The sequence below is a fragment of the Enterobacter cloacae complex sp. SYL001 genome (assembly GCF_049237025.1).
In the GTDB taxonomy this organism is placed as follows: domain Bacteria; phylum Pseudomonadota; class Gammaproteobacteria; order Enterobacterales; family Enterobacteriaceae; genus Enterobacter; species Enterobacter intestinihominis.
The window spans coordinates 57,392-107,268 of the sequence record NZ_JBMKJI010000015.1 but is presented as its reverse complement, the minus strand read 5'-3'; the positions used below and the strand labels follow the sequence as shown (position 1 = coordinate 107,268).

The following is a 49,877-nucleotide window of genomic DNA, read 5'->3' as shown; positions in this document are numbered from 1 at the left end:
GAAACTGCCACTGAGGAGGGAGCGGGAATATGAAAGGGAAATCAGGCAGAAAAAATCAAAATATCCCTTTAAAAACAATGCTGGTCACCTTAAGTGACCAGCATTAGCCGTGAGGCTCCTTTTAGCTGTTAATGGTGATGGCCGTGACCATGGCCTCTGCCTTTTCCGTGACCCCTGCCGCCACGGCGGTCGTCACGATCGTTCCAGCCTTCGCGGTAGCCGCGCTCGTAGGCCTTACGCTTATCCCAGCCACGGTGATAGCCGTTATCGTGTTTCCACCAGCGGTTTTTACGCCACTCATAATGTCGGTGCCAGTAGTCACGGTCGCGCCAGTAGCCACCGTCCCAGTATCTGCCGTAGTCATCACGATCGCCAATTTGTAATTTAATCGATGGCAACAGGGTGATTTCGCCCGCATTGGCGACCAGCGGGGCCGAAGCCAGTAGTACCGCTGCAAGAATCAGTGACCTGAACATACTCTTCTCCTTCACGATCGGGGCCGCTGTGCGACCTGTTAACGCAATTTTACGAGTTGGTAAACATTCGTTTCATCGCCTCAACTCCTAAATCATGAACGAGAGCACTTTTTGCTAAAAGTGTTTTTAATCTGAACTGGACAGGATCGCTTCTATCGTCTTCAGCTCTTCTGCGGAGAAATGACGATTTTCAAGCATGCCTGCAGCATCTTCAATTTGTCCGGTTTTGCTTGCGCCGATGAGCACTGATGTCACCGCATCGTGGCGCAGGATCCAGGCCAGTGCCATTTGCGAAAGCTTTTGCCCCCGTTTTTCCGCCAGCGCATTCAGCTTGCGTACCTTTTCCAGCTTTTTGTCGGTGATCTGGTCCGGATTAAGGAACTTACTGCCGCTTGCTGCGCGAGAATCCGCCGGGATGCCGTTCAGATAGCGATCGGTCAACTGTCCGCCCGCCAGGGGAGAGAAGGGGATACATCCCACCCCTTTTTGCTGCAACACGTCCAGCAACCCCTCTTCAGGCGCACGTTCAAACATGGAGTACTTCGGCTGGTGGATTAGACAGGGCGTACCCAGATCCTCCAGTATTTCAATCGCCTGCCGCGCCAGTTCTGCCGGGTAGTTGGACAGGCCGATGTACAGCGCTTTGCCCTGGCGCACCACATGGTCAAGCGCTTTCATCGTTTCACGTAGCGGCGTTTGTGGATCGGGGCGGTGGTGATAGAAGATATCAACGTACTCCAGCCCCATACGCCTGAGGCTCTGGTCAAGGCTGGAAATCAGATATTTACGCGAGCCCCAGTCGCCGTAAGGCCCGTCCCACATGGTGTAGCCCGCTTTGGTGGAGATGATTAGCTCATCGCGCCAGGGCAGGAAATCCTCCTGCAGGATGCGCCCGAAGTTGCGTTCGGCTGAACCAGGAGGTGGGCCGTAATTATTAGCAAGGTCAAAATGTGTAATACCCAAATCGAAGGCGCGCTGTAAAAGTTGACGGCTGTTTTCGAGCAGCGTCGCGTCGCCAAAATTATGCCAAAGCCCCAGCGAGATGGCGGGAAGCTTGAGGCCGCTTTGTCCACAGCGGCGATATTGCATTGTCTGGTAACGATTTTTGTCAGGTTGATAACCCATGAGCGAGACCTCTGGCGCTGGAAAGAAAAATCAGTGTATGCGTTTACACTAACCTGAAGAAAATGAGCATAGCTCAGCTTTTTTCGTAAAGCATTCTTTCCAGCCCCTGATTGTCGCCAATTCTGGACACCCTTCACGCTTATTTAATACTCAGAGTGAGGTCAACGTCAGAAGGACACCTATAATATGCGTACCCCCTATTGCGTCGCCGATTACCTGCTGGACCGACTAACAGATTGCGGTGCCGATCATCTGTTTGGCGTGCCGGGCGACTATAACCTGCAGTTTCTCGACCATGTGATAGACAGCCCGGACATCTGCTGGGTGGGCTGTGCCAACGAGCTGAACGCGTCTTACGCCGCAGACGGCTATGCCCGCTGTAAGGGATTTGCCGCACTCCTGACGACTTTCGGCGTTGGGGAGTTAAGCGCCATGAACGGTGTGGCGGGCAGCTTTGCCGAACATGTCCCCGTGCTCCATATTGTGGGGGCTCCGGGTATGGCGGCGCAGCAGCGAGGAGAGTTACTGCACCACACCTTAGGCGACGGCGAGTTCCGCCATTTCTACCACATGAGCGAACCCATCACCGTTGCACAGGCGGTGCTTACCGAACAAAACGCCTGCTATGAAATTGACAGAGTCCTGACCACCATGCTGCGGGAGCGCCGTCCGGGCTACCTGATGCTGCCCGCCGATGTGGCGAAAAAAGCCGCTACGCCCCCTGTAAGCGCTCTCACTCTTAACTCCGCACCGGCCGATTCAGCCTGCATGCAAGCGTTCCGTGAGGCTGCCGAAAAGCGTTTTTCAACGAGCAAACGCACCGCGCTGTTAGCGGACTTCCTGGTGCTGCGCCACGGTTTGCGCGCGGCCCTTCAGACGTGGGTGAAAGAGGTGCCGATGGCACACGCCACCATGCTGATGGGCAAGGGCATTTTTGACGAACGACAGAGCGGTTTTTATGGCACCTACAGCGGATCGGCGAGCGCCGCGGCGGTCAAAGAGGCAATCGAGGGGGCTGATACGGTGCTGTGCATTGGCACGCGCTTTACCGATACGCTCACAGCCGGGTTTACCCACCAGCTGACGCCAGTTCAGACGATAGAGGTTCAGCCCCACGCGTCCCGCGTCGGCGACGTCTGGTTTACGGGTATCCCGATGAGGGAGGCCATTGAAACGCTGACAGCGCTGTGTAAAACCTATGTTCGTGATACGCGAGCGCCATCTGATCACAGCAGCTCTTCTTTCCCCACTATCGAAGGGGCGCTGACTCAGGAGAGCTTCTGGCGTACCCTGCAAACGTTTATTCGCCCCGGAGACATTATTCTGGCTGACCAGGGGACGTCTGCTTTCGGCGCTATCGATTTGCGTTTACCGGCAGACGTGAACTTTATCGTCCAGCCGCTTTGGGGATCGATCGGCTACACGCTCGCGGCGGCGTTTGGCGCGCAAACAGCGTGTCCGAACCGACGCGTGATTGTCCTGACGGGTGACGGTGCCGCGCAGTTGACCATTCAGGAGCTGGGATCGATGCTGCGCGACAAGCAGCGCCCGATTATTCTGGTGCTTAACAACGAGGGATACACGGTTGAGAGAGCCATCCACGGGCCGGAGCAGCGCTATAACGATATTGCCCTCTGGAACTGGACGCAGATCCCGCAGGCGCTGAGCCTGGCGCCAGAAGCAGAATGCTGGCGCGTCAGCGAAGCGGAAACACTGGCGGAGGTGCTGGATAAAGTAGCACACCACGAGCGACTATCGCTGATCGAGGTGATGCTGCCGAAAGCCGATATTCCGCCGCTGCTGAGCGCGCTGACCAAAGCGCTGGAGGCGCGCAATAACGCCTGATTACCTGTCGTTTCGCCATGCCATCAACATCGGTTTGCCCGCCAGCAGGAGCCAGGCGGGCAACATCACGATACAAAGGAGCGGCAGAAGCGTGGTATCCGGCACCACAACGGCCGCCATAAACAGACTCAGCCATGCATCGCGCGTTACCACCAGTACCAGCCCCAGAATGGAGCAGGAGACGGTAATCGCCGCAGGGACAGCGTCGACGTGCTCATGCAGCATCAGCCCCAGCGCGACGCCAACAAATACCGCCGGGAAGATCCGTCCTCCCCGGAAACCACAGGCTGCAGCGATCACCAGCGCCGCCAGTTTTACCAGCGCGAACAGCAGATAATCGGAGACGCTAAAGACCTGGCTGAAGGCCAGTTGCTGCATCTCGTCCAGACCCTTAAACAGCGTAACCGTCCCGCCGATAGCGCCTAAAACGCCCAGAATAAAACCGCCCATACCCAGAATCAGCACCGGATGCTTCAGCCTGTGCATCAGACGATGCAGGCGCGGAAGACACCACACTGCGATCATTCCCAGCGCAATGGCTATCGCGACGACGACGGCACCGCTGACAATATCGGTGAGTTGCATCTGGCCATAGTGGGGGATGGGGAGTGAAAAATGAGGATGGAAAAACAGGCTGGTCGTGAGGGCCCCTGCTGCGGCGGCCATCAATGGCGCAAAGAGTTTATCCCACAGCGGCACATCATTGTCGCTGCTGAGCGTTTGCGAAAAGATGAGCGCAGCCGCTATTGGGGTACCAAACAGTGCCCCGATGGTACCGGCGGAAGCCAGAATCGTCCAGTCCAGCGCGCCAACGCGCGGGAAAAGACGCGCTCCCAGAAAGACCGCCAGCGCGATATTAACCGCCATAATGGGATGTTCAGGCCCGAGGCTTACGCCGCCCGCAAGACCGATAATCAGCGCGATAACAAGCCCCGGCAGAGCAGAGGGAGATACTGGCGCACCAATCAAGGGTTCCAGTGCCGGGTCCGGCCCGGCATGGCCCGGGCTATAGCGGATCACCAGACCTACGGCAATTCCGGTCAGGGTCAGCATCATCATGATCCACCCTGGCGAGTCAGTGCTGATGCCAAGTTTAATCGGCAGCGCGGTCCATAAAATCGTTTGCAGCACTGCCGCTACTTTCATGACGACGATGAGCACCAGGCTCGACGCTACGCCAATAATTAGCGCCGGGACAGCCAATAACAGCATGGTTCTGGCTCGCGGATGGAGCATGATGATTTCCTTGTACAAAACGGCTTAACGTTACTTTGCACAATCAGCATTGTGGCAATAGTGCAAAAGGTGCTGAAACGGTAAAGTTATTATGTGACGAAGATCGATAATCCATGGGCAGTCACCTTCTGGTCGTTGTTGTTATCACGCCTTGAATTTACAGTGTCCCAAAGATTTATTCTGACTTTAGCGGAGCAGTAGAAGAATGACAAAGTATGCTTTGGTAGGTGATGTAGGCGGCACCAACGCGCGCCTTGCCCTGTGCGATGTAAACAGCGGTGAAATTTCTCAGGCGAAAACCTATTCAGGGCTGGATTACCCAAGCCTGGAAGCGGTAGTTCGCGTCTATCTTGAAGAGCATAAAGTGAGCGTTGAAGACGGTTGTATCGCCATCGCCTGTCCGATCACCGGCGACTGGGTGGCGATGACCAACCACACGTGGGCCTTTTCAATTGCCGAAATGCGGAAAAACCTCGGCTTCTCGCACCTTGAAATTATCAACGATTTCACTGCGGTTTCCATGGCTATCCCAATGCTTAAACCTGAGCATCTGATTCAGTTCGGCGGTACGGCCCCGGTTGAAGGCAAACCCATTGCTGTTTACGGCGCCGGAACCGGTCTGGGGGTGGCGCACCTGGTTCACGTCGACAAACGCTGGGTCAGCCTGCCGGGTGAGGGCGGCCACGTGGATTTTGCGCCGAACAGCGAAGAAGAGGGCATTATTCTTGAGGAGCTACGCGCCGAGATTGGTCACGTGTCGGCCGAGCGCGTGCTTTCTGGTCCGGGTCTGGTGAACCTGTATCGGGCGATTGTAAAATCAGACGGTCGTCTGCCGGAAAATCTGCAGCCTAAAGATGTGACCGAACGCGCGCTGGCCGACAGTTGTATTGACTGCCGTCGTGCTTTGTCGTTGTTCTGCGTCATTATGGGGCGTTTCGGCGGCAACCTGGCCCTGAATCTCGGCACCTTTGGCGGGGTCTATATTGCGGGCGGGATAGTGCCGCGCTTCCTCGATTTCTTTACCGCCTCCGGTTTCCGTGGTGGCTTTGAAGACAAAGGCCGCTTCAAAAGTTACGTGCAGGACATTCCGGTTTACCTGATTGTCCACGACAATCCGGGCTTGCTTGGCTCCGGGGCGCATCTGCGTCAGGTACTTGGCCAGATCCTCTGACATCCATCTCCCTCTCCTGCGGGAGAGGGAACGCGCTACAGGTGCATGAGCTGGCGGAACGCTTTAACTCTGCTGCGGCTTACCGGCACCTGAAAATCCAGATCCTTCAGACGCAAAATATAGGTGTTATTAAACCAGGGTTCGATCTCGCGGATCTTGTTCAGATTGACGCAGAACGAGCGGTGGCAGCGGAAGAAGTGCGCTGCCGGGAGTTTGTTGCAAAATTCGGTGATGTTCATCGCCATTACGTAGGCCTCACGCCGCGTATAGACAAACGTCATTTTTTCGTGCGCTTCAGCATAGTAAATATCGTCGACAGGCGTGACGATGATCCGTTCGTCCTTCACCAGATTAATGGTGTCGTTTTCCCGCGCTACCGGACTGGCACTGGTGGGCAGCGACTGCTGCTGCCATGCGGCTTCCAGCTTATGCAGCATGCTGATAATACGCGACTCCTGATACGGCTTGAGAATATAGTCAAACGCCTCCAGCTCGAAGGCTTCCACGGCATGCTCTTTCCACGCGGTGACAAACACAATAAACGGCTTATGGGCGAACTGATTGATATTTTGCGCCAGCAGAACGCCGTCCAGAGACGGAATATTAATATCGAGAAAAATCGCGTCGACCCGGTTATGCTGCAAAAATTTCAGCACGTCCAGACCATCCTCAAAACAGCCAACAATCTCCATCTGGCTGTGGGTTTTGATAAGCCAGCTCAACTCCTGCTGAGCCAGAATTTCATCTTCTACGATGATGACTTTCATCTGTTACTCCGGCCTACGGCAACAAGGATATGGGGGCATTAATGGGCGTTCGTTCGTTCGGGACATAAAAAGCAATCTCGGTGCCCGGCTCAAGGCGGTGAATGTGCAGCCCGTCACCGTACAGCAGCTTGACCCGGTGGTGCACGTTCAGCAGCCCGATTTTATTTCCCGGCATTTCGTTTGATTCGACGCGCTCGATCACTTTCGGATCGATGCCGTGTCCGGTATCGCGCACGGCGATTCGCACGCGGTTACCGCTTTCCGTCACGCTAATCGTGACCACGCCTTTTCCTTTACACGGCTGAATGCCGTGAACAATGGCGTTTTCCACCAGCGGCTGGATCAGCAGGCTTGGGATCACGCAGTTGACCTCTTCATCAATATCGTAAATGACCGTCAGCTTATCGCCAAAGCGTGCCTGCTCAATCGCGATGTAATCCTTGATTTGATACAGCTCTTTTTTGATGTCGATCTGCTCGTCGTCTTTTAACTCAATGTTGTAGCGCAGATAGCGCGACAGATTAAAAATCAGCTGCCGCGCGGTATCCGGATTAAGACGAATGGAAGAGGAGATAGCGTTCAGTGCGTTAAACAGGAAATGGGGATTGATCTTGCTTTGCAGGGCACGCAGCTCTGCCTTATTTGCCATCTCGCGCAACTGCTCCGCACGCGAAACTTCGTGTTGGGTGGAGATAATCTGCGACAGGCCAATCGCCATCTCCTGGAGCGAGGAGGTGATTTGGTGCGCATGGCAGTAGTAAATTTTCAGCGTCCCCGTGACCACGCCTTTTTCCCACAGCGGGATCACCAGCATTGAGTGGATCTCTGGCGTCCGGTGGGCTTCATCATTGTTTTTAATGATGATTTTTCCGTAGTTAATCGCCTGTCTGGTGGTCGGGCTGATGGTATCGTCGCTGTCGCGATAATTGTGCTCACCGACGCCAACATAGGCCAGCACGTGGTCAATATTGGTGATGGCGACCGCATCGGCGTGAATATCCCGGCGGATGATATCGCAAACCTGACGTAAAGATTCGGTGTTAACGTGTCGGAAAATCGGCAGCGTTTTGTTGGCAATATCCAGTGCCAGCTTCGCCTGACGCGCGGCGCTCGCCTCTTTTTCGCCTTCCACGCTTTGCACCAGCAGCACGATAAAGCCTATACAGACGCTTCCGAGGATCATCGGAATACCGATCTTCGAGACGATATCCAGCCCCAGCGCAGTGGTCGGTGCCCAGACGACGACCAGGATCATGGTCAGCGTTTCGCAGACCATCCCCGCGATAATCCCCGCACGCCAGTGCTGTTTTTTCGGGATTTTGCGGTTAATCCAGCCGGAGAGTACCCCGGCAATAATGCTGGTGATAAAGCAGGGGACTGCCGTCACGCCGCCAATATCAATCAGGTATCGATGGGTGCCGGCGATAATGCCTGTGATAATCCCGACCCAGGGACCAAAGAGGATCCCGCCTGACATTACGGCGATGATGCGCACGTTCACCAGCGAGCCTTCTACCGGCACGCCGGACCAGGTGCTGAACAGGGCAAACATCGAAAAGATAAACGTAACGGCCAGCAGCTCTTTTGGCGAGTGGGCAGATTTATGCAACAGTTCGCGAAACAAGCGGATGCGGATAAGGAAAAAGAGACAGATCAGCATTAATGCCGCGCGGTCGAACACCGCCAGGAGCATATTGAAGATTTCGTGCACGGTCAGGCCTGGGAAAACGGGAAAAATCTATGATAGAAAACATAGGGCCAGATGACCAGCTATCCATCAGATTTATCAAATGGGGAAAAACCATAATTCTCAAAGGGGATTGCTGGCTTTTGACTGAAAGTCGCTGCTTTTTCGTTTGGGGAGAAGCGTCGGGTAACGATACTGAAAATATTGTGTTAAATCGCAGCGCTTAAAACTGCCTGATCACGATAAGAGTTCCGCTTTTCACTGCAATCGCATTCCCGTTTTAGCGCAATATATTGTTTTGCCGTTATCCCCTCGACAGCGTCTTTTTCTTCAGGTTATTTTCTAAGCATGCCACACGGGTGGCAGCGTCGCTCGGACGGTCCGGGCGCTAACGTGACTCTGAGGAATCTATGGCTGAATTCAGTCCTGAACGCCGTTTTACGCGTATCGATCGTCTCCCCCCTTATGTTTTCAATATCACTGCTGAACTGAAAATGGCTGCACGTCGGCGCGGTGAAGACATTATCGATTTCAGTATGGGTAACCCTGACGGCCCAACGCCGCCGCATATCGTTGAGAAACTCTGCACAGTTGCCCAGCGTCCCGATACCCATGGGTATTCAACCTCTCGCGGCATTCCACGCTTGCGTCGGGCGATCTCCCGCTGGTATCAGGACCGTTATCAGGTGGATATCGATCCTGAAAGCGAAGCAATTGTGACCATTGGCTCCAAAGAGGGGCTGGCCCACCTGATGCTGGCGACGCTCGATCACGGCGATACCGTCCTGGTGCCGAATCCGAGCTACCCAATTCATATTTATGGGGCGGTGATTGCTGGCGCGCAGGTGCGTTCTGTCCCCCTGGTGGAAGGCGTCGACTTCTTCAACGAGCTGGAACGGGCGATTCGTGAAAGCTATCCGAAGCCGAAAATGATGATCCTCGGTTTCCCGTCCAACCCAACGGCACAATGCGTCGAACTCGAATTCTTTGAGAAAGTGGTCGCGCTGGCTAAGCGTTACGACGTGCTGGTGGTACACGATCTCGCCTATGCTGATATCGTTTATGATGGCTGGAAAGCGCCGTCAATTATGCAGGTACCGGGTGCCCGTGATGTGGCGGTTGAGTTTTTCACCCTGTCGAAAAGCTACAACATGGCGGGCTGGCGAATTGGATTTATGGTGGGAAACAAAACGCTGGTGAGCGCCCTGGCGCGTATTAAAAGTTACCATGACTATGGTACGTTTACGCCATTGCAGGTCGCGGCCATCGCGGCGCTGGAAGGGGATCAGCAGTGCGTGCTTGATATTGCCGCCCAGTACAAGCGCCGCCGTGATGTGCTGGTAAAAGGGCTTCACGAAGCGGGCTGGATGGTTGAAATGCCTAAAGCTTCCATGTACGTCTGGGCGAAAATCCCCGAGCCGTATGCGGCGATGGGATCTCTGGAATTTGCCAAAAAACTGCTTCAGGACGCGAAGGTTTGCGTTTCTCCAGGCATTGGCTTTGGTGACTACGGTGACACGCATGTGCGTTTCGCGCTGATCGAAAACAGCGACCGTATCCGTCAGGCTGTGCGGGGGATTAAAAGCATGTTCCGCGCGGATGGCCTGCTTGCAGTTAAGAGCGTCGTGGAACAACCCGAGTCGTAACGGACACCAAAAAAACAGGCGCTAACGGCGCCTGTTTTTTTGACTGCATTTTCTTAACTAGATCATCAGAGCAAACGTTCCGGCCCAAACTAAAACAATAACCGAAATGCCCATAAAGAAATATTTCACGTTTCATCGCTCCGCGTATCTTCCGGTACGCATTAAAAAAACAGAGTCCAACTGAGTATAGAGAGTTGAAATCATGCGAAAGGGGAAATCGGAATTATCCCGTTACGTCGCTAACTTCAGCTCTGAATTCTGTGCTTTCCTGTCGCCAGACGGCGCTAATGTACGCCTAAATTTCAGGAGTGACAAGAGGCATTTTTTTAAATAATTTCCGATACTTACGAGTGTCGTGGAACGGCGACAGTTTGATTTCAGTACGCAATAAATGCCTGTTGAGCGACGGTCGAAAAAAGCCGTTACGCACTGCGATTACAGGTGCTTGAAAAGGTTAGTTTCTTAGCGAAACTAACCTTCGAAAGGGGTTAGATATAAAGTGAGGCTTCGCCCAGAGGGCGGGTTTTAAAGCGGCGGTGCATCCACAGATACTGCTCAGGTGCTCGCATAATCTCAAACTCAATCACCTTATTGATAAAGGTCGCGGCTTCACTCTCATCCTCAGGATAGTTCGCCATCTCCGGTGAGATATGCAGACGATAGCCTGACTTATCCGCTTTTCTGACCATGGTCACCGTTAACATCGAGGCGCCAGAGAGACGTGAAATCACAAAGGTACCGTTCGTCGTAGCGACATCTTTAACCGCAAAGAAAGGGGCAAAGCTGCTGCCTTTAGGGCCGTAGTCCTGGTCCGGGGCAAACCAGACGGCTTCACCTTTTTTCAGGGCGCCAACCATACCGCGCAGATTGTTACGGCTGATCATCGCCTTATTTGAACGCATGCGGCCCCGCGTTTGTACCCATTCCATCAGTGCGCTGTTATGCGGGCGATAGGTTGCCATCATCGGCTGACAAAGACCCATAACGCGGCCGCCCAGCTCAAGCGACATAAAATGCACACCCACAACCATCACGCCGCGTTTTTGCATCTGGGCATGTTTGAGGTTATCCAGACCTTCAACGTCAAACCATTTACGGACACGCTCGTCTGGCCAGAACCAGGCCATACCGGTTTCAAGCAGCGCCATACCGATAGATTTAAAGTTTTCAGCGATCAGCGTTTCACGCTGCTGCGCGTTGTAATGCGGAAAGCAAAGTTCAAGATTTTTTCGGGCAATGGACTCGCGACGCTTAAGAAAGTGACGCGATGCGCTGCCGAGCTTCGAACCCAGGAAGCGAATCACGGGATAAGGAAGCTGGACTAGCAGCCAAAGTACGCCAAGGCCGAACCATGTAAACCAGTAGCGCGGGTGCAGAAACGCCCGCTGAAATTTGGATTGAGACAAAATAGTGGAACCTTTGTAAAGCCTGTGAAGGTAGCGCAGACTTCGCGATACCACGTGCCATTGAGACCGTAGGACGAGGTCATGGTTGCAGGCTTTACCGTTCTTTACGACGTTGCCTGGCCATTGCTGACTTGGGTGGGCGGCTTAATGTAGCACCGTTATACATTATGAGCTATTACTCGTTTTTGCTTAAAAAAGCGGCAATTGCAAAGCGGATTGATAAATCAGGCATTATAGGGGGAAATTAAAAGTGTCCCCTGCAGGAATCGAACCTGCAACTAGCCCTTAGGAGGGGCTCGTTATATCCATTTAACTAAGGGGACGAAGCGGCAAGAGTATAGCGTTAATTACACTTCTCGTTAAGCGCATTGCCGCCTGACTGGTCAAAGAGTCACCGTTCACGCCGATTTTTCGGCAGTTTTATCCTTTTTTTCCTGAGCCTTAAGTTCGGCCTTACGCTTGTTGGACATGTCGTTACGGATTTGCGCATGGCTCAGCAGTGCAAAGATAAAGGTTCCGCCACAAATGTTGCCTGCGAGAGTAGGCAGGGCGAACGGCCAGAAAAAGTCGCTCCAGTGGAGTGTGCCGTTAAATACCAGATAAAGGATTTCAACGGTCCCGACAACAATGTGCGTGGTATCGGCGAGTGCGATAAGCCAGGTCATTAGAATAATCACCACGATTTTCGCGCTGCCCGCTGACGGGAACATCCACACCATAGTGGCGATGATCCAGCCGGAGATAATGGCATTAGAGAACATTTCAACCGGCGTATTTTTCATTACGTCCATGCCAATCTTCACAAATGCGTCGCGGGTCGGTTCATCAAAAATTGGCATATACTCGAAGGCCCAGGCTGCAATGCCCGTACCGATCAGGTTCCCCAGCAGCACGACGCTCCAGAGGCGCATCAGTAAACCAAAATTACCAAGGGTCGGATTTTGCATGACGGGCAGTACGGCAGTGACGGTGTTCTCCGTGAAAAGCTGCTGTCGCGCCATAATGACGATAATAAAGCCGAACGTGTAGCCTAAATTCTCCAGCAAAAAACCGCCCGGCACGCCTTCCAGCTGAACGTGAAATATACCTTTGGCGAGCAGAGAGGCGCCCATCGACAGACCGGCTGCGATGGCCGACCACAGCAGGGCCATTGCATCACGCTCCATCTCCTTTTCGCCATCCTGGCGAATATGCTCATGAATGGCCATGGCGCGCGACGGCAGGCGATCCTCATCGACTTCTATCTCTTCTCCCCGGTCTTTCTCCTCACTTTCAATCTCATGTTCCTCATTGTTCTCGCCAATTTTTTCTTCGTTAATATCTTTCATAACTGCTCCTTCGGGGTAATCGCTCATTTAAGCGTAGCGGCTTTTGGTGCCTTGCCCGTGGGGAAGCTCTTAAATTGCTGAAAATGGCAATAAAGGTGAGACATCTCTTTCAAAGCCAATATAAAATTGCCAGCGAAACGAATTCTTAAAGACAGGCTATGCTGAAATTAGCGTGATGACGCGAGCGGGTCGTCATTGTCCTCGTAGACATCGGTAAGCGTGCTGTTACAATCACTTGCACGTTTCAGGCGGAGCCTCACAGGCTCCGTCACAGATGGCATTCAACGATAGCCATATTGAACAGGGAGAAATATATGAAGCTTCGGCTGTCGGCGCTTGCGCTGGGCGTAACGATGCTTGTGGGCTGCGCCAGCTCTGGCGAGCAAACGGGACGCTCCGATCCTCTCGAAGGATTTAACCGTTCAATGTACAACTTTAACTATAATGTGCTGGATCCATATCTGGTTCGTCCGGTTGCCGTGGCATGGCGTGACTACGTTCCGCAGCCAGCGCGTAACGGGCTGAGCAACTTTACCAGTAACCTGGAAGAGCCAGCGGTGATGGTGAACTACTTCCTCCAGGGCGACCCGTATCAGGGGATGGTGCATTTCACCCGTTTCTTCCTGAACTCTCTGCTGGGTATGGGCGGCTTAATAGATGTCGCAGGCATGGCGAACCCGAAATTACAGCGTGAACAGCCGCATCGTTTCGGCAGCACACTGGGGCATTATGGCGTAGGTTATGGGCCGTATGTGCACCTGCCATTCTACGGCAGCTTTACCGTGCGTGATGATGGCGGCGACATGGTGGATACGCTGTATCCGGTGCTGTCATGGCTCACCTGGCCGCTGTCGATTGGTAAATGGACCGTGGAAGGGATTGAAACACGTGCGCAACTGCTGGACTCTGACGGTCTGCTGCGTCAGTCTTCCGATCCGTACATCATGGTCCGCGAGGCCTATTTCCAGAACCATGACTTTATTGCCAACGGCGGTAAGCTGAAGCCGGAAGATAATCCGAACGCGAAAGCCATCGAGAACGAATTAAAAGATATCGATTCGGAATAAATAAAAAAGGTGAGCGATGCTCACCTTTTTTAATCGTGTTGGGATTAGAACGCGTAGTTGAAGTTGGTACCAAACAGCCAGGCTTTACCTTCAGAGGTAAACTCGTAAGGGCCTTCCTGGAAGGTCACTTTCTGTCCATGCATGTACGACACGCCCGCGTCGATAGAGGCATTCTCGTTGAACGCGTAGGTTGCCCCCGCACTTACCCAGAAACGGTCCTGATCCGGAATGGAGATAGAACGCTTATCTGCCGGTACCGGACTGTCATCAAATGCCACGCCGGTACGGAACGTCCAGTTGTCATCCATATAATAGGTCGTACCAAGTGCGATACGGTAAGCATCGTGGAAGCTTTCGTCTTTATAGAACAGCGTCTGGCCGTTGCTGCCGGTGGCTTTCAGCTCCTGGAACTGGCTCCAGCTGGTATACGCGAGGCTATAGTGAATAGCCCACTGCGGCGCAACGCGGTTATAACCTGACACTTCCCACATTTCTGGCAGATGCAGTGACAGTGAACCCGGTACGGTTTGATTCGAGGTACCCCATGGAATGGTGGTGCCTGCGCCCGGTACCATACCGTTGACTGGGCTCAGGATGCCGCTTTTGTAATCGCCATCGAAGTCAATCTTCACTTCTGAGCGGTAGGTCAGACCCCAGCGGTTGTTTTTATCCAGTTCATAAAGGATACCGGCGTTCCAGCCATAACCCCACTCGTCACCTTTCAGGCTGGCAATTTTATTACTGTTTTTCGGCAGCGCAGCAGTTTGCTCCCCGGAATAACGCTCGATTTTTGCATCAGCGTAGACAGCATCAAAGCCCAGACCAAAGCTCCAGTTATCGTTCAGACGATATGCGCCGCTCAGGTTAAGGTTCAGGGTCGTCAGGTCGGTTTTACCGCCGTATTCCCCGGCCGGGTAGTTGTTATTGAACTCCGTTGCCAGGCCATAGTTTGAGGTGACAGAGGCACCCCAACCAAACTGTTCATTGATTGGCGCAACAAAGTGCAGGTTAGGCACCCACGCCGTTGGTGCAATGTTATCCGCCTTCAGATCTGCGCCGGTATACTGAGATTTGCCAGAAATGTTGACATCAGGATCGATGTAAACCGCACCGGCAGAGAAGGTAGGGCGATCAAACATCATGATAAGCGCCGGGTTACGGCTTGCGTTGCCTGCGTCATCGGCAATCGCACCTTCCCCGGAATACGCACGGCCAAGGCCAGAGGAAGAAAATTCGTTTAACTGGAAGCCCGCTGACCAGGCGGACGTTGAGACGATTGCCACTGCAACTGCTAAAGCAGTTTGTTTGAACAGGGTTTTCTGGCTCATGACCATAACCTCATTGAGTTATTTTTATTCAATAATTGTTACATACCGTAACAGGAGCGCGAAGTGTAGGGTCTGAGGTATGACATACAAATCAGACCAGTGGCGAGAGTATAGGTCTGACCAGCTGGGATGTTGCAAGTTTGTTTATTAATATTTTCAAACATGTTTCATGAAACGAGATCTGGTTGGCAAAATTGTGACCAGTACGATTCATCCGAAAAGGTGAATTTTGTTTTAGATCATTTTTTAGTGTGATATTGCTCACTTATCCGGTTTTGCGCCATTAACGGCTGGAGGGGGCTCGTCCGGGGGCGTAAAATAGTCGCATCGTGTTTATCTCGCGCGCTGCGCGAATACAGAGGAAATTGAGCTATGAGTAAATGCAGTGCTGATGAAACCCCGGTTTGCTGCTGTATGGATGTTGGCACCATTATGGACAACACCGATTGCACCGCCTCTTACAGCCGCGTATTCCCTAACCGCGCTGAAGCGGAAGAGACGCTGGCCGCGCTGAGCAAGCGTGCGCGTGAAGTCGAATCCGATCCATGTGAAATCAAATCTACCTTCACGGAAGTGGAAGGCGGCGTACAGCTGGATATCGACTTTGTGTTCGCCTGCGAGGCAGAAACGCTGATCTTCCAGCTGGGCCTGCGTTAATTCCTGCGGTCTGGTGCCCTCACCCCAACCCTCTCCCACGGGAGAGGGCGCAAACACTAAAAACGGTAACCCACGGGTTACCGTTTTGCTTTTACCCTGGGCATTTTCTTTTTCTTCTCTGTGCCTTAGCTCGCAATTTTTCGCTTCCCCGATTGGCTCAATGTAAAAAAATAGTTAAGACTATTATCAGGTCAGACCACTTAACGTGCGCGCAAAATTTTTTTACAGGGGAGTGTTATGAGTCAGGCATTACCGCTTATCACCCGACACGGTGACCGCATTGCCATTGTCAGCGGGTTACGTACGCCGTTTGCACGTCAGGCAACCGCGTTTCACGGTATACCGGCTGTCGATCTGGGAAAAATGGTGGTGGGGGAGATGCTGGCTCGCAGCGAGATCCCGCCAGAGGTTATTGAGCAACTGGTTTTCGGCCAGGTGGTACAGATGCCGGAAGCACCCAATATCGCGCGTGAAATCGTGCTGGGTACCGGCATGAATGTTCATACCGACGCCTACAGCGTCAGCCGCGCCTGCGCTACCAGTTTCCAGGCGGTGGCGAACGTGGCGGAAAGCCTGATGGCGGGGACCATTCGCGCGGGAATTGCCGGCGGCGCTGATTCCTCCTCCGTGCTGCCCATCGGCGTCAGCAAACAGCTGGCCCGCATTCTGGTGGATGCCAACAAAGCTCGCACTACCGGTGCAAAGCTTAAACTCTTCTCGCGTTTACGCCTGCGCGACCTCATGCCTGTGCCACCTGCCGTTGCTGAATACTCCACCGGCCTGCGCATGGGCGATACAGCCGAGCAAATGGCAAAAACCTACGGTATTACCCGCGAACAGCAGGATGTGCTGGCGCATCGCTCGCATCAGCTGGCAGCGAAAGCCTGGTCGGAGGGCAAACTGACCAACGAAGTGATGACCGCCTATGTACCGCCTTACCGGGAACCGCTCGCGGAAGATAACAACATTCGCGGCACCTCAACCCTGGCAGATTACGCAAAACTGCGCCCGGCCTTTGACCGTAAACATGGCACCGTTACGGCGGCCAACAGTACGCCGCTGACGGACGGTGCCGCCGCCGTGATCCTGATGACGGAATCCCGGGCGAAAGAGCTGGGCATCACACCGCTGGGCTATTTGCGCAGCTATGCCTTTACCGCCATCGATGTCTGGCAGGACATGCTGCTCGGACCGGCCTGGTCCACGCCGCTGGCGCTGGAGCGCGCGGGGCTAACGCTCTCCGATCTCACGCTAATTGATATGCACGAAGCCTTTGCCGCACAAACGCTGGCAAACGTGCAGCTTATGGCGAGCGAACGTTTTGCCCGCGACGTGCTGGGCCGCGCACATGCCACAGGCGAAGTGGATCAAAGTAAATTCAATGTGCTGGGTGGCTCCATTGCTTATGGTCATCCGTTTGCAGCGACCGGGGCGAGAATGATCACCCAGACGTTGCACGAACTGCGTCGCCGTGGCGGCGGCTTTGGTCTCGTCACCGCCTGTGCGGCGGGCGGCCTGGGCGCAGCAATGGTTCTGGAGGCTGAATAATGGAAACGACATCTGCATTTAACCTTGCTGTTCGCCTTGATAACGTGGCCGTTATCACCATTGATGTGCCCGACGAAAAAATGAATACCCTGAAGGCGGAGTTCGGCGTTCAGGTGCGTGCGATGCTCAGACAGATCCGCGAAAACAAAGCGATACGTGGCCTGGTATTTATCTCGGCAAAGCCGGATAACTTTATTGCCGGGGCCGATATCAACATGATTGCCCGGGCGACAAGCGCTCAGGAAGCAGAAGATCTGGCGCGTCAGGGGCAGCAGGTGATGGCGGAGATCCATGCGCTGTCGATACCCGTTGTCGCTGCGATCCACGGGGCTTGCCTGGGCGGCGGGCTTGAGCTGGCGCTGGCCTGCCACAATCGCATTTGTACCGACGATGCGAAAACCGTACTCGGACTGCCTGAAGTACAGCTTGGATTGCTGCCCGGTTCAGGTGGCACGCAGCGCTTGCCGCGGCTGGTGGGCGTCAGTACTGCGCTGGAGATGATTTTAACCGGTAAACAGCTGCGCGCCCGTCAGGCGTTAAAGGCGGGTCTGGTTGATGAGGTCGTTCCGCACGCAATCTTGCTTGAGGCTGCCGTTGAGCGGGCGCTGAAAGGTCGTCAGGCGAAACGCCCCCTGCCGGTGCGTGAGCGTATCCTCGCCGGGCCGCTGGGGCGCACGCTGCTGTTTAATATGGTGGGTAAAAAAACCGAGCAAAAAACCAGAGGGAACTATCCGGCAGCGACGCGCATTCTGAAGGTGATTGAAACCGGTTTATCGCAGGGCAGCAGCAGCGGTTATGCCGCGGAAGCGAAAGCGTTTGGCGAGCTGGCGATGACGCCGCAGTCGCAGGCGTTGCGCGGCATTTTCTTTGCCAGCACGGAGGTTAAAAAAGATCCGGGCAGTGAAGCTGAACCGGCTCCGCTGCGCGCCGTTGGGGTTCTGGGTGGTGGGCTGATGGGCGGCGGCATCGCGTTTGTCACCGCCAGCAAAGGCAAATTGCCCGTACGTATCAAAGATATCAATCCTAAGGGCATCAACCACGCGTTGCAGTACAGCTGGCAGAACCTTGATCGCAAAGTGAAACGCCGCCATATCAAGGCCAGCGATCGCGATAAAACCCTCGCGATGATCACTGGCGCCACCGACTACAGTGGGTTTGCACACCGCGATCTGGTGATTGAAGCCGTGTTCGAAGATCTGGCCCTTAAGCAGCAGATGGTAGCGGACGTTGAACAGCATTGCGCGCCGCACACCATTTTCGCGTCAAACACCTCGTCTTTGCCGATCGGCGACATCGCGGCGAAAGCCATGCGCCCGGAGCAGGTGATAGGGCTGCACTATTTCAGTCCTGTCGAAAAAATGCCGCTGGTGGAGGTTATCCCTCATGCCACAACCAGCCCGCAAACTATTGCCACCGTGGTGAAGCTGGCGAAAAAACAGGGCAAAACTCCTGTTGTGGTCGCGGACAAAGCCGGCTTCTACGTCAACCGCATTCTGGCGCCGTATATTAACGAAGCGATGCGGTTGCTGACGGAAGGGGAGAAAATTGAGCACGTCGATGACGCCCTGGTGAAGTTTGGTTTCCCCGTCGGCCCAATCCAACTTTTGGATGAGGTAGGAATTGATACGGGGACTAAAATTATCCCTGTGCTGGAAGCGGCTTATGGCGATCGTTTTGCGCCGCCTGCAAACTTTGTTTCCGCAATTTTGAAGGACGATCGCAAAGGCAGAAAAAATGAACGCGGTTTCTATCTTTACGCCGCGAAAGGGCGTAAAAGCAAGAAACAGGTCGACCCTTCGGTTTATGCGCTTATTCCTGTCACGGGTCAGGGAAAACTGTCGGCGGTTCAGTGTGCTGAGCGCTGCGTGATGATGATGCTCAATGAAGCGGCGCGCTGCTTTGGTGAGCAGGTGATCAAAAGCGCGCGCGACGGCGACATCGGTGCCGTGTTTGGTATCGGTTTTCCGCCATTCCTTGGCGGCCCGTTCCGGTATATGGATACCCTCGGGGCGGGTGAAGTGGTTGCGATCCTGCAACGTCTGGCCTCGCAATACGGTCCACGGTTTACACCTTGTGACGAATTATTGCAGATGGCGGAACGGGGTCAGACATTCTGGCCCGCAAGGGAAACTGATTGCGTAAACTGAAGTCAAAGAAGGGTAAATCCTGAGGTGATGGAACCTGTTCTGGCGAAATTGTAAACAGAGATTGACTATACTTACGCCATTGAGGTAAAAAACAGCGTTTCATTCACCGAATGGATCAGGCACAATGCCCGGCCATCGGGTTTTCTACCTCAGAGCATTAATCGCGGGTAGTTAACGCCGGTGATTCTGGTTAACAAAAGCGGTGCAATATGCAAGTTTTTATCATGCGTCACGGCGACGCGGCACTCGATGCCGCCAGTGACTCAGTACGTCCTTTAACCGTCTGTGGCTGCGACGAATCCCGTCAGATGGCGACATGGCTTAAAGGTCAAAAAGTGGACATTGAACGCGTTCTGGTGAGTCCGTTCCTGCGGGCAGAACAGACGCTGGATGTGGTAGGGGAGTGTATGAACCTGCCATCCAGTGTGGATGTTCTCCCTGAACTCACGCCGTGTGGCGATGTTGGCCTTGTCAGTGCTTACCTTCAGGCGCTGTGCAACGAAGGTGTCGCTTCCGCACTGGTCATTTCCCACCTGCCGCTGGTCGGCTATCTGGTATCTGAGCTGTGCCCGGGCGAAACGCCGCCGATGTTCACAACGTCCGCCATTGCCAACGTCACCCTCGACGAAACCGGCAAAGGGGTCTTTAACTGGCAAATGAGTCCGTGCAACCTGAAGATGGCTAAAGCTATCTGACGTGACGTGCGATATGGCGGGGTGCCGCGTGCCTCCCGCCATCCTGTCAGGGCAACTCTGGCGGCTGCCACTCCTCAACTTCAATCAACACCAGCAATGCGGCATCTCCGCCGTACTCTTTTGGTGCCTGATGAAAAGCCATTACGTGCGGATGCTGAGCCAGCCACAGCGGCGTCTGTTGTTTGAGAATATGTTTGCCGTGACCGTGCATCACGCAGGCGCAAAAAACATGCTCGCGTCGGCACGCCGCGATCAACGCCCCCAGCTCCTGCTTCGCCTGCATCTGGGTCAACCCATGCAGATCGAGGAACAGCTCCGGCGAGTAATCTCCCCGGCGTAATTTTTTCAGTTCAAAATGGCTAACGTCTTCGCGCACGTATTTCACCGCGCCCTGCGTATTTAGCAGCGGCTGAAACTCATCTGAAAAATAGTGGCTGTTATCGGCCTGCTCCTGAAGCAACCGTTTGACCGGAACCTCGCTGATTTTTTTACGCTGTGGGCGATGGACAATGGTGTCGTGCGTGATTTTACGCGTCCCGGTCATCAGCTGACGGAAGAGAGCCTGATCCTCCTCGCTGAGCGATGTTTTCTTTTTCATTCGTCATTCTCATCTCGTATTTCCGATAGTGTACCCGACTAAACGCATTTTTTAACCTCAAGCGACACGCGTCATTGCTGATTTATCGCCGTCTTCATGGCAAACTAGCCGCCGAAAATTATGCGAGCATGCCCTGGAGGAAAGAGTGGATAAAATTTTTGTCGATGAAGCAGTAAACGAGCTGCATACCATACAGGACATGTTGCGCTGGTCGGTTAGCCGCTTCAGCGCCGCCAATATCTGGTACGGACACGGCACCGATAACCCGTGGGATGAGGCCGTCCAGCTGGTGCTGCCGTCACTCTACCTGCCGCTGGATATTCCGGAAGACATGCGCACCGCGCGCCTGACCTCCAGTGAAAAACACCGCATCGTTGAGCGCGTGATCCGTCGCGTGAACGAGCGTATTCCGGTGGCTTACCTGACCAACAAAGCCTGGTTCTGCGGCCATGAGTTCTATGTTGATGAGCGTGTGCTGGTGCCACGTTCGCCGATTGGCGAGCTGATCAACAACCACTTTGACGGCCTGATTAACCATCAGCCGCAGCACATACTTGATATGTGCACCGGCAGCGGCTGCATCGCGATTGCCTGCGCGTACGCCTTCCCGGAAGCGGAAGTAGACGCCGTCGATATCTCCACCGACGCGCTGGCCGTCACCGAACACAACATTGAAGAGCACGGCTTGATCCATCACGTCACGCCTATCCGCTCTGACCTGTTCCGCGACCTGCCGACGCTGCAATACGACCTGATCGTCACCAATCCACCGTACGTGGATGCCGAAGACATGTCCGATCTGCCGAACGAGTACCGTCACGAGCCGGAGCTGGGCCTGGCGTCAGGCTCTGACGGGCTGAAGCTGACCCGCCGCATCCTGGCCTGCGCGCCGGATTATCTGACCGACGATGGCGTTCTGATTTGTGAAGTGGGTAACAGCATGGTACATCTGATAGAGCAGTACCCGGATGTGCCGTTCACCTGGCTTGAGTTCGACAACGGCGGTGACGGCGTCTTTATGCTGACCAAAACGCAACTGCTTGATGCACGCGAATACTTCAGCATTTACAAAGATTAATCCAGCGGGCTTCGGCCCGTTTCACAACGCTCAAACACAAACAACAACATCGGAGCCGTGATGGCAGGAAACAGTATTGGACAGGTATTCCGTGTGACCACCTTTGGCGAGTCGCACGGTCTGGCACTGGGTTGTATCGTTGATGGCGTCCCGCCAGGCATCGAACTGACCGAAGCCGATTTACAGCATGACCTTGACCGTCGTCGTCCGGGTACCTCTCGCTACACCACGCAGCGTCGCGAGCCGGACCAGGTCAAAATTCTCTCCGGCGTTTTTGAAGGCCGTACCACCGGGACCAGCATTGGTCTGCTGATTGAAAACACCGATCAGCGCTCCCAGGACTACGGCGCGATTAAAGACGTCTTCCGTCCGGGCCACGCCGACTATACCTACGAACAAAAATATGGCTTTCGCGACTATCGCGGCGGCGGACGTTCTTCCGCGCGTGAAACCGCGATGCGCGTGGCGGCAGGTGCGATTGCCAAAAAATATCTCCAGCAGAAATTCGGCATCGTTATCCGGGGCTGTCTGACCCAGATGGGCGACATTCCGCTGGCAATCAAAGACTGGGATCAGGTAGAACTTAACCCGTTCTTCTGCGCCGATGCCGACAAGCTGGACGCGCTGGACGAGCTGATGCGTGGCCTGAAAAAAGAGGGCGACTCCATTGGTGCGAAAGTCACCGTGGTGGCCGACGGTGTGCCGGCTGGCTGGGGCGAGCCGGTATTTGACCGCCTCGACGCTGACATCGCCCACGCGCTGATGAGCATCAACGCGGTGAAAGGCGTTGAAATCGGCGACGGTTTTGACGTGGTTAAGCTTCGCGGCAGCCAAAACCGCGACGAAATCACGAAGGCGGGTTTCCAGAGCAACCATGCGGGCGGCATTCTGGGCGGCATCAGCAGCGGGCAGCAAATTATTGCCAATATCGCGCTGAAGCCAACGTCCAGCATTACCGTGCCGGGCCACACGATTAACCGCTCAGGCGATGAAGTAGAGATGATCACCAAAGGACGGCACGATCCATGCGTGGGGATCCGCGCGGTACCGATCGCAGAAGCGATGCTGGCGATCGTGCTGATGGATCACTTCCTGCGCCAGCGCGCGCAGAATGCGGATGTGACGACCACCATTCCACGCTGGTAACTATGAAAAAAACCGCAATCGCTCTGCTGGCGCTGCTGGCCAGTGGAGCAAGCCTGGCCGCCACGCCGTGGCAGAAAATCACCCACCCGGTAGCGGGAAGCGCGCAGTCCATTGGCGCTTTCTCCAACGGGTGTATCGTCGGCGCGCAGGAACTTCCGCTGCAGTCGGACACCTATCAGGTGATGCGCACCGACCAGCGCCGTTACTTCGGCCATCCTGACCTGGTGCTGTTTATTCAGCGTCTTGGCAACCAGGTGCATAACCTGGGGCTGGGGACGATGCTGATTGGCGATATGGGGATGCCTGCAGGTGGTCGCTTCAACGGCGGTCACGCCAGCCACCAGACCGGACTGGATGTGGACATCTTCCTGCAACTGCCGAAAACGCGCTGGAGCTCAGCGCAGCTGCTGAAACCGCAGGCGCTGGATCTGGTCTCGGCCGACGGTAAACGGGTCGTCGCCTCGCGCTGGTCGCCGGAAATTTCCAGCATGATTAAGCTGGCGGCAGAGGATAACGACGTCACACGGATCTTTGTTAACCCGGCCATCAAGCAGCAGCTTTGCCTGGATGCGGGAACGGATCGCGACTGGCTGCGTAAAGTGCGCCCGTGGTTCCAGCACCGGGCGCATATGCATGTTCGCCTGCGCTGTCCGGCGAACAGCCTGGAATGTGAAGATCAGCCGCTGCCACCGCCTGGCGATGGTTGTGGTTACGAACTGCAAAGCTGGTTTGAACCGGCCAAGCCTGGAACCTCTAAGCCTGAGAAGAAGACACCGCCTCCGTTGCCGCCTTCCTGCCAGGCGCTACTGGATGAGCATGTACTTTAATGGATAATTTCGTCGATCTGTTTATGGTGTCACCGCTGCTGCTGGCGGTGCTCTTTTTTGTTGCGATGTTAGCCGGATTTATCGATGCCCTGGCGGGCGGTGGCGGGTTGCTCACCGTTCCGGCGCTGCTGGCGGCAGGCATGAGCCCTGCCCAGGCGCTTGCCACCAACAAACTCCAGGCATGCGGCGGTTCGCTCTCCTCATCACTCTACTTTGTTCGGCGCAAAGTGGTGAATCTCGCCGATCAGAAGCTCAATATCCTGATGACGTTTATTGGCTCGACGGCGGGCGCGCTGCTGGTCCAGCACGTACAGTCCGACATTCTGCGCCAGATCCTGCCGATTCTGGTTATCTGTATTGGCCTCTATTTCTTACTGATGCCAAAGCTCGGCGAGGAAGACCGGGCGCGGCGACTGCACGGCCTGCCGTTTGCGCTGATTGCCGGTGGCTGCGTCGGTTTTTACGACGGCTTCTTTGGTCCGGGAGCAGGCTCGTTTTACGCGCTGGCATTCGTGACGCTGGCCGGGTTCAACCTCGCCAAATCCACCGCCCACGCCAAAGTCCTCAACGCAACCTCCAACGTTGGCGGTCTGCTGCTGTTTATCATTGGCGGCAAGGTTATCTGGGCTACCGGATTTGTGATGATGGCGGGGCAGTTTTTGGGCGCGCGCGCAGGCTCGCGTCTGGTATTAAGCAAAGGGCAAAAGCTGATCCGCCCGATGATTGTTGTCGTCTCGGCGGTGATGAGCGCCAAACTTCTTTATGACAGCCATGGACAGGAGATCCTCACCTGGTTGGGGATGAACTAATGAACAGTACGCATAAATACGAACAGCTGATTGAGATCTTCGACAGCTGTTTTGCTGATGATTTTAATACCCGTCTGATTAAAGGCGACGACGAACCGATCTATCTTCCTGCTGATGACCAGGTTTCATACAACCGCATCGTCTTTGCCCACGGCTTTTACGCCAGCGGTTTGCACGAGATTTCGCACTGGTGCATCGCGGGGAATGCGCGTCGCGAGCTGGTGGACTTTGGTTACTGGTACTGCCCGGACGGGCGCGACGCCGCCACCCAAGGGCAGTTCGAAGATGTGGAGGTGAAACCGCAGGCGCTGGAGTGGCTGTTCTGCGTGGCGGCGGGTTTCCCGTTCAACGTCAGCTGTGACAACCTTGAAGGCGACTTCGAGCCAGACCGTATCGTCTTCCAGCGCCGCGTGCATGCGCAGGTGATGGAATATCTTGAGAAAGGCATCCCGGAACGTCCGGCACGCCTGATCGAGGCTTTACAAAATTATTACCATACGCCGGAGATCACGGCGGAATGCTTCCCGTGGCCGGAAGATTTATAACAGAGGAAAGAAGATGATCGCAGAATTTGAATCACGCATTCTGGCGTTAATTGATGACATGGTGGAACACGCCAGCGATGATGAGCTGTTCGCCAGCGGTTATCTGCGTGGTCACCTGACGCTGGCGGTAGCCGCGCTGGAAGCAGGGGACGATCACTCTGCCGACGCCGTTCACGCGGAAGTTACTCGCAGCCTTGAAAAAGCCATTCTGGCCGGGGAACTGTCTCCACGCGACCAGTCTTTAGTGCTGGGCATGTGGAACAATTTGTTCCAGCAGGCTAAACGCTAAGTTGCCGCCTTCTCTTCCCTCTCCCTTTTGGGGAGAGGGCCAGGGTGAGGACACCAGACCGCACCCTACTTAACCCTTTTCCCCTTCAGCAATTTCCGCACCCACAGTCGGTTCGGGTTAAGCCCCGCGAGCGTAACCCTGTCCAGCGGAACCGGCTCATCGCTCATTTGCGCGGCTAGCACTTCAGCCAGCAATGGCGCGGAGCATAATCCCCGCGAGCCTAAGCCACCCAACATAAACAGTTCCGGATAAACGGGCGCACTTACCGCCGTTTCTTTGTTGTCTGCAAGATCCTGATAGACTTCAAGCGTGGCGTCATAGTCCGGCACGTTTCCCGCCATCGGCAGGTGATCGCGGGTCGCGCAGCGTACGCCGCAGCGCGCCTGACCCTCACTGACATCAACCTCTTTCGCCCACGACGCATTCGGGAAACAGTCGAGCAGGCGCTGGCGGTTTTGCTGCTGATCCGCTTCGCTGTACTGCATATCTGTTTCACCGCGATGATAGCTGGCACCGATGCAGTGATGGCCGTTGGACGGATTTTGTGGCGTCGCGTAGCCGTCGTAACACAGCACCTGACGCAGTTTGCTCAGTTCGGGCGCGGTCGGGATATGGCTCACCTGGCCGCCGACTGGATAAACCGGCAATGACGCTGTCTGGGTAAACTGAGTGATGTGATGTCCGTTGGCCAGTACAACGCTGGCATGCTGCGACGCTTTGCCGTCAGCAAAACGCAGTTCCCAGTGCGCAGTGCGGCTTAGCGATTGAACCTTATGGGCATAATGCACTGTCAACCCACGCGACTGCCCGAGGGCTATCGCCGCAGAAGTCAGTTCAGCCGGACACAGCCAGCCGCCGAGTGGATACTGAATTCCGCCGCAGCCGGTGTCGACGCCAGCGGTCTCAGCAACCTGCTGAGCCGTCACTGCATGGGCGATGGTTTCCGGCAGCCCCAGCGACAACATTTGGGTGATTTTCTGTTGGCTCTTCTCATCCCAGCCCAACTGCGTCACACCGCACCAGTCGTGGTCGAACGCAACCGGCAGGCTATCGTAAAGGCGACGAGCAAACGTAAACGCAGCCGGGAAGAACTGGAACAGTGCGGGATCGTGTGAACTTAATAAGGGATAAAGCGCCCCCTGACGGTTGCCTGATGCACCCATCGCCGGTGCCTCGTCAGCGCAGTAGAGCGTCACCTGCCAGCCACGGTGCAGCAGCGCCAGTGAGAGCAGGGCGCTGGCAATACCTCCGCCCACAATGGCGACCTCACGCGACGCACTGGGGCGGCGAGCAAACCAGGGTGCCTGTGCCGGGATCGCCAGATCCTGTTCCATCACCCCCACCAGCATGTCGCGTTTGCGGCCAAAGCCTTTGGTTTTCCGCATGGTAAACCCCGCCTCCTGCAACCCACGGCGGACAAAGCCCGCCGAGGTGAAGGTGGCAAGCGTCGCGCCCGGGCGTGCCAGACGTGCCATTGCGCTGAACAGGTGCGGACTCCACATGTCAGGGTTTTTGGCGGGCGCAAAACCGTCCAGGAACCAGGCGTCCACTTTCTGATGCATTGAGTCATCGAGCTTATCGGTCAGGTCGTTAATGTCGCCAAGCCACAGGTCGAGCGTGACGCGTCCGTCGTCCAGAATCAGACGATGACAGCCGCCGATAGCCGGTGGCCACTGGGCCTGAAGCTGTTCCGCCCAGTGGGCAAGCTCCGGCCAGCGCTGATGGGCAAGCCGCAGATCGTGCGCGGTAAGCGGAAATTTTTCAAAACTGATGAAATGTAATCTTTGTAAGGTAGCTTCGGGGTGTGCAGCGCGAAACTGATCGAAGGCCTGCCAGAGGGTCAAAAAATTCAGCCCGGTGCCGAAACCGCTCTCCGCGACGACAAACAGGCTGCGCGGATGCTCAGGGAAGCGGGTGCTGAGATGATTTCCTTCGAGGAAGACATAGCGCGTCTCTTCCAGTCCGTTATCATTAGAAAAGTAGACGTCATCAAAATCTCGGGAAACAGGTGTACCCTCAGCGTTGAATTCGAGGTTGGCAGGTTGTATGGCGTTTTGTTTCACGTAAGTTACTCGTCCGACAGGCAGTGGCACGATCTTAGCGATGTGAGCCCATCGGTGCAAATTTCCACAGAAAATCGCTGATCGGACTTGTTCGGCGTACAAGTGTACGCTATTGTGCGACTCGAAACTTTTTATAGTGCGACTTACAGAGGTATTGAATGAAACGTGCAGTGATTACTGGCCTGGGCATCGTTTCCAGCATCGGTAATAACCAGCAGGAAGTCCTGGCATCTCTGCGTGAAGGACGCTCCGGGATCACTTTCTCTGAAGAGTTTAAAGATTCTGGAATGCGTAGCCACGTATGGGGTAACGTTAAACTGGATACCACCGGTTTAATTGACCGTAAAGTGGTTCGTTTCATGAACGATGCCTCTATCTACGCCTATCTTTCCATGCAGGAAGCGATCAAGGATTCTGGTCTGAGCGAAGACGCTTACCAGAACAACCCACGCGTGGGCCTGATTGCAGGCTCCGGCGGTTCCTCTAAAGCTCAGGTGTTCGGTGCTGACGCCATGCGCAGCCCGCGCGGCCTGAAAGCGGTCGGTCCATATGTTGTGACCAAAGCCATGGGTTCAGCGGTTTCTGCGTGCCTGGCAACGCCGTTCAAAATCCACGGTGTGAACTACTCCATCAGCTCCGCATGTGCGACCTCCGCACACTGTATCGGTAATGCGGTTGAGCAGATCCAGCTGGGCAAACAGGACATCGTATTTGCTGGCGGCGGCGAAGAGCTGGGCTGGGAAATGGCCTGTGAGTTCGACGCGATGGGCGCACTGTCCACCAAATACAACGAAACGCCAGACAAAGCATCCCGTACCTATGATGCACACCGCGACGGTTTTGTTATCGCTGGCGGCGGCGGTATGGTTGTGGTTGAAGAGCTGGAACACGCGCTGGCGCGTGGCGCGCACATCTACGCTGAGATCGTGGGCTACGGCGCAACGTCTGACGGCGCTGACATGGTTGCTCCATCCGGCGAAGGCGCGGTGCGCTGCATGAAGATGGCGATGCACGGCGTTGATACCCCAATCGACTACCTGAACTCTCACGGCACCTCAACGCCGGTAGGCGACGTGAAAGAGCTGGGTGCGATCCGTGAAGTGTTCGGCGACAACAGTCCGGCTATCTCTGCAACCAAAGCCATGACCGGTCACTCTCTGGGTGCGGCGGGTGTGCAGGAAGCGATCTACTCTCTGCTGATGCTGGAAAACGGTTTTATCGCGCCAAGCATCAACATCGACGAGATGGACGAGCAGGCGGCAGGCCTGAACATCGTGACCGAAACCACCGAACGTGAGCTGACGACCGTTATGTCCAACAGCTTCGGTTTCGGCGGCACCAACGCCACGCTGGTGATGCGTAAGCTGAAAGCGTAAGCGTTTGAAGATATAGTAGAAGGGAGCCACGCGGCTCCCTTTTTTTATGCCTGAACACGGAGTTATGCATGAAGGCTGTTACCCCTGAGAAGAGCGCTCCTTCCGGGAACCTTTCCCTTTTCCGCATCGCCTTTGCGGTGTTTCTGACCTACATGACCGTTGGTCTGCCGCTGCCGGTGATCCCCTTGTTCGTTCACCAGGAGCTGGGCTATGGCAACACCATGGTCGGTATTGCGGTGGGCATTCAGTTTTTAGCGACGGTTTTAACCCGGGGCTACGCCGGTCGCCTGGCGGATCAGCACGGCGCAAAACGCTCGGCGTTGCAGGGCATGTTTGCCTGCGGGCTGGCGGGGGGAGCCTGGCTGCTGGCGGCGCTGTTGCCGATAGATGCAGCGTATAAATTCGCGCTGCTGGTGGCGGGGCGCCTGATCCTCGGCTTTGGCGAAAGCCAGCTGCTGACCGGCACCCTGACCTGGGGAATGGGGCTGGTGGGACCTGCGCGTTCCGGAAAAGTGATGTCCTGGAACGGGATGGCGATTTACGGCGCGCTGGCGGCAGGCGCACCACTGGGGCTGCTGATCCACAGCCAGTTTGGTTTTGCGGCGTTGGCAGGCACCACCATGGTATTACCGCTGCTGGCGTGGGCGTTTAACGGTTCGGTGCGCAAGGTGCCCGCCCATAAAGGCGAGCGTCCTTCGCTGTGGAGCGTGGTGGGGCAAATCTGGCAACCGGGGCTTGGGCTGGCGCTTCAGGGGGTAGGCTTCGCGGTTATTGGTACCTTTGTCTCCCTCTATTTCATGAGCCGCGGCTGGGCGATGGCGGGCTTTACGCTGACGGCCTTTGGCGGCGCGTTTGTATTGATGCGCGTGCTGTTTGGCTGGATGCCGGATCGCTTTGGCGGCGTGAAGGTGGCGGTGGCGTCACTGGTCATTGAGACCGTGGGTCTGGTACTGCTCTGGCAGGCGCCGTCCGCATCCGTTGCGCTGCTGGGTGCGGCGTTAACCGGCTGCGGCTGCTCACTGATCTTCCCGGCGCTGGGCGTTGAAGTGGTTAAGCGCGTGGCTCCGCAGGTGCGCGGCACGGCGCTGGGCGGCTATGCGGCGTTTCAGGATATCTCTTACGGCATCACCGGGCCGCTGGCGGGGCTGCTTGCAACGTCGTTTGGCTATCCTTCCGTATTTCTCGCCGGTGCGGTGTCAGCGGTAGTGGGGATTGTGGTGACGCTGGTGGCGTTTCGCAGGTCGTAGTTTTTGCCCGGTGGCGCTCCGCTTACCGGGCCTACAACCGCGCGAACCGTAGGCCGGGTAAGGCGTAGCCGCCACCCGGCAGTTTTAAGAAACCAGCCAGAAAATCGCCAGCGCAATCAGCAACGCGATAAACATCAATCCCGGACGGGCAGAAAGCGTCTTGAACGTGTCAACAACGGGGGCAAACAGCGGGTTGTAGATCGGCTGAATGTTTCTTACCTCCGGCACGCCGCCTTCCCGCTCGGCGCGGCGAACGAAGATCTGATTCAGTAAATCCTGTACCTGCGCGGTGGTCAGCACGGTTTGCGGTGTCGCCTGCCAGCTCTGCTGGGCGTAATCCCGGATCATATCGAACTCGTGCGGTTCCAGCGGTTGTTTCAGTGCCGCCTGTACGCTGTGCAGGGTCGGAGCGCTCTGGGTGCTGAGCGTCTGACGCGCCTGGAGCCAGGTGACCAGATGGGTAAACTGTTTTGCCGGGATCATCTCGCCCGCTTTCACACCGGAAAGTTCCAGCATGGATTGCCAGATAAGCTTTGTCGGTTCGCCGGTGGCGGCAGCCAGCTTAGTGACCATCTGCTTGAGCGTATTATGCTCCGCAGGCTGCAATGGCCGTTCTGTAGACGGGCGCTGTTGCGGCTGCGGGATAGAAAGCTGATTGCTTTGCAGCAGGGTCAACACGGTTTTCAGCTGTTCCGGCGAAAGCTGGCTCAGGGCGGTATGACCGTATTGCTGACGGATAAAATCACTCACCGCCTGACGATTATTCCCCTGGCCCAACAGCTCGGTCAGCTGCGAGATAATCTGGCGGGTAGTATGTTGCTGCTGTGCGCTGGTAAGACGCTGGTTCAGGTTTTGTTCGGCGGCAGGGAAATGGCGCGACTGTAGCGGCGCATCGTTTCTGACGCCCAAATCGTGCTTAACGCCGGCCCATACCTCTGCGTTTTGCTGTGAGGTCAACGCAATAAGACGCGTGATAAGACGCTCCAGTACGGTGCGTTGCTGCGTGGAGAGCGGTTGTTCGCCTGGCGTGTTGGGCGTTACGGGGCCTTCACCCGGAGGGCGCGGAGGCGTACCTGAAATGGGCTGCATCGTCAAAAATCCTTAAAGTCAAACTCTGCGTAACCGGGCGGAGATATATGCCCGGCGGCGAGATTATGGCACACTTGGCAGGTTTACTTCCTCTCAAACAGGTACTCAGACGTGAAAATCCTCGTTGATGAAAATATGCCTTACGCCCGTGAGCTGTTCAGCCGCCTGGGTGAGGTTAAGGCTGTCCCTGGTCGCCCGATTCCGGTCAGCGAACTGGACGATGCAGACGCCCTGATGGTGCGCTCGGTGACCAAAGTAAATGAGGCGCTGCTCACCGGCAAAGGGGTTAAATTTGTCGGGACGGCAACGGCCGGGACCGATCATGTGGATGACCAGTGGCTTAAGCAGGCGGGGATTGGTTTTTCCGCGGCACCAGGCTGTAACGCCATTGCCGTCGTGGAATATGTATTCTCCTCGCTATTGATGCTGGCCGAGCGCGATGGTTTTGCGCTGAAAGACCGCACCGTCGGGATTGTGGGTGTGGGCAACGTGGGCGGACGTCTGCAAAAGCGTCTGGAAGCCTGGGGCATCCGCACTCTGCTGTGCGATCCGCCGCGTAAGGATAACGGCGATGAGGGCGATTTCCGCACGCTGGATGAGCTGGTCGACGAGTGCGACGTCATCACCTTCCATACGCCGCTCTTTAAAGAAGGGCCGTACAAGACTCTGCACCTGGCCGACGAAAAGCTGATCCGCCGTCTGAAGGCTGGCACTATTCTGATAAATGCCTGCCGGGGACCGGTGGTGGATAACGCGGCGCTGCTGACATGTCTCGACGAGGGTCAAGATCTTAGCGTCGTACTGGACGTCTGGGAGCCAGAGCCGGATCTCAACGTCGCATTGCTGAATAAGGTGGACGTGGGTACCGCGCATATCGCGGGTTATACCCTTGAAGGCAAAGCGCGTGGCACAACCCAGGTGTTTGAGGCTTACAGCGCCTTTATCGGCCATCCGCAGCAGGTAGCGCTGGATACGCTGCTGCCCGCCCCGGAATTTGGTCGCATTACCCTTCATGGACCGCTGGATGAGGCAACGCTGAAAAGACTGGTGCATTTGGTGTATGATGTGCGCCGCGATGACGCGCTGCTGCGTAAAGTGGCGGGTATTCCGGGTGAGTTTGACAAGCTGCGCAAAAATTACCTTGAGCGCCGCGAGTGGTCCTCCCTGTATGTGATGTGCGATGACGCCCCCGCGGCGGCGCTGTTGCATCAGCTGGGATTTAACGCCGTTCACCACCCGGCACGTTAATGTCTTCTTAATGCTCCCTGTCGGATATTCCGGCAGGGACGCTTTTTTATTTCTGGAGTAAACCACCATGTCTGAAGGCTGGAACATTGCCATTTTGGGTGCCACTGGCGCCGTGGGCGAAGCCCTGCTTGAAACCCTTGCTGAGCGTCAGTTCCCGGTGGGCGACATTTACGCGCTGGCGCGTACCGACAGCGCAGGAGAACATCTGCGTTTCGGCGGGAAATCCGTGATGGTGCAGGATGCCGCCGCGTTTGACTGGACACAGGCTCAGCTGGCGTTTTTTGCCGCAGGTGCGGAAGCCACGGCATCCTACATTGAAGAAGCGACCAATTCAGGCTGTCTGGTGATCGACCTGAGCGGTCTGTTCTCCCTGGAGCCGGATGTGCCGTTGGTGGTGCCGGACGTCAACCCGTTTGTGCTGGCTGACTACCGCAACCGCAATATCATTGCAGTACCGCACAGCCTCATCAGCCAGCTGCTGACCGCGCTGAAGCCGCTGATCGACGACGGTGGCCTGTCGCGTATTTCCGTGACCAGCCTGCTGTCAGCCTCCGCTAACGGCAAAAAAGCCGTAGACGCACTGGCAGGGCAGAGCGCGAAGCTGCTGAACGGTATCCCGATCGACGAAGATGATTTCTTTGGCCGCCAGCTGGCGTTCAACATGCTGCCGCTGCTGCCGGATCGTGAAGGTTCGGTGCGGGAAGAGCGTCGTATCGTCGATGAAGCACGCAAAATTCTGCAGGATGACGGTCTGATGATCTCCGCGAACGTCGTGCAGTCTCCGGTCTTTTACGGCCACGCGCAGATGGTCGGGTTTGAAGCCCTGCGTCCGCTGGCGGCTGAAGAAGCCCGCGACGCGTTTGGCCGCGGAGAGGACCTTGTCCTGTCCGAAGAGAGTGAATTCCCGACGCAGGTGGGCGACGCTACCGGCAGCGCGCATCTCTCTGTGGGCTGCGTGCGTAACGATTACGGTATGCCTGAGCAGGTGCAGTTCTGGTCCGTTGCCGACAACGTGCGTTTTGGCGGCGCGCTGATGGCGGTCAAAATCGCGGAAAAACTGGTGCAGGAGTATCTGTACTGATGTCAGATGTGGAACAAAAGCCGGTCCACAGAATTGCCCTCGGCATTGAATACGATGGCAGTAAATACTATGGCTGGCAGCGGCAGAATGAGGTGCGCAGCGTCCAGGAGAAGCTGGAGAAAGCGCTCTCTCAGGTGGCGAATGAACCGATAAGCGTCTTCTGTGCGGGCCGCACCGATGCCGGCGTTCACGGCACGGGGCAGGTGGTGCATTTTGACACCACCGCCGTGCGCAAAGACGCGGCCTGGACGCTGGGTGTAAATGCGAATTTGCCTGGTGACATTGCCGTGCGTTGGGTGAAAGCTGTGCCGGATGATTTTCACGCGCGTTTCAGCGCGACGGCGCGGCGCTACCGTTATGTCATCTACAACCAGCGCCTGCGCCCGGCGGTGTTAAGCCAGGGCGTGACGCATTTTTATGAACCGCTGGATGCAGAACGTATGCAGCGTGCGGCGCAGTGTCTGATTGGAGAGAATGATTTTACGTCGTTTCGTGCGGTGCAGTGTCAGTCCCGTACGCCGTGGCGTAACGTCATGCACATTAACGTCAGTCGTTATGGCGCGTATGTGGTGGTGGATATCAAAGCCAATGCCTTTGTACATCATATGGTGCGGAATATTGTAGGCAGCCTGATGGAAGTGGGCGCCGGACACCAGCCGGAGAGCTGGATTGCAGAACTGCTGGCAGCGAAGGACAGAACGCTTGCGGCAGCAACGGCGAAAGCGGAAGGTCTGTATCTGGTTTCGGTGGATTACCCGGACCGGTTCGACCTGCCAAAACCGCCAATGGGCCCGCTGTTTTTAGCGGACTAAACAAAGGCGCAATTAGGGCTTAGACAATATGGACGTAATACGTTTTCTGATTGATTTCATCCTGCACATTGATGTTCACCTGGCGGAGCTGGTCGCGCAGTACGGCGTCTGGGTATACGCCATTCTGTTCCTCATTCTGTTCTGTGAAACCGGCCTTGTGGTTACGCCGTTCCTGCCGGGAGATTCACTGCTGTTCGTGGCGGGCGCGTTATCCGCACTGCCAACGAATGACCTGAATGTCCATCTGATGGTCGTCCTGATGATCATCGCCGCGATTATTGGTGATGCGGTCAACTACACTATCGGGCGGGTGTTTGGCGAGCGGTTGTTCAGTAATCCGGACTCGAAGATTTTCCGCCGCAGTTATTTAGATAAGACCCATGCGTTCTATGAGCGCCATGGCGGTAAAACCATTATCCTTGCCCGTTTTGTGCCTATTGTGCGCACATTTGCACCGTTTGTGGCGGGAATGGGTCACATGTCCTATCGTCATTTTGCCATGTACAACGTGGTGGGCGCGCTGCTGTGGGTACTGCTGTTTACCTATGCGGGCTACCTGTTTGGCGATCTGCCGGTGGTTCAGGAAAACCTTAAGTTACTGATTGTAGCGATTATTGTGCTTTCCGTTCTGCCGGGTGTGATCGAAATTATTCGTCACAAACGCGCGGCGGCAAAACAAGCGAAGTAAATGCACGCTGGCGGTTCGACCACTTTTTTATCCAAAGTTTCGGGCTGTTATGTTTTAATGTGCAACATTCATGGTCTGTTGGAGGCAAAAATGGCATTATTCGCCTCTTACAGCAAAACTGGCATACGACCAGGTTCAGGCAGAAAGGTTATCAATGAGCTGGATTGAACGAATTAAAAGCAACATTACCCCAACGCGTAAAGCGAGCATTCCTGAAGGGGTATGGACGAAGTGTGATAGCTGCGGCCAGGTTCTGTATCGCGCAGAGCTGGAACGCAATCTTGAGGTGTGTCCGAAGTGTGACCACCATATGCGTATGTCGGCGCGCAACCGCCTGCATAGCCTGCTGGACGAAGGTTCTCTGGTAGAACTGGGCAGCGAACTGGAGCCAAAAGATGTGCTTAAGTTCCGCGACTCCAAAAAATACAAAGATCGTCTGGCCTCTGCACAGAAAGAGACCGGCGAGAAAGACGCGCTGATCGTCATGAAAGGCACCCTGCATGAGATGCCGGTGGTTGCCGCCGCGTTTGAGTTCGCCTTTATGGGCGGCTCAATGGGCTCTGTGGTTGGTGCGCGTTTCGTGCGTGCCGTTGAGCAGGCGCTGGAAGACAACTGCCCGCTGATCTGCTTCTCCGCCTCCGGTGGCGCACGAATGCAGGAAGCGCTGATGTCCCTGATGCAGATGGCGAAAACCTCTGCCGCGCTGGCGAAAATGCAGGAGCGCGGTCTGCCGTACATCTCGGTACTGACCGACCCAACCATGGGCGGCGTTTCTGCAAGCTTCGCGATGCTGGGCGACCTGAACATCGCTGAGCCAAAAGCGCTGATCGGCTTTGCCGGTCCTCGCGTTATCGAGCAGACCGTACGTGAGAAACTGCCGCCGGGCTTCCAGCGCAGTGAGTTCCTCATTGAGAAGGGTGCTATCGACATGATCGTCCGCCGCCCGGAGATGCGCCTCAAACTGGCAAGCGTCCTGGCGAAGCTGATGAATCTGCCGTCGCCGAGCCCGGACGAGCCGCGCGAAGGCGTGGTGGTACCGGATCAGGAACCCGAGGCCTGATAACTGAAAAGGGCAGGGCCAAATGGCGCTGCCCTTTTGCTTTCTAAACCGTTAATGACAACCGGGCATCATGGAAAATAAAAGCATTCCTCAAGCCACGTCGCCCCTGGCCGCGTGGCTTTCTTATCTGGAAAACCTGCACAGTAAAACTATCGACATGGGCCTTGAGCGCGTAAGCCAGGTTGCCGCGCGCCTTGACGTGCTGAAACCTGCGCCTTTCGTGTTTACCGTGGCCGGCACTAACGGTAAAGGCACCACCTGCCGCACGCTGGAATCTGTCCTGATGGCAGCCGGTTATAAGGTAGGCGTTTACAGCTCGCCGCATCTGGTGCGCTACACCGAGCGCGTGCGGGTGCAAAACACCGAGCTGGCCGAATCGGCCCATACGGCGTCGTTTGCCGCTATCGAAGCCGCGCGCGGCGATACCTCATTAACCTATTTCGAATACGGCACCCTGTCGGCGCTGTGGCTGTTTAAGCAGGCGCAGCTGGACGTGGTGATCCTGGAAGTGGGGCTGGGCGGGCGTCTGGATGCCACCAATATGGTAGATGCGGATGTCGCCGTCGTCACCAGCATCGCGCTGGATCACACCGACTGGCTGGGGCCCGACCGCGAAAGCATTGGCCGTGAGAAGGCCGGTATTTTCCGGGCCAATAAGCCTGCCGTGGTTGGCGAACCGGACATGCCGCATACCATCGCTGAAGTGGCGAAAGAGAAGGGGGCTCGACTGCTGCGTCGCGGCGTGGACTGGCAGTATGAGGTGCAGGACAACGGCTGGCGCTTTAGCGACGCACAGGGCGTACTGGAGAATCTGCCGCTGCCGCAGGTGCCACAGCCTAACGCGGCGACTGCGCTGGCAGCCCTGCGCGCCAGCGGATTAGCGGTAAGCGAGCAGGCAATCCGCGATGGCATTCAGAACGCACTGCTGCCGGGACGTTTTCAGATTGTGAGTGAGTCACCGCGTCTGATTCTGGATGTTGCACATAACCCGCATGCGGCGGCGTACCTCGCAGGACGTCTCAAATCGTTACCAAAAACCGGGCGCGTGCTGGCGGTTATCGGTATGCTTCATGATAAAGATATCGGCGGCACGCTGGCCTGCATGGAGAGTGTGGTCGATAGCTGGTATTGTGCTCCTCTGGAAGGGCCGCGCGGCGCGACTGCTGAGCAGTTGATGGAACATCTCGGCAAAGGCGAAATCTACAGCAGTGTGGTTTCGGCCTGGCGTGCCGCGATGGCGGAGGCTAAACCAGAAGATACCGTGCTGGTGTGTGGGTCATTCCACACGGTGGCACATGTCATGGAAGTGATGGACGCGGGGAGAACCGGTGGCGAGTAAGTTTCAGAACCGTTTAACAGGAACCATTGTGCTGGTCGCGCTCGGGGTGATTATTCTCCCGGGATTGCTCGACGGGCAGAAAAAGCATTACCAGGATGAATTTGCGGCCATTCCGCTGGTACCCAAACCGGGCGATCGCGACGAGCCCGATATGCTGCCAGCGGCAACGCAGGCGCTGCCAGCCCAGCCGCCTGAAGGCGCAGCGGAAGAGGTGCGCGCAGGTGATGCAGCCGCGCCGTCTCTTGACCCGTCGCGTCTGGCCGCGAATAACAATGTTGAAATCGATCCCGTACCGGTAGAGCAACCCAAACCGGTTGAAAAACCGAAACCGGTAGAGAAAACGCAGCCTAAACCGCAGCGTGACAAAGCCGACGAGCAGCTGGCTGCGGCAACCGAAACGCCGCCACCGGCCAAACAGACCCAGCAGGAGGCTGCCCCTACGGGCAAAGCCTATGTCGTTCAGCTCGGTGCATTGAAAAATGCAGATAAGGTCAATGAGATTGTGAGTAAACTGCGCGGCGCGGGATACCGTGTTTATACTTCACCCACCACGCCGGTACAGGGTAAAATTACCCGTATCCTCGTGGGGCCGGATGCGTCTAAAGATAAGCTCAAAGGTTCGCTTGGCGAGCTGAAGCAAATCTCCGGCCTGAGCGGTGTGGTGATGAACTACAGCGCAAACTGACAGAAATTACCCCCTCACCCTAACCCTCTCCCCAAAGGGGCGAGGGGATGGTTTGCTCCCTCTCCCTTGAGGGAGAGGGCCGGGGTGAGGGGGAGGCAGACGTTCACAGAAACGTCAAAGGTGCGGTGGCGTTGAGCATTTTTTCAGCGCCTTTTTTATTTACGCGTGGGAAGGAAATCCCTACGCAAACGTTTTCTTTTTCTGTTAGAATTCGCCCCGAACTGGATGACAGGGCGTTTAATCGTGGGACACATATGGTCTGGATTGATTACGCCATCATTGCGGTGATTGGTTTTTCCTGTCTGGTTAGCCTGATCCGTGGCTTTGTTCGTGAAGCGTTATCGCTGGTAACCTGGGGTTGTGCTTTCTTTGTTGCCAGTCATTACTACACTTACCTGTCTGTCTGGTTCACGGGCTTTGAAGATGAACTGGTCCGAAACGGAATCGCCATCGCGGTGCTGTTTATCGCGACGCTGATTGTCGGCGCTATCGTCAATTACGTGATAGGTCAGCTGGTCGAGAAAACCGGTCTGTCAGGAACGGACAGGGTGCTCGGCATCTGTTTCGGCGCGTTGCGAGGCGTGCTGATTGTGGCCGCGATCCTGTTCTTCCTGGATACCTTTACCGGGTTCTCCAAAAGTGAAGACTGGCAAAAATCGCAGCTCATTCCGGAGTTCAGCTTCATCATCAGATGGTTCTTTGACTATCTGCAAAGCTCGTCGAGTTTCTTGCCCAGGGCATAAACCCTGAGATGTGGCTTAACGAGGAAAAGACGAATGTGCGGTATTGTCGGTATCGCCGGTTTCATGCCGGTAAACCAGTCGATTTATGACGCGTTAACGGTGCTTCAGCACCGTGGGCAGGATGCTGCGGGTATCATCACCATTGATGCAAACAACTGCTTCCGTTTACGCAAGGCGAATGGCCTGGTAAACGATGTGTTTGAAGCCCGCCATATGCAGCGTCTGCAAGGTAATATGGGGATCGGTCACGTTCGTTATCCTACTGCTGGCAGTTCCAGCGCCTCTGAGGCTCAGCCTTTTTACGTTAACTCCCCGTATGGCATCACGCTTGCCCACAATGGCAATCTGACTAATGCCCACGAGCTGCGTAAAAAGCTGTTTGAAGAGAAACGTCGCCACATTAATACCACCTCTGATTCTGAAATCCTGCTCAATATCTTTGCCAGCGAGCTGGATAACTTCCGCCATTATCCGCTGGAAGCAGACAACATTTTTGCCGCCGTTGCCGCGACTAATCGCCAGATCCGTGGCGCGTACGCTTGCGTGGCGATGATTATCGGTCACGGCATGGTGGCCTTCCGCGATCCAAATGGCATTCGCCCGCTGGTGCTCGGCAAACGTGACCTCGGCGATGGCCGTTCCGAGTACATGGTTGCCTCCGAAAGCGTGGCGCTGGACACGCTGGGCTTCGAATTCCTGCGTGATGTCGCGCCAGGCGAAGCGGTCTACATCACCGAGAAGGGCCAGCTGTTTACCCGCCAGTGCGCCGACAATCCGGTGAGCAACCCGTGCCTGTTCGAATACGTTTACTTCGCGCGTCCGGACTCGTTCATCGACAAAATTTCCGTTTACAGCGCGCGCGTCAACATGGGGACGAAGCTGGGCGAGAAGATTGCCCGCGAGTGGGACGATCTCGACATCGACGTCGTGATCCCAATCCCTGAAACCTCCTGTGATATCGCGCTGGAAATTGCCCGTATTCTGGACAAGCCGTACCGTCAGGGCTTCGTGAAAAACCGCTACGTTGGCCGCACCTTTATCATGCCGGGCCAGCAGCTGCGTCGTAAGTCCGTACGTCGTAAGCTAAACGCTAACCGTGCCGAGTTCCGCGACAAAAATGTGCTGCTGGTGGACGACTCCATTGTGCGCGGCACGACGTCTGAGCAGATCATCGAGATGGCGCGTGAGGCCGGGGCGAAGAAAGTATATCTCGCCTCCGCAGCGCCGGAAATTCGCTTCCCGAACGTGTATGGCATTGATATGCCAACCGCTAATGAGCTGATTGCGCATGGCCGTGAAGTGGATGAGATTCGCCAGATCATCGGGGCCGACGGCCTGATTTTCCAGGATCTGAACGATCTGATCGATGCGGTGCGCGCCGAGAACCCGGATATTCAGCAGTTCGAATGCTCGGTATTCAATGGGATCTACGTGACAAAAGACGTAGACCAGCAGTATCTCGACTACCTTGATTCTCTGCGTAACGACGATGCGAAAGCCGTCCAGCTGCAAAACGATCTCGAAAGCTTAGAGATGCACAACGAAGGTTGATGCTCCGGCAAGTGAGGGGGCTCGCCCTCACTTGCAACTCCCCGTAAAATCCTGCACAGTCAGCCCTGAAATCAGCAAGGGCAAAAATCATGAAACGACTCATTGTAGGGATCAGCGGTGCCAGCGGCGCGATTTATGGCGTCCGGCTGTTACAGGTGCTGCGTGACGTTGCAGGCGTAGAAACCCATCTGGTGATGAGCCAGGCGGCGCGTCAGACCCTCTCTCTTGAAACCGATCTCTCTCTGCGCGACGTTCAGGCGCTGGCTGATGTTGTCCACGATGCCCGCGATATCGCCGCCAGCATCTCTTCGGGCTCGTTTAAAACGGCCGGCATGGTTATTTTGCCCTGTTCGATTAAAACCCTCTCCGGTATCGTAAACAGCTATACCGACACGCTGGTGACGCGTGCGGCGGACGTGGTGCTGAAAGAGCGTCGTCCTCTGGTGCTCTGCGTGCGGGAAACGCCGCTGCACCTGGGACATCTGCGTTTAATGACGCAGGCAGCCGAACTGGGAGCTGTGATAATGCCGCCGGTCCCCGCGTTCTATCATCGTCCGCAAACGCTGGACGATGTCATCAACCAGACCGTTAACCGCGTGCTGGATCAGTTCGATATAGACCTGCCGGAAGATCTCTTTACCCGTTGGCAGGGGGCGTGAGGCTGTGCACAAACAAGGTGCATGAAATGACTGTATGCCCTGTTTCAGGGCAAAACTGCAACCGCGATCATATCCTCGACATTTAATTCGCTTTTTCCCTTTTTCTCTTTCCGGTTCGTTCGGCAGACCTGCTATCTTTCACCATTAAGGCAGTATCGCAACGTTTTATTAACATATTTAACGTCGTAGTTTTAACCCGACGACAATGTGGCATAAGACCTGCAAGAGCAGCCTGCAACACAACACACAACATAAACCATAATAAAATCACGGTTCTTGAGGGTAAATGTATGAAGAAGACGGTTCTGGCTCTGTCTTTGCTCGTGGGCTTGAGTGCAGCAGCAAGTAGCTATGCAGCGCTACCACAAACAGTTCGTATCGGTACAGACGCAACCTACGCGCCATTCTCCTCCAAGGATGCGAAAGGCGACTTCGTGGGGTTTGATATCGATCTGGGAAATGAGATGTGCAAACGCATGGAAGTGAAATGCACATGGGTGGGCAGTGACTTTGACGCGCTGATCCCGTCGCTGAAAGCCAAGAAAATTGATGCCATTATCTCTTCTCTCTCCATCACGGAAAAACGTCAGCAGGAGATCGCCTTCTCAGAGAAGCTCTACGCTGCCGACTCACGTTTGATTGCCGCGAAAGGCTCGCCAATCCAGCCGACCATCGACTCGCTGAAAGGCAAACATGTTGGCGTGCTTCAGGGCTCGACCCAGGAAGGTTACGCCAATGCTAACTGGCGCGAGAAAGGCGTCGATGTGGTCGCTTACCAGAACCAGGATCTGATCTACTCTGACCTGGCGGCAGGCCGTCTGGATGCCGCGTTTCAGGATGAAGTCGCCGCGAGCGAAGGCTTCCTGAAACAGTCTGCGGGTAAAGAGTACGCCTTTGCCGGCCCGTCGGTGAAAGACAAAAAATACTTTGGCGACGGCACCGGTATTGGCCTGCGTAAGGATGATACCGAGCTGAAAGCCGCCTTCGACAAAGCGTTTAATGAGCTGCGTAAAGACGGTACCTACGACAAACTGGCGAAGAAATACTTCGATTTCAACGTCTACGGTGATTAATACCTGAATGAGATGCACTGATGTGGTGCATCTTTAGGGGGGGTGTTCCAGTATGGTGCAAGCAATGCACCATATTGGAACGCTGTGTGCATAGTTAAGCATTTTAAATGCAAAAATTCCCGTTCAGAGGCATTAATCTTTGCCTGAGTGAGGGGATTAATGGCACATTAACGGCACCCCGTGGTCGTAAAATCTCGTATTTAGACAGTTTGTTGAGGACAGATATGAAAAAACTGGTGTTGTCACTTTCTCTGGTACTGGCCTTTTCCAGCGCCACCGCAGCATTCGCAGCCATTCCGCAGAAAATTCGTATTGGGACTGACCCAACCTACGCGCCTTTCGAATCGAAAAATGCGAAGGGGGAACTGGTCGGTTTTGACATCGATCTGGCTAACGAGCTGTGCAAACGCATTAAAGCGCAATGTACCTACGTTGAAAACCCGCTGGACGCGCTAATCCCGTCCCTGAAAGCGAAAAAAATTGACGTGATCATGTCCTCCCTGTCTATCACCGAAAAACGTCAGCAGGAGATTGCCTTCACGGACAAACTCTACGCGGCTGACTCACGTCTGGTGGTGGCGAAATCCTCTGACATTCAGCCAACCCTTGAATCTCTGAAGGGCAAACGCGTGGGCGTGTTGCAGGGTACGACGCAGGAAACCTACGGTAACGAGCACTGGGCGCCAAAGGGGATTGAAATTGTCTCTTACCAGGGTCAGGAAAACATCTACGCAGACCTGACGGCAGGCCGTATTGACGCGGCATTCCAGGATGAAGTGGCGGCAAGCGAAGGCTTCCTGAAACAGCCTGTGGGTAAAGATTACAAGTTCGGCGGTCCGTCCATTAAGGACGAAAAACTCTTTGGCGTTGGCACCGGTATGGGCCTGCGGAAAGAAGACAACGAACTGCGTGAAGCCCTGAACAAAGCGTTCGCCGAGATGCGCGCGGACGGCACTTACGACAAGCTGGCGAAAAAGTACTTCGATTTTAATGTTTACGGCGGCTAATCGCCCCGTCTGATAACGTGCGGCCCCTCCCGTTGCGGGAGGGGAAAAGACACGGTTCCACCACTCACGAGACGACAGGGCACGCGGTATGCTGTACGGATTTTCTGGCGTTATTTTACAGGGCGCGCTTGTCACCCTTGAGCTGGCTATCAGCTCCGTGGTGCTGGCGGTGCTGATAGGCCTGGCGGGCGCGGGGGCAAAGTTATCCGCCAACAGACCGCTGGCGCTGATATTTGAAGGCTATACCACGCTGATTCGCGGCGTGCCTGACCTGGTGCTGATGCTGCTGATCTTTTATGGCCTGCAAATCGCACTTAACGGCGTCACGGATGCCATCGGCATGGATCAGATCGATATCGACCCGATGGTGGCCGGTATTATTACCCTTGGTTTTATCTACGGTGCTTATTTTACTGAGACCTTTCGCGGCGCTTACATGGCCGTGCCGAAAGGGCACATTGAAGCGGCGACCGCCTACGGTTTTACCTCCTCACAAACGTTTCGCCGGATCATGTTCCCGGCCATGATGCGCTACGCGCTGCCGGGCATCGGTAACAACTGGCAGGTTATTCTCAAGGCAACGGCGCTGGTCTCCCTGCTGGGTCTGGAAGATGTGGTGAAGGCCACGCAGCTGGCGGGTAAAAGTACCTGGGAACCGTTCTATTTTGCGGTGGTCTGCGGCGTAATCTATCTGGTCTTTACGACCGTCTCCAATGGTGTGCTGCTTCTGCTCGAACGTCGCTACTCCGTGGGTGTGAAGAGGGCTGACCTGTGATTGAGATTATTCAGGAGTACTGGAAATCCCTGCTGTGGACGGATGGCTACCGCTTTACTGGCGTGGCGATCACGCTGTGGCTGCTGATCTCCTCGGTGGTCATGGGCGGCATTCTGGCGGTGTTTCTCGCCATTGGCCGCGTGTCGAACAATAAATTTATCCAGTTTCCGATCTGGCTGTTCACCTACGTGTTTCGCGGTACGCCGCTGTACGTGCAGCTGCTGGTGTTCTATTCCGGAATGTACACGCTGGAGATCGTGAAAGGCACCGAGATGCTGAACGCGTTCTTCCGCAGCGGTCTGAACTGTACGGTGCTGGCGCTGACCCTTAATACCTGCGCCTATACCACCGAAATCTTCGCCGGGGCCATTCGTTCCGTGCCGCACGGTGAGATTGAGGCGGCGCGCGCGTACGGCTTCTCGTCCGTGAAGCTCTATCGCTGTATTATTCTGCCTTCAGCGCTGCGCATTGCGCTGCCGGCGTACAGCAACGAAGTGATTTTAATGCTGCATTCGACGGCACTGGCGTTTACCGCCACGGTGCCGGATCTGTTAAAGATTGCCCGCGATATTAACTCTGCCACCTACCAGCCGTTTACGGCGTTTGGTATTGCGGCAGTGCTCTATTTGATCATTTCTTACGTCCTGATCAGCCTGTTCCGTAAGGCTGAAAAACGCTGGTTGCAGCATATAAAACCGTCGACGCACTGAGAATTTATGATGGCTGAGAACAAATTAAACGTAATTGATTTGCACAAGCGCTACGGCGAACATGAAGTGCTGAAAGGGGTGTCGCTGGAGGCTAACGCGGGCGACGTGATCAGTATTATCGGCTCATCAGGTTCGGGTAAAAGTACCTTCCTGCGCTGCATCAACTTCCTCGAAAAGCCGAGCGAAGGATCGATTGTGGTGAGCGGACAGAACATCAACATGGTCCGTGATAAAGACGGTCAGCTTAAAGTGGCGGATAAAAATCAGCTGCGCCTGCTGCGTACGCGTCTGACAATGGTATTCCAGCACTTCAATCTCTGGAGCCACATGACGGTGCTGGAGAACGTGATGGAAGCGCCGGTTCAGGTGCTCGGCTTAAGCAAGCAGGAGGCCCGCGAGCGTGCGGTGAAATACCTGGCGAAAGTGGGGATCGACGAGCGGCAGCAGATCAAATATCCGGTGCACCTGTCAGGGGGACAGCAGCAGCGTGTTTCCATCGCCCGCGCGCTGGCGATGGAGCCGGAAGTATTGCTGTTTGACGAACCGACTTCCGCGCTGGATCCTGAACTCGTTGGCGAAGTGCTGCGCATCATGCAGAAGCTGGCGGAAGAGGGCAAAACGATGGTGGTGGTGACGCACGAGATGGGCTTCGCCCGTAACGTTTCTAACCACGTTATCTTCCTGCATCAGGGCAAGATTGAGGAGCAGGGGCATCCGGACGAAGTGCTGGCGAACCCGCAAAGCCCGCGTTTGCAGCAGTTCCTGAAAGGCTCGTTGAAGTAGGTTTGGCCTTTCTCCCTCTCCCTGTGGGAGAGGGCCGGGGTGAGGGCATCATGCCGCAGAGCCGCCCAATTGCCCGGTGGCGCTTCGCTTTCCGGGCCTACAAAAACCGTAGGCCGGGCAAACGCAGTGCCGCCCGGCATTCAGACCGCACCACACTCCAGCCGATACACCCAGTCGTCATACCGTACGCCGTTAATCTCGTACGCCTTCTCCAGTACCTGCGTGCGCACAAAACCTGCTTTCTCAAGAACCCGCACCGACCCAACGTTATCCGCCAGCACGTACGCGTTTATCGCCTTCACGCCCGTCTGGTTAAATGCATACTCACACACCGCCCGCAGCGCCTCGCTGGCAATGCCTTTTCCCTGCGCGTCAGGCACAACCGTGTAGCCGATATCCGCCTCTTCACGGTTCGCCGCACTGATTTGCAGGCCGATATCCCCGAGCGGCGTAACGTCGTTATGCAGACGGATCACAAAGACATGCTCCGCCATCAGGCGCGCGGCAAATACGCGGCGCGTCTCTTTTTCAGGCATGATAGCGGCCATATAGCGCATGATGTTGGGGTCTTCGCGCAGAGAGCGAAAGAACGCCCAGTCAGAAGGTTCGAAAGGGGTGAGGTGAAGCCGGGTTGTGGTGATGGTTGCCATAGTTACGCCATATCATCCAGAGATGGCGTATAACTCTAACATATTCACTGCACCACATCCCCCAGCGCCTCTTCCAGGTCATACCAGCGGAACGTAAATCCGGCCGCTTCCAGCCGTTTTGGCAGCGCGCGCTGGCCGCCCAGCACCAGCACCGAAGATTCGCCCATCAACAGCCGAATCGCCGTCGCAGGCACGCGCAGTACCGCCGGGCGATGCAGGGCATGACCCAGGGCGTGAGCAAACTGTTCATTACGTACGGGGTAGGGAGATACCATGTTAAACGGCCCGCGCAGGTCGTTATCCAGCAGCCAGAGAATACCGTTGACCATATCGTCGATATGGATCCACGCCAGATACTGACGACCGTTGCCGATGGGCCCGCCAAGCCCCATTTTAAACGGCGGCAACATTTTACCGAGAATACCGCCTTTCGGAGCAAGCACCACGCCGGTGCGCAGCAGGCAGACGCGGGTGTTATCGCTCTGCGCCCCGCAGGCAATGCGCTCCCACTGGGCGCAGAGTTTATGGGTAAACTCGTTGTGCGGCGGCTCTTCTTCGGTCACCACCACTTCACCGAGATCGCCATAATAGCCTGTTGCAGAGCCGGAAATCAGCACCGAGGGCGGCATCTCGCTGTTACGAATCAGCTCAACCAGCCTTTCGGTCATGTTCCAGCGGCTGCTGCATAAACGCTGTTTTTGCTCTTCGGTCCAGCGTTTATCAGCGATAGGCTCGCCTGCGAGGTTGATGACGGCGTCAAAGCCGTTCAGATCCTGCCGTTCCGCCAGGCCTTTCCAGATCTCAACGCCGGTGCCCAGCACCTGGCGCGCTTTCTCCGGGCTGCGCGTGACCACGGTAATGTCGTGATGCAACGCCTGCAAACGTGGAATGAGATGGCGACCAATCAGCCCCGTACCGCCGGTGAGCAGGATCTTCATACAACCTCCAGGTTTACGCCTGGCGCTGCCAGCTTAACGTCATGGAGACGGAGTCGGCGTAGCGCAGGGCGTGAAGTTTATCGATCTCCACTTCAGCATAAGTGACCCAGTGGTGTTCGCGTGCGATGTCGAGCACATCCTGAGTTAATTTTTCCAGTAGCGCAAAACGGTTGTTCTCAACGTACTGGATGATGCTTTTGGTGATCGTGCGATAGTTCAGCGCGTCATTGATGTCTTCGCTGGCGCGCGCCTTGTCTGCCGGGTAATGGATCACGACATTCACCACGATATCCTGGCGATTCGCGATCTCCTCCTCTTTGATACCAATGAATGTGCGTAAGCGTAGGTTTTTTATACGAATAATAGCGTCATGCTGGGACATTGCAGGTCTTCTCCGTGTCAGTATTTTTACCTCATCATACATGAGGAGAACACCTGCACCCAACGGGGCACAGGCTCAAATCTGATGGATTTTTTGCATGGCGCGTTCGGTTGCCGGGCGGGTCCGGATGCGCTCAAACCAGTTGTTCACCGCCGGATAAGTGGCCAGGTCGATCCGGTGGCGTTCATGAGTGTTGATCCACGGCCAGCAGGCGATATCTGCGATGCTGTAATGCTCACCTCCCAGCCATGGTGATTTTTCCAGCCGACGGTTCAGTACCCCGTACAGGCGCTGGGTTTCGACCTGATATCGCTCAATGGCGTAAGGGATCGTCTGCGGCGCATAGGCGGTAAAGTGATGATTCTGCCCCAGCATCGGCCCCAGGCCGCTCGACTGCCAGAATAACCATTGCAGCGTGTGATGACGCTCGCGCAACTCCCCGCTCAGGAGCTTGCCGGTTTTCTCTGCCAAATAAAGCAAAATCTCTCCGGACTCAAACAGGCTTAACGGTTTGCCCCCGTCAGAAGGCAGGTTATCAATGATGGCCGGAATTTTATTGTTGGGCGAGATGGCCAGAAAAACGGGGCGGAACTGATCGCCTTTGCTGATATCCACGCGAATGATCCGGTAGTCCAGTTCGGCTTCTTCAAGAAAGAGGGTGATCTTATGGCCATTAGGGGTGGGGGCATAATAGAGATCTATCATTCTCAACTCCTGTCAGTGCGAATAGTGTTGCCATGAAAAATCAGTATAGGTGCTTGTTGTAAATCGTGAGTTTTCATCAAGTGACAGCGAGGCAAAGAGATTATATGTTGAGTGAAAACCGATCAGCCGATGAGGATGTTATGAGCCAGCCTGTAATAACGTTGTGGTCCGATGCGAACTTTTTTTCTCCTTATGTCATGAGCGTTTATGTGGCGCTGGCAGAAAAGGGGCTAACTTTTAGTCTGAAAACCGTTGACCTGGACAGCGGCGAACATCTAAAGCCTCAGTGGCAGGGCTACGCGCTCACCCGCCGTGTCCCTGTGCTGGAGATTGACGGTTTTGAGTTGAGTGAATCCTCAGCGATTGACGAGTACCTTGAAGACCGCTTTGCCCCACCAGAGTGGGAACGCATCTATCCTCACGATCTGCAAAAGCGCGCCCGCGCCCGCCAGATCCAGGCGTGGCTGCGTAGCGACCTGGTGCCGATTCGCACAGAACGCTCCACGGACGTGGTGTTCGCTGGCGTCAAAAAGCCCGCCCTCAGCGAGGAAGGCTTATCCAGCGCCCGGAAGCTGATTGATACCGCGTCATCGCTGCTGTCACAGGGTAACCCAAACCTGTTTGGCGAGTGGTGTATTGCCGACACCGATCTGGCGCTGATGCTCAATCGCCTTATCCTCAACGGCGATGACGTCCCACAGCTACTGGTGGATTACGCCACCTTCCAGTGGCAACGCGCGTCGGTACAGCGCTATCTGGCACTCTCTGCTAAGCGCGCGGGCTGATAAGACGGGGCGCTTGAGGTATGATAGGGGCAGTCTGAATTCCCGAGGAGTAACTGATGAAACTGATGTTTGCGTCGGATATTCATGGATCGCTGCCCGCGACCGAACGCGTGTTATCTCTGTTTGCCCAAAGAGGGGCGCAATGGCTGGTGATCCTGGGCGATGTGTTAAACCACGGCCCACGCAATGCGTTGCCGGAAGGCTATGCTCCCGCGCAGGTGGCGGAAAAACTTAATCATTTTGCCTCGCGCATTATCGCCGTTCGCGGCAACTGCGACAGCGAAGTTGACCAGATGCTGCTGCAATTTCCCATCACCGCTCCCTGGCAACAAGTGTTGATGGAAAACAGCCGTTTGTTCCTGACCCACGGGCACCTGTTCGGCCCGGATAACCTGCCGTCACTCGCCGCTGGCGATGTCCTGGTTTATGGTCATACTCATATTCCGGTGGCGGAAAAACGCGGGGCGTTTTACCACTTTAACCCCGGGGCTGTCAGCATTCCTAAAGGCGGTAACCCGGCAAGCTACGGCATGTATGAAGACGGGACATTAAGCGTTATCGCACTTAATGATCAGCAAGTTATTGCGCAGATAGCGATTAATCCGTAAGTTACACCACAACTGCAAACGCGCCGAAAGAGCGCTTAGACGAGAAGGTTTCCCGATGGTGGAGCAGAATCATTTGGCAAGTACTGAGTGGGTTGACATTGTCAGCGAAGAGAATGAAGTGATCGCGCAGGCCAGCCGCGAACAAATGCGTGCGGAGCGTCTGCGTCACCGCGCGACTTACATCGTTGTTCATGACGGCATGGGCAAGATTCTGGTCCAGCGTCGCACCGACACCAAAGATTTTCTTCCTGGTATGCTGGATGCCACAGCGGGTGGCGTCGTGCAGGCCGATGAAGTATTGCTGGATTCCGCGCGTCGTGAAGCGGAAGAAGAGTTAGGTATCGCTGGCGTGCCGTTTGCCGAGCACGGACAGTTTTATTTCGAAGATGAGCATTGTCG

At 55.6% G+C, this 49,877-nt stretch carries 50 protein-coding genes and 1 tRNA gene (1 of these 51 cut by a window edge); 34 read left to right on the top strand and 17 right to left on the bottom strand.

Annotated features, from left to right (window positions below; translation table 11 throughout):
- Positions 1 to 128: 128 nt before the first annotated feature.
- Positions 129 to 476, bottom strand: a complete 348-nt coding sequence (ypeC, locus tag ACOTZP_RS14850) for a DUF2502 domain-containing protein YpeC (protein ID WP_022648932.1) — start codon at positions 474 to 476, stop codon at positions 129 to 131.
- Between the two features lie 126 nt (positions 477 to 602).
- Positions 603 to 1,601 carry an L-glyceraldehyde 3-phosphate reductase gene (gene mgrA, locus ACOTZP_RS14845; protein ID WP_023306661.1) on the bottom strand — a complete coding sequence of 333 codons (999 nt, stop codon included), beginning with the start codon at positions 1,599 to 1,601 and terminating at the stop codon, positions 603 to 605.
- A gap of 186 nt (positions 1,602 to 1,787) precedes the next feature.
- Between mgrA and ipdC the strand changes: the two genes are divergently transcribed.
- The gene (gene ipdC / locus ACOTZP_RS14840; protein ID WP_271074580.1) at positions 1,788 to 3,446 is read left to right on the top strand and encodes an indolepyruvate decarboxylase; all 1,659 of its coding nucleotides are present in this window, start codon (positions 1,788 to 1,790) and stop codon (positions 3,444 to 3,446) included.
- Here ipdC and ACOTZP_RS14835 read toward each other — a convergent pair whose 3' ends face one another.
- Positions 3,447 to 4,682 carry an ion channel protein gene (locus ACOTZP_RS14835; RefSeq protein WP_271074581.1) on the bottom strand — a complete coding sequence of 412 codons (1,236 nt, stop codon included), beginning with the start codon at positions 4,680 to 4,682 and terminating at the stop codon, positions 3,447 to 3,449.
- Positions 4,683 to 4,887: 205 nt separating this feature from the next.
- Here ACOTZP_RS14835 and glk point away from each other — a divergent pair, with 205 nt between their 5' ends.
- The gene (gene glk, locus ACOTZP_RS14830) at positions 4,888 to 5,853 is read left to right on the top strand and encodes a glucokinase (protein WP_022648928.1); all 966 of its coding nucleotides are present in this window, start codon (positions 4,888 to 4,890) and stop codon (positions 5,851 to 5,853) included.
- A 35-nt stretch (positions 5,854 to 5,888) separates the two neighbouring features.
- On the opposite strand, the gene ACOTZP_RS14825 is transcribed toward glk, so the two are convergent.
- Positions 5,889 to 6,620, bottom strand: a complete 732-nt coding sequence (locus ACOTZP_RS14825; protein WP_032623833.1) for a LytR/AlgR family response regulator transcription factor — start codon at positions 6,618 to 6,620, stop codon at positions 5,889 to 5,891.
- 13 nt (positions 6,621 to 6,633) lie between these two features.
- A complete protein-coding gene (locus tag ACOTZP_RS14820; RefSeq protein WP_421633744.1) occupies positions 6,634 to 8,331 on the bottom strand; it encodes a LytS/YhcK type 5TM receptor domain-containing protein in 1,698 nt (565 codons plus the stop codon).
- A gap of 386 nt (positions 8,332 to 8,717) precedes the next feature.
- Between ACOTZP_RS14820 and alaC the strand changes: the two genes are divergently transcribed.
- Entirely contained in the window at positions 8,718 to 9,953 is a 1,236-nt protein-coding gene (gene alaC, locus ACOTZP_RS14815) for an alanine transaminase (protein ID WP_023300650.1), read from the top strand.
- 57 nt (positions 9,954 to 10,010) lie between these two features.
- Here alaC and ypdK read toward each other — a convergent pair whose 3' ends face one another.
- The 4 genes from ypdK to ACOTZP_RS14795 all read right to left on the bottom strand — a co-directional run bounded on the left by ypdK (position 10,011) and on the right by ACOTZP_RS14795 (position 12,687).
- Entirely contained in the window at positions 10,011 to 10,082 is a 72-nt protein-coding gene (ypdK, locus tag ACOTZP_RS14810; RefSeq protein WP_099458937.1) for a membrane protein YpdK, read from the bottom strand.
- 359 nt (positions 10,083 to 10,441) lie between these two features.
- Positions 10,442 to 11,362, bottom strand: coding sequence for a kdo(2)-lipid IV(A) palmitoleoyltransferase (gene lpxP, locus ACOTZP_RS14805; protein ID WP_168713920.1), 921 nt, complete (start codon positions 11,360 to 11,362; stop codon positions 10,442 to 10,444).
- A gap of 248 nt (positions 11,363 to 11,610) precedes the next feature.
- Positions 11,611 to 11,682, bottom strand: a tRNA-Arg gene (locus tag ACOTZP_RS14800).
- 75 nt (positions 11,683 to 11,757) lie between these two features.
- Positions 11,758 to 12,687 (bottom strand): formate/nitrite transporter family protein, encoded by a 930-nt coding sequence (locus ACOTZP_RS14795; protein ID WP_271074629.1) that lies wholly within the window; start codon positions 12,685 to 12,687, stop codon positions 11,758 to 11,760.
- Positions 12,688 to 13,001: 314 nt separating this feature from the next.
- Here ACOTZP_RS14795 and mlaA point away from each other — a divergent pair, with 314 nt between their 5' ends.
- Complete coding sequence (mlaA, locus tag ACOTZP_RS14790; RefSeq protein WP_022648871.1) at positions 13,002 to 13,754, top strand: phospholipid-binding lipoprotein MlaA; 753 nt, start codon at positions 13,002 to 13,004, stop codon at positions 13,752 to 13,754.
- A gap of 44 nt (positions 13,755 to 13,798) precedes the next feature.
- Here mlaA and fadL read toward each other — a convergent pair whose 3' ends face one another.
- Positions 13,799 to 15,082 carry a long-chain fatty acid transporter FadL gene (gene fadL, locus ACOTZP_RS14785; RefSeq protein WP_022648870.1) on the bottom strand — a complete coding sequence of 428 codons (1,284 nt, stop codon included), beginning with the start codon at positions 15,080 to 15,082 and terminating at the stop codon, positions 13,799 to 13,801.
- Positions 15,083 to 15,454: 372 nt separating this feature from the next.
- On the opposite strand from fadL, the gene ACOTZP_RS14780 reads away from it, so the two are divergent.
- The 4 genes from ACOTZP_RS14780 to sixA all read left to right on the top strand — a co-directional run bounded on the left by ACOTZP_RS14780 (position 15,455) and on the right by sixA (position 20,129).
- Positions 15,455 to 15,739 carry a YfcZ/YiiS family protein gene (locus ACOTZP_RS14780; protein WP_022648869.1) on the top strand — a complete coding sequence of 95 codons (285 nt, stop codon included), beginning with the start codon at positions 15,455 to 15,457 and terminating at the stop codon, positions 15,737 to 15,739.
- A gap of 237 nt (positions 15,740 to 15,976) precedes the next feature.
- Entirely contained in the window at positions 15,977 to 17,287 is a 1,311-nt protein-coding gene (gene fadI / locus ACOTZP_RS14775) for an acetyl-CoA C-acyltransferase FadI (RefSeq protein WP_271074630.1), read from the top strand.
- On the top strand, positions 17,287 to 19,434 hold the full coding sequence (fadJ, locus tag ACOTZP_RS14770) for a fatty acid oxidation complex subunit alpha FadJ (RefSeq protein ID WP_271074631.1): 2,148 nt from the start codon (positions 17,287 to 17,289) through the stop codon (positions 19,432 to 19,434). The genes fadI and fadJ overlap by 1 nt, the downstream gene beginning before the upstream one ends.
- A 209-nt stretch (positions 19,435 to 19,643) precedes the next feature.
- Positions 19,644 to 20,129, top strand: a complete 486-nt coding sequence (sixA, locus tag ACOTZP_RS14765; protein WP_003861375.1) for a phosphohistidine phosphatase SixA — start codon at positions 19,644 to 19,646, stop codon at positions 20,127 to 20,129.
- Positions 20,130 to 20,175: 46 nt separating this feature from the next.
- On the opposite strand, the gene smrB is transcribed toward sixA, so the two are convergent.
- Positions 20,176 to 20,727, bottom strand: coding sequence for an endonuclease SmrB (smrB, locus tag ACOTZP_RS14760; protein ID WP_022648866.1), 552 nt, complete (start codon positions 20,725 to 20,727; stop codon positions 20,176 to 20,178).
- 145 nt (positions 20,728 to 20,872) lie between these two features.
- Here smrB and prmB point away from each other — a divergent pair, with 145 nt between their 5' ends.
- The 6 genes from prmB to ACOTZP_RS14730 are packed head-to-tail and all read left to right on the top strand — an operon-like array spanning position 20,873 to position 25,421.
- Positions 20,873 to 21,805 carry a 50S ribosomal protein L3 N(5)-glutamine methyltransferase gene (prmB, locus tag ACOTZP_RS14755; protein ID WP_022648865.1) on the top strand — a complete coding sequence of 311 codons (933 nt, stop codon included), beginning with the start codon at positions 20,873 to 20,875 and terminating at the stop codon, positions 21,803 to 21,805.
- 60 nt (positions 21,806 to 21,865) lie between these two features.
- Positions 21,866 to 22,951, top strand: a complete 1,086-nt coding sequence (gene aroC / locus ACOTZP_RS14750) for a chorismate synthase (RefSeq protein ID WP_023306656.1) — start codon at positions 21,866 to 21,868, stop codon at positions 22,949 to 22,951.
- A 2-nt stretch (positions 22,952 to 22,953) separates the two neighbouring features.
- Positions 22,954 to 23,778: a penicillin-insensitive murein endopeptidase gene (gene mepA, locus ACOTZP_RS14745; protein WP_003861385.1), complete on the top strand. Its 825-nt coding sequence runs from the start codon at positions 22,954 to 22,956 to the stop codon at positions 23,776 to 23,778.
- Complete coding sequence (locus ACOTZP_RS14740; RefSeq protein WP_022648863.1) at positions 23,778 to 24,587, top strand: sulfite exporter TauE/SafE family protein; 810 nt, start codon at positions 23,778 to 23,780, stop codon at positions 24,585 to 24,587. Before mepA ends, ACOTZP_RS14740 begins: the two co-directional genes overlap by 1 nt.
- Entirely contained in the window at positions 24,587 to 25,132 is a 546-nt protein-coding gene (locus tag ACOTZP_RS14735) for an elongation factor P hydroxylase (RefSeq protein ID WP_271074632.1), read from the top strand. The genes ACOTZP_RS14740 and ACOTZP_RS14735 overlap by 1 nt, the downstream gene beginning before the upstream one ends.
- A 13-nt stretch (positions 25,133 to 25,145) precedes the next feature.
- Positions 25,146 to 25,421 (top strand): YfcL family protein, encoded by a 276-nt coding sequence (locus tag ACOTZP_RS14730; protein WP_271074633.1) that lies wholly within the window; start codon positions 25,146 to 25,148, stop codon positions 25,419 to 25,421.
- Positions 25,422 to 25,486: 65 nt separating this feature from the next.
- Here ACOTZP_RS14730 and mnmC read toward each other — a convergent pair whose 3' ends face one another.
- The gene (gene mnmC / locus ACOTZP_RS14725) at positions 25,487 to 27,484 is read right to left on the bottom strand and encodes a bifunctional tRNA (5-methylaminomethyl-2-thiouridine)(34)-methyltransferase MnmD/FAD-dependent 5-carboxymethylaminomethyl-2-thiouridine(34) oxidoreductase MnmC (RefSeq protein ID WP_023300645.1); all 1,998 of its coding nucleotides are present in this window, start codon (positions 27,482 to 27,484) and stop codon (positions 25,487 to 25,489) included.
- A gap of 158 nt (positions 27,485 to 27,642) precedes the next feature.
- On the opposite strand from mnmC, the gene fabB reads away from it, so the two are divergent.
- The gene (gene fabB / locus ACOTZP_RS14720) at positions 27,643 to 28,860 is read left to right on the top strand and encodes a beta-ketoacyl-ACP synthase I (RefSeq protein WP_022648859.1); all 1,218 of its coding nucleotides are present in this window, start codon (positions 27,643 to 27,645) and stop codon (positions 28,858 to 28,860) included.
- Positions 28,861 to 28,928: 68 nt separating this feature from the next.
- Positions 28,929 to 30,107 carry an MFS transporter gene (locus ACOTZP_RS14715; RefSeq protein ID WP_047729280.1) on the top strand — a complete coding sequence of 393 codons (1,179 nt, stop codon included), beginning with the start codon at positions 28,929 to 28,931 and terminating at the stop codon, positions 30,105 to 30,107.
- A gap of 84 nt (positions 30,108 to 30,191) precedes the next feature.
- Here the strand turns inward: ACOTZP_RS14715 and flk are convergent, their stop codons facing one another.
- A complete protein-coding gene (gene flk, locus ACOTZP_RS14710; RefSeq protein ID WP_023306651.1) occupies positions 30,192 to 31,196 on the bottom strand; it encodes a flagella biosynthesis regulator Flk in 1,005 nt (334 codons plus the stop codon).
- Between the two features lie 111 nt (positions 31,197 to 31,307).
- On the opposite strand from flk, the gene pdxB reads away from it, so the two are divergent.
- The 15 genes from pdxB to hisP all read left to right on the top strand — a co-directional run bounded on the left by pdxB (position 31,308) and on the right by hisP (position 45,410).
- Entirely contained in the window at positions 31,308 to 32,444 is a 1,137-nt protein-coding gene (pdxB, locus tag ACOTZP_RS14705) for a 4-phosphoerythronate dehydrogenase PdxB (protein WP_023306650.1), read from the top strand.
- Positions 32,445 to 32,511: 67 nt separating this feature from the next.
- A complete protein-coding gene (locus ACOTZP_RS14700) occupies positions 32,512 to 33,525 on the top strand; it encodes an aspartate-semialdehyde dehydrogenase (protein ID WP_271074634.1) in 1,014 nt (337 codons plus the stop codon).
- Positions 33,525 to 34,337: a tRNA pseudouridine(38-40) synthase TruA gene (gene truA / locus ACOTZP_RS14695; protein WP_001286071.1), complete on the top strand. Its 813-nt coding sequence runs from the start codon at positions 33,525 to 33,527 to the stop codon at positions 34,335 to 34,337. The genes ACOTZP_RS14700 and truA overlap by 1 nt, the downstream gene beginning before the upstream one ends.
- Positions 34,338 to 34,365: 28 nt before the next feature.
- Entirely contained in the window at positions 34,366 to 35,025 is a 660-nt protein-coding gene (locus ACOTZP_RS14690; protein WP_006811410.1) for a DedA family protein, read from the top strand.
- Positions 35,026 to 35,179: 154 nt separating this feature from the next.
- Positions 35,180 to 36,085, top strand: coding sequence for an acetyl-CoA carboxylase, carboxyltransferase subunit beta (gene accD, locus ACOTZP_RS14685; protein ID WP_022648854.1), 906 nt, complete (start codon positions 35,180 to 35,182; stop codon positions 36,083 to 36,085).
- 70 nt (positions 36,086 to 36,155) lie between these two features.
- Positions 36,156 to 37,424 (top strand): bifunctional tetrahydrofolate synthase/dihydrofolate synthase, encoded by a 1,269-nt coding sequence (gene folC, locus ACOTZP_RS14680; RefSeq protein WP_063146677.1) that lies wholly within the window; start codon positions 36,156 to 36,158, stop codon positions 37,422 to 37,424.
- On the top strand, positions 37,414 to 38,109 hold the full coding sequence (gene dedD, locus ACOTZP_RS14675; RefSeq protein WP_017383444.1) for a cell division protein DedD: 696 nt from the start codon (positions 37,414 to 37,416) through the stop codon (positions 38,107 to 38,109). The genes folC and dedD overlap by 11 nt, the downstream gene beginning before the upstream one ends.
- 254 nt (positions 38,110 to 38,363) lie before the next feature.
- On the top strand, positions 38,364 to 38,852 hold the full coding sequence (gene cvpA / locus ACOTZP_RS14670) for a colicin V production protein (RefSeq protein WP_000262116.1): 489 nt from the start codon (positions 38,364 to 38,366) through the stop codon (positions 38,850 to 38,852).
- 33 nt (positions 38,853 to 38,885) lie between these two features.
- A complete protein-coding gene (purF, locus tag ACOTZP_RS14665) occupies positions 38,886 to 40,403 on the top strand; it encodes an amidophosphoribosyltransferase (protein ID WP_008502595.1) in 1,518 nt (505 codons plus the stop codon).
- Between the two features lie 89 nt (positions 40,404 to 40,492).
- Positions 40,493 to 41,062 carry a UbiX family flavin prenyltransferase gene (locus ACOTZP_RS14660; protein ID WP_015572254.1) on the top strand — a complete coding sequence of 190 codons (570 nt, stop codon included), beginning with the start codon at positions 40,493 to 40,495 and terminating at the stop codon, positions 41,060 to 41,062.
- A gap of 290 nt (positions 41,063 to 41,352) precedes the next feature.
- The gene (argT, locus tag ACOTZP_RS14655; protein ID WP_046619057.1) at positions 41,353 to 42,135 is read left to right on the top strand and encodes a lysine/arginine/ornithine ABC transporter substrate-binding protein ArgT; all 783 of its coding nucleotides are present in this window, start codon (positions 41,353 to 41,355) and stop codon (positions 42,133 to 42,135) included.
- Positions 42,136 to 42,359: 224 nt separating this feature from the next.
- Positions 42,360 to 43,142: a histidine ABC transporter substrate-binding protein HisJ gene (gene hisJ, locus ACOTZP_RS14650; RefSeq protein ID WP_003861421.1), complete on the top strand. Its 783-nt coding sequence runs from the start codon at positions 42,360 to 42,362 to the stop codon at positions 43,140 to 43,142.
- Between the two features lie 88 nt (positions 43,143 to 43,230).
- The gene (locus ACOTZP_RS14645) at positions 43,231 to 43,917 is read left to right on the top strand and encodes a histidine ABC transporter permease HisQ (protein ID WP_006811404.1); all 687 of its coding nucleotides are present in this window, start codon (positions 43,231 to 43,233) and stop codon (positions 43,915 to 43,917) included.
- Entirely contained in the window at positions 43,914 to 44,627 is a 714-nt protein-coding gene (locus ACOTZP_RS14640) for an ABC transporter permease (protein ID WP_003861424.1), read from the top strand. The genes ACOTZP_RS14645 and ACOTZP_RS14640 overlap by 4 nt, the downstream gene beginning before the upstream one ends.
- Positions 44,628 to 44,636: 9 nt before the next feature.
- Positions 44,637 to 45,410, top strand: a complete 774-nt coding sequence (gene hisP / locus ACOTZP_RS14635; RefSeq protein WP_003861426.1) for a histidine ABC transporter ATP-binding protein HisP — start codon at positions 44,637 to 44,639, stop codon at positions 45,408 to 45,410.
- 140 nt (positions 45,411 to 45,550) lie between these two features.
- Here hisP and ACOTZP_RS14630 read toward each other — a convergent pair whose 3' ends face one another.
- The 4 genes from ACOTZP_RS14630 to yfcG form a co-directional block, all read right to left on the bottom strand.
- A complete protein-coding gene (locus tag ACOTZP_RS14630; protein WP_038416458.1) occupies positions 45,551 to 46,060 on the bottom strand; it encodes a GNAT family N-acetyltransferase in 510 nt (169 codons plus the stop codon).
- A 44-nt stretch (positions 46,061 to 46,104) separates the two neighbouring features.
- Positions 46,105 to 46,998, bottom strand: a complete 894-nt coding sequence (locus ACOTZP_RS14625; protein ID WP_023300635.1) for a TIGR01777 family oxidoreductase — start codon at positions 46,996 to 46,998, stop codon at positions 46,105 to 46,107.
- Positions 46,999 to 47,011: 13 nt separating this feature from the next.
- Entirely contained in the window at positions 47,012 to 47,380 is a 369-nt protein-coding gene (folX, locus tag ACOTZP_RS14620) for a dihydroneopterin triphosphate 2'-epimerase (protein ID WP_003861432.1), read from the bottom strand.
- A gap of 75 nt (positions 47,381 to 47,455) precedes the next feature.
- On the bottom strand, positions 47,456 to 48,085 hold the full coding sequence (gene yfcG, locus ACOTZP_RS14615; protein ID WP_022648841.1) for a GSH-dependent disulfide bond oxidoreductase: 630 nt from the start codon (positions 48,083 to 48,085) through the stop codon (positions 47,456 to 47,458).
- Between the two features lie 140 nt (positions 48,086 to 48,225).
- Between yfcG and yfcF the strand changes: the two genes are divergently transcribed.
- The 3 genes in view from yfcF to yfcD are tightly spaced (at most 56 nt apart) and all read left to right on the top strand, a layout consistent with a single transcriptional unit that may run on beyond the window.
- A complete protein-coding gene (yfcF, locus tag ACOTZP_RS14610; RefSeq protein WP_023300634.1) occupies positions 48,226 to 48,870 on the top strand; it encodes a glutathione transferase in 645 nt (214 codons plus the stop codon).
- Between the two features lie 56 nt (positions 48,871 to 48,926).
- On the top strand, positions 48,927 to 49,478 hold the full coding sequence (yfcE, locus tag ACOTZP_RS14605; RefSeq protein ID WP_271074636.1) for a phosphodiesterase: 552 nt from the start codon (positions 48,927 to 48,929) through the stop codon (positions 49,476 to 49,478).
- A 55-nt stretch (positions 49,479 to 49,533) separates the two neighbouring features.
- Positions 49,534 to 49,877, top strand: partial view of an NUDIX hydrolase YfcD gene (yfcD, locus tag ACOTZP_RS14600; protein WP_006811396.1) — the 5' portion only. It continues 223 nt past the right edge of the window; only the first 344 of its 567 coding nucleotides appear in the window; the start codon lies at positions 49,534 to 49,536; its stop codon lies off the right edge, out of view.

What these genes read in the sequence shown, in the direction of transcription:
- ypeC (WP_022648932.1), bottom strand. Translation starts at nt 476, where the DNA reads ATGTTCAGGTCACTGATTCTTGCAGCGGTACTACTGGCTTCGGCCCCG.
- mgrA (WP_023306661.1), bottom strand. Translation starts at nt 1,601, where the DNA reads ATGGGTTATCAACCTGACAAAAATCGTTACCAGACAATGCAATATCGC.
- ipdC (WP_271074580.1), top strand. Translation starts at nt 1,788, where the DNA reads ATGCGTACCCCCTATTGCGTCGCCGATTACCTGCTGGACCGACTAACA.
- ACOTZP_RS14835 (WP_271074581.1), bottom strand. Translation starts at nt 4,682, where the DNA reads ATGCTCCATCCGCGAGCCAGAACCATGCTGTTATTGGCTGTCCCGGCG.
- glk (WP_022648928.1), top strand. Translation starts at nt 4,888, where the DNA reads ATGACAAAGTATGCTTTGGTAGGTGATGTAGGCGGCACCAACGCGCGC.
- ACOTZP_RS14825 (WP_032623833.1), bottom strand. Translation starts at nt 6,620, where the DNA reads ATGAAAGTCATCATCGTAGAAGATGAAATTCTGGCTCAGCAGGAGTTG.
- alaC (WP_023300650.1), top strand. Translation starts at nt 8,718, where the DNA reads ATGGCTGAATTCAGTCCTGAACGCCGTTTTACGCGTATCGATCGTCTC.
- ACOTZP_RS14795 (WP_271074629.1), bottom strand. Translation starts at nt 12,687, where the DNA reads ATGAAAGATATTAACGAAGAAAAAATTGGCGAGAACAATGAGGAACAT.
- mlaA (WP_022648871.1), top strand. Translation starts at nt 13,002, where the DNA reads ATGAAGCTTCGGCTGTCGGCGCTTGCGCTGGGCGTAACGATGCTTGTG.
- fadL (WP_022648870.1), bottom strand. Translation starts at nt 15,082, where the DNA reads ATGAGCCAGAAAACCCTGTTCAAACAAACTGCTTTAGCAGTTGCAGTG.
- ACOTZP_RS14780 (WP_022648869.1), top strand. Translation starts at nt 15,455, where the DNA reads ATGAGTAAATGCAGTGCTGATGAAACCCCGGTTTGCTGCTGTATGGAT.
- fadI (WP_271074630.1), top strand. Translation starts at nt 15,977, where the DNA reads ATGAGTCAGGCATTACCGCTTATCACCCGACACGGTGACCGCATTGCC.
- fadJ (WP_271074631.1), top strand. Translation starts at nt 17,287, where the DNA reads ATGGAAACGACATCTGCATTTAACCTTGCTGTTCGCCTTGATAACGTG.
- sixA (WP_003861375.1), top strand. Translation starts at nt 19,644, where the DNA reads ATGCAAGTTTTTATCATGCGTCACGGCGACGCGGCACTCGATGCCGCC.
- smrB (WP_022648866.1), bottom strand. Translation starts at nt 20,727, where the DNA reads ATGAAAAAGAAAACATCGCTCAGCGAGGAGGATCAGGCTCTCTTCCGT.
- aroC (WP_023306656.1), top strand. Translation starts at nt 21,866, where the DNA reads ATGGCAGGAAACAGTATTGGACAGGTATTCCGTGTGACCACCTTTGGC.
- mepA (WP_003861385.1), top strand. Translation starts at nt 22,954, where the DNA reads ATGAAAAAAACCGCAATCGCTCTGCTGGCGCTGCTGGCCAGTGGAGCA.
- ACOTZP_RS14740 (WP_022648863.1), top strand. Translation starts at nt 23,778, where the DNA reads ATGGATAATTTCGTCGATCTGTTTATGGTGTCACCGCTGCTGCTGGCG.
- ACOTZP_RS14735 (WP_271074632.1), top strand. Translation starts at nt 24,587, where the DNA reads ATGAACAGTACGCATAAATACGAACAGCTGATTGAGATCTTCGACAGC.
- ACOTZP_RS14730 (WP_271074633.1), top strand. Translation starts at nt 25,146, where the DNA reads ATGATCGCAGAATTTGAATCACGCATTCTGGCGTTAATTGATGACATG.
- fabB (WP_022648859.1), top strand. Translation starts at nt 27,643, where the DNA reads ATGAAACGTGCAGTGATTACTGGCCTGGGCATCGTTTCCAGCATCGGT.
- ACOTZP_RS14715 (WP_047729280.1), top strand. Translation starts at nt 28,929, where the DNA reads ATGAAGGCTGTTACCCCTGAGAAGAGCGCTCCTTCCGGGAACCTTTCC.
- flk (WP_023306651.1), bottom strand. Translation starts at nt 31,196, where the DNA reads ATGCAGCCCATTTCAGGTACGCCTCCGCGCCCTCCGGGTGAAGGCCCC.
- ACOTZP_RS14700 (WP_271074634.1), top strand. Translation starts at nt 32,512, where the DNA reads ATGTCTGAAGGCTGGAACATTGCCATTTTGGGTGCCACTGGCGCCGTG.
- truA (WP_001286071.1), top strand. Translation starts at nt 33,525, where the DNA reads ATGTCAGATGTGGAACAAAAGCCGGTCCACAGAATTGCCCTCGGCATT.
- ACOTZP_RS14690 (WP_006811410.1), top strand. Translation starts at nt 34,366, where the DNA reads ATGGACGTAATACGTTTTCTGATTGATTTCATCCTGCACATTGATGTT.
- accD (WP_022648854.1), top strand. Translation starts at nt 35,180, where the DNA reads ATGAGCTGGATTGAACGAATTAAAAGCAACATTACCCCAACGCGTAAA.
- folC (WP_063146677.1), top strand. Translation starts at nt 36,156, where the DNA reads ATGGAAAATAAAAGCATTCCTCAAGCCACGTCGCCCCTGGCCGCGTGG.
- cvpA (WP_000262116.1), top strand. Translation starts at nt 38,364, where the DNA reads ATGGTCTGGATTGATTACGCCATCATTGCGGTGATTGGTTTTTCCTGT.
- purF (WP_008502595.1), top strand. Translation starts at nt 38,886, where the DNA reads ATGTGCGGTATTGTCGGTATCGCCGGTTTCATGCCGGTAAACCAGTCG.
- ACOTZP_RS14660 (WP_015572254.1), top strand. Translation starts at nt 40,493, where the DNA reads ATGAAACGACTCATTGTAGGGATCAGCGGTGCCAGCGGCGCGATTTAT.
- argT (WP_046619057.1), top strand. Translation starts at nt 41,353, where the DNA reads ATGAAGAAGACGGTTCTGGCTCTGTCTTTGCTCGTGGGCTTGAGTGCA.
- hisJ (WP_003861421.1), top strand. Translation starts at nt 42,360, where the DNA reads ATGAAAAAACTGGTGTTGTCACTTTCTCTGGTACTGGCCTTTTCCAGC.
- ACOTZP_RS14645 (WP_006811404.1), top strand. Translation starts at nt 43,231, where the DNA reads ATGCTGTACGGATTTTCTGGCGTTATTTTACAGGGCGCGCTTGTCACC.
- hisP (WP_003861426.1), top strand. Translation starts at nt 44,637, where the DNA reads ATGGCTGAGAACAAATTAAACGTAATTGATTTGCACAAGCGCTACGGC.
- ACOTZP_RS14630 (WP_038416458.1), bottom strand. Translation starts at nt 46,060, where the DNA reads ATGGCAACCATCACCACAACCCGGCTTCACCTCACCCCTTTCGAACCT.
- ACOTZP_RS14625 (WP_023300635.1), bottom strand. Translation starts at nt 46,998, where the DNA reads ATGAAGATCCTGCTCACCGGCGGTACGGGGCTGATTGGTCGCCATCTC.
- folX (WP_003861432.1), bottom strand. Translation starts at nt 47,380, where the DNA reads ATGTCCCAGCATGACGCTATTATTCGTATAAAAAACCTACGCTTACGC.
- yfcG (WP_022648841.1), bottom strand. Translation starts at nt 48,085, where the DNA reads ATGATAGATCTCTATTATGCCCCCACCCCTAATGGCCATAAGATCACC.
- yfcF (WP_023300634.1), top strand. Translation starts at nt 48,226, where the DNA reads ATGAGCCAGCCTGTAATAACGTTGTGGTCCGATGCGAACTTTTTTTCT.
- yfcE (WP_271074636.1), top strand. Translation starts at nt 48,927, where the DNA reads ATGAAACTGATGTTTGCGTCGGATATTCATGGATCGCTGCCCGCGACC.